Here is a 56,637-nt window from a genome sequence, read left to right as displayed (position 1 = left end):
CGAAGACCTCTACCAGGCCGACCTCATCTTCGTCGTCGGCCAGAACCCGGGGACCAACCACCCGCGGATGCTGTCGGCGCTGGAGCGGGCCAAGAAGGAGGGCGCCCGGATCGTCGCGGTGAACCCGCTGCCCGAGGCGGGGCTGATGCGGTTCAAGAACCCGCAGCGGCCGTCCGGGGTGACCGGGCAGGGCACGGTGCTCGCCGACCGGTTCCTGCAGATCCGGCTGAACGGCGACCTCGCGCTGTTCCAGGCCCTCAACCGGATGCTGCTGGAATCGGACGAGCCCGACGCCCTCGACCGCGGCTTCCTCGCCGCGCACGCGCACGGGTTCGCGGCGTTCGAGGAGCACGTCCGCGGCCTCGACTGGGCCGACGTACTGGAGGCGACCGGCCTCACCCGCGGCGAGATCGCCGCGACGCTCGGCGACGTGCTCGCCGCGAAGAAGATCATCGTCTGCTGGGCGATGGGCCTCACCCAGCACCGCAACTCGGTGCCGACGATCCGCGAGATCGTCAACTTCCTGCTGCTGCGCGGCAACATCGGCCGTCCGGGCGCGGGCGTCTGCCCGGTGCGCGGCCACTCCAACGTGCAGGGCGACCGGACCATGGGCATCTGGGAGAGGCCCAAGCCCGCGTTCCTGGACGCCCTCGCCGCCGAGTTCGGCTTCGAGCCGCCGCGCGAGCACGGCCTCGACACCGTGGACGCGATCCGCGCCATGCGGGACGGCAGGGCCCGGGTGTTCCTCGGCATGGGCGGCAACTTCGTCCGCGCCACCCCCGACTCGGCCGTCACCGAGGCGGCGCTGCGCGGGTGCCGGCTGACCGCGCAGGTGTCCACCAAGCTCAACCGGTCGCACGCGGTGACGGGCGAGCTGGCGCTGATCCTCCCCACGCTCGGCCGCACCGAGCGCGACGTGCAGGCGTCCGGGCCGCAGTTCGTGTCCGTCGAGGACTCGATGGGCATGGTCCACGCGTCCCGGGGGCGGCTGGCCCCGGCGTCCGGGCACCTGCTGTCGGAGGTCTCCATCGTGTGCCGCCTCGCGCGGGCGGCGCTGCCCGGCTCGGGCATCGGCTGGGAGGCGATGGAGCGCGACTACGACGTGATCCGCGACCACGTGTCCCGGGTCGTGCCCGGCTTCGACGGCTACAACGCGCGGCTCCGCGAACCGGGCGGCTTCACGCTCCCGCACGCGCCCCGCGACGAGCGCAGGTTCCCGACCGCGACCGGCAAGGCCAACCTGACGGTGAACGAGCTGGAGGTGCTGCGGGTCCCGGAGGGCCGGCTGCTGCTGCAGACCGTCCGCAGCCACGACCAGTACAACACCACCATCTACGGGCTCGACGACCGCTACCGGGGCGTCAAGGCGGGACGCCGGGTCGTGTTCGTCAACCCGGCCGACCTGGCCGCGCTCGGGATCGCCGACGGCGCGGCGGTCGACCTCGTCTCCGAGTGGCCGGGCGACGCCGAGCGGCGCGCCCCCGGCTTCCGCGCCGTCTCCTACCCGACCGCGCCCGGCTGCGCGGCGGCCTACTTCCCGGAGACCAACGTCCTCGTCCCCCTCGACAGCACCGCCGAGGTCAGCAACACCCCGACGTCCAAGTCCGTGGTCGTCCGGCTCGAACCGGCCTGATCTTCCGCTCCGGCCGGTCGCCGGGCGGGCGGCGGCGGATTAGGCTTCGCCCATGACGAACCTCCCCGAGCCGTCCGGCGGGCCCTCGGCCCCGGACATGCGAGCCGGTGACGCCGACCGGGAGCAGGCCGCACAGGTGCTGCGCGACGCGGCGGGCGACGGACGGCTCACCCTCGCCGAGCTGGACGAACGGCTGGACGCGGTCTACGCGGCGAAGACCTACGGGGAGCTCGCGCCGCTCACCCGCGACCTGCCGGCGCCGGGCACGTCCGCGCCGGCGGCGCCGCTCACCGGGGCGGACTGGCGGCCGGTCCGGGGCGCGCCGTCCTGGCGGATCGGCATCGGGATCATGAGCGGGTTCAACCGGACCGGCGTCTGGAACGTGCCCCGCAAGTTCAGCGCGTTCGCGTTCTGGGGCGGCGGGAAGATCGACCTGCGCGAGGCCCGGTTCGACGAGGGCACCGTGACGATCCGGGCCCTGGCGATCATGGGCGGGTTCGAGATCATCGTGCCGGACGACATCACCGTGCACGTCAAGGGCCTCGGCATCATGGGCGGCTTCGACCAGCGGGCGAGCGGTCCCGGCGTGCCCGGCTCGCCCACGGTCGTGGTGAAGGGGCTCGCGTTCTGGGGCGGCGTCGGGGTGAAGCGCCGCAAGCGCCGCGGCGCGAAGAAGCGGCGCGAGGAGCTGGGGCAGGGCGAGGCCGGCTAACCCCGGCAGGGCGAGGCCGGCTAACCCGGCAGGACGTCCGCGGCACACCACCGGGCCCACGGTCTCACCTCCGGGGCACGCGGCCATCTCATCGACGGACAGGTCCGCTTCACTTTCGGGCCATTGTCCCGCTCACCCCTCCCTACTATCGTCACTCTGAGTAAAGAGATGCTCACGTAGCGTCCTCAGGCGCCCGCCCTGCGGGCCGTCGCGCAGTCGGCCGGTCTGTCGATTCCGCCGACCGGGGACGAGCGGCCGAGCACGACCACCAGGAGGGCGAGCCGATGAGATCTGGCCCCAAACCACCCAGCGACCTGACGAAGCACAAGGGCATCGAGACCGTCCGCCAGATCCAGAGCCTGATGCTCCTGTGCTCGGTGCTGCCGCCGGACGGCAAGATGCGCGAAATGCTGAAACTCGCGCTCGAGATCCGCAATGAGGAATTCCCGGCCGACATCGCGCCGATCCGCGACCTGCACCCGCAGGCCACCAAGACCTGGCTCGAGTTCTTCTGGACCCGGGTCGGCATATCCGCCGAGGAAAGGGAGCTGATCGACTGGCAGAACACCAAGGAGAAAATGGATGTAGCCGTCCAGGAGCTACAGAACGCCGAGCGGAGGCTCGGCATGAAACTGGCCCCCCGGATGGTCGAGTAAAAGGCACCAGACCAGGAGGAAAAATGTCATCGAGCACCATTCTCCGGCACGCCGCCGCCGACGCGGACTTCCGCGCCGAACTGCTCACCGCAGCGGACTACTTCGGCGTGCCCGCCACCGCCGTCCCGGCGGCGGTCGAGCAGCAGGACACCGCGTCGCTGGGCTACTGGACCGAGGGCGTCGCCGCCTTCGACGCCTACGCCTGCGCGTCGACCTGCAGCTCGGGCCCGTTCACCTTCGCGTGCGACGGAAGCACCAAGTAGGGCACGGCTCCACCGAACGGCCCCGGTCCTCGCGCCGGGGGTGAGCGGAAGCTCGGATGGGCCGAAGCCATCGGCCCATCACCCGCCCTTTCCACACAGCCGAGGAGTGCGCCCGCGTGAAGCCGACCTACCCACTGGACCTCGCGGCCCGCGCCGCCAACCTGTCCGAGCGGATCCGGATCGTGTCCGCCCTGGGCCCGCCCGACGCCCCGGAACCGCCGGCGCCCTTCGACGTCTGGAAGATCGACCGGCTGGCCGCCAAGCTGGCCGCCAAGTTCGGCGCGGAGACGAGCCCGCGGCGGGGGCGGCCGCCGCACACCGAGCAGTCGCTGCGCGAGGTCCTGCGCGCCTACCGCGGGCACGAGCTCGGCCTCACCGATCCCACCGGCCCGCTGGGCCGGATGCTGGCGGACGTCCACGCCGGCTGGCTGCCCGCCTACCGCGCCGCGCTGGACGGGTTCGATCCCGCCGGCGACGCGTCCGCGGGGGCGGACTGGCGCGCGGACGACGTCTACTACGGCCGGCTCGCCACCGCCTGCGAGCCCTTCCTGGTCGAGCTCGGCCGCCGGCTGACCCGGGCGATCGACGGCGCCCCCGCGTCCGCGGTCCGCGTGGCGCCCCGGCTGGCGGCCGACTTCCAGACCTACCTGCTCGACCGGTTCGAGCTGGCGCTGGCCTGGGCGGTGGAGGCCGACGCGAAGGTGCACTGCCAGGTGCACGGCATCGACCCGGCGAGCGCGACCCGCGAGGACTACCGCGCCTACCTCGACAAGACGTTCGCCGACGCCGGCGCCTACCACCGCTTCTACCTGGAGTTCCCCCTCCTGGGCCGCTGGCTCGCCCAGGCCACCGGGCTGCTCGCCGAGCACGGCGCCCAGCTGATCGCCCGCTTCCGGGACGACGCCGCCGAGCTGTCCCGCGCGTTCTTCGGGCAGCCGGTCACCGCCGTGCGCACCGCGCGGCTCGGCCGCTCCGACCACCACGCCGGGAACCGCAGCGTCGCGATCGTCGAGGTCGAACTCGCGGACGGCGCCCACGAGTGCGTGGTCTACAAGCCCCGCGGCCTCGAGGGCGAGGCCGGGTTGCAGGGGCTGCTGGCGCGGCTGCGCACCGACGGGGTCCTCGGCTACGCCGAGCGGCCCGTCCTCCCGAGGGACGGCTACGGCTTCGAGGCGCTGATCCCGCAGGGGCGCAACCGGGTCGCCACCCGGGAGCAGGCGGAGCACGTCTACGCCGAGCTCGGCGGCTACCTGGCGATCTTCTACGTGCTGGGGGGCGGCGACCTGCACTTCGAGAACGTCCTCATCGCGGACGGCCACGCCTTCATCTGCGACTGCGAGACGGTGCTCGGGGCGCTGCCCAAGGGGCACCCGCGCCCGTCGGGCACCCTGATGGACTCGGTCTTCAAGACCGGCCTGATCGAGTGGCCGAGGGGCGGCGCGGCGCCCGAGGGCGAGATGCGGATCAGCGGGTACACCGGCGGCGGCGGATACGAGATGCCGATGCCGGTGCCCGAGGTCGACCGGCGGCAGTCCTTCGCGTCGTCGGTCACGCACCGCGACGGAGTGCGCGTCGACCCGGGGGCCGCCAACCGGGTGTTCATCGGCGACGAGCTGACGCACGCGGAGGACTTCGCCGACGCCATCGGGTCCGGCTTCGACCGGGTCTACCGGTGGTTCCAGCAGCGGCCCGACGAGGCGATCGCGTGCGTACGCGGGCTGTTCGCCGGTTCCAGCGTCCGGTTCATCAACTGGAGCACGCAGGTCTACTCGCAGCTGCTGGCGGCGGCCCGGCATCCCCGGTGCCTGCTGGAGCCGCTGGAGGTCGACCTGCTGATCAACACCGTGCGCACCTTCCCGCGCAAGTGGGACCAGGACGCGGCCCTCCCGGACTGGGAGCTGGAGTCGCTGTGGCGCCAGGACGTCCCGCTGTTCACCGTCGGGGCGGACCGCACCGGGCTCGTCCACGACCACGCGTCCGCCGTCGGGGCGGAACTGGAGGTCAGCCCGCTCGACCACGCCGCCTCCCGGATCAGGGGGCTGTCCGGGCAGAACCGCGCCCAGCAGCGCCAGTACATCGCCGCCGGGCTGTCCGGCGGCGACGTCACCAGCGCCGACTTCGCCGCCACGTGCGTCGAGCGGGCGGCCGGCCTCGGGGAGCAGCTGTGCGCGATGCTCCGCGCGCCGGACGCGCCCGCCCCGTGGACGTCCTTCGTGATCACCGGCGAGGGGCGGGACGAGGTCGACATCGAGGGCGACCTCTACAACGGCTCGGGCGGCATCGCCCTGTTCCTGGCCTACCTCGACGCCCTCGATCCGCGTCCGGAGTTCCACGCGGCCGCGCGGCGGGCGCTGGAGCACGCCACCGCCACGGTCGACCGGCGGCGCATCGGCGCCTTCACCGGGCTCGGCGGCATGATCTACGTCCTCACGCACCTGCACCGCCTGTGGGGCGAGCGCGCCCTGCTCGACCGCGCACTCGAACTCTGCGACGAGCTGACCGGGCGCATCGACCGGGACGACCACCTGGACGTCTTCCACGGCGCGGCCGGGCTCATCCCGGTGCTGATCGGGCTGGCCGGCGCGGCGGACGGGCGCGGCCTGGAGCAGGCGCACCGGTGCGCCGGGCACCTGCTGCGCCGCGCGGAGGCCGACGGCGGCTCCCTCTCCTGGCCCGGCGCCGACCTCGGCGCCGCCGGGGCCAACCTGACCGGGCTGTCGCACGGCGCCGGCGGCGTCGGCTGGGCGCTGATCGCGCTGGGCCGGCTCACCGACCGGCCCGAGTACGTCTCGGCGGGGCGGCGAGCCTTCGCCTACGAGTCCCGCCACTTCGACGACAGCGCACAGGACTGGTACGACCTGCGCGAGTTCCCCGGCGGGACGCTCTGGCGGGGACGCCACTACGCCAACGCCTGGTGCAACGGCGCGTCGGGCATCGGGCTGACCCGCATCCAGAGCTGGGCCCTGCTCGGCAAGGACGACGACGCGCTGCTGACCGAGTCGCGGCGGGCGCTGACGGCGACGATGCGCAATTTCCCGCGGCTGATGAACGACTCGCTGTGCCACGGCCGGTCGGGCAACGCCGAGCTCTTCCTGCGGTTCGCGCTGCTGGCGGACGAGCCGGCGTTCCGCCTGGAGGCCAACGTCCAGGTGCAGGCGCAGTGGCGCAACCTCGAGGACGCCCCGCCGGCGTCCGCCAGCGGCTTCTTCCCCGGGCTGATGCTCGGCCTGTCCGGTTTCGGAATGCACTTCCTGCGGCTGGCCCATCCTGAGCGGGTCCCCTCGGCGCTGCTCCTGGACGCCCCGCCGCCACCCGCGTCGACCAGAGGAGTGATGTGACACATGTCCGTTGAGTCCTGCGCCGCCTTCCTGCGGGTCGCCCTCGGCGACGCGCAGGTCCGGCAGCAGATGAAGGCCATGACCGCGGTCGCGGAGATGGTCCGCCTCGGCCGGTCGCACGGCTACGTCTTCGACGGCCGGGATCTGGCGGCGGCGTCCTCCTCCCCGGACCTCGCCGCGGCCGTGGCCGCACCCGCGGCGCGGCCGGCGCCGCCCGCGGCCGAACCGACCGCGTTCTACCACCACGAGTACGACATGGACCAGATCCCCGGTTTCGCCGCCGTCATCGACGAGCTGCCGGCGTTGAAGATCAAGCCGTCCACGGTCGACCTCGCGCGTTTCGACGAGCGCTTCCGCGCGGAGGACCTGCGCTCCACCTCGCTGCTCCCGGGCAGCGCCGAGTACCGGCGGTGGCGTGCCGGGCTGGACCCGCGGGACAGGCGCGACTTCCACCTCGTCAACCTGGACGACCACGTCGACCACGCGGGCTACGCGGCCTATTACGCGGCCAAGACCCGCCTGGTCGCCGCGCTGGAAGAGGTCTTCGACGGCGAGGTCCGGATGTCCGGCAGCATGTGGTACCCGCCGTCGAGCTACCGGTTGTGGCATACCAACGAGGACCAGCCCGGCTGGCGGATGTACCTGATCGACGTCGACGAGGAGTTCCCCGACCCCGAGCGCACCTCCTTCTTCCGGTACCAGCACCCCGAGACCCGCGAACCGGTCACGCTCCTGGAACGGCCCCGGCTCGCCCGGTTCTTCAAGGTCGAGCAGGACCCGGACCGGCTGTTCTGGCACTGCATCGTCAACCCGACGCCGCGGCACCGGTGGAGCTTCGGCTTCAACGTCCCCGACACCTGGTTCGCCGGCATCGCGGGCCGGTCGTGAGCGTGCGGCCGGACGCCGCCGCCACCGCGCCCGCCGGGCCCGCTCCGGTGACCCCCGCGATCAAGGCGACCGGCCTGCGCAAGCGGTACCCCGGCGTCGACGCGGTGGCCGGGGTCGACCTGACGGTCGCCCCCGGCGAGAGCTTCGGGTTCCTCGGGCCCAACGGGGCGGGCAAGACCACCACGATCGCGATGCTGTGCACGCTGGCGGCGCCCACGTCCGGCCGGGTCGAGATCGCCGGCCACGACACGCGGACGGACGCCGCGGCGGCGCGCCGCCGGATCGGGCTGATCTTCCAGGAGTCCACCCTGGACGGCGAGCTGACCGCGGCCGAGAACCTGCGGTTCCACGCCGATCTGTACAACGTCCCGGCGGCGCGGGTACCGGCGCGCATCGCGGAGACGCTCGCGCTGGTCGGGCTGACCGGCTGCCGCGACCGGGTGGTGCACACCTTCTCCGGCGGCATGCGCCGCCGCCTGGAGATCGCGCGGGCGCTGCTGCACCGCCCGCAGATCCTGTTCCTGGACGAGCCGACCATCGGGCTGGACCCGAACGCCCGCGCCCAGGTCTGGCGCTACCTGCGGCACGTCTGCGAGAACGAGGCGGTCACCCTCTTCCTGACCACCCACCACCTCGAAGAGGCCGAGCAGTGCGACCGCATCGCGATCATCGACGCGGGCCGGATCGTCGCGCAGGGCAGCCCGGCCGAGCTGAAGTCGGTGCTCGGCGCCGACCGGGTGGACCTGCGCACCGGCGACGACGCGGCGGCGGCGGCGCTGATCGGCGAGCGCCTCGGCCTGGACGTGCTCCGGGGCCGGGAGGGGCTGCGCCTCCAGGTGCCCGACGGGGCGCGGGTATTGCCGCGGCTGCTCACCGAACTCGACGTCCCCGTGTACGAGGCGCGGGTCACCTCGCCGAGCCTGGACGACGTCTTCCTGCACCACACGGGCCACCGGATCCGCGACGAGACCCCGCCGGAACCGCCCGGCGCGGCGGGCGCGGCGCCCCGCGCGGTGCGGGAACCCGCGGCGTCCGAGCCCGCCGGGGGCGGGCCGCGGGCGGAACTGCGCGCCATGGGGATGGTGTGGCGGCGCGAGATGCTGCACTTCAGGCGCGACCGCCTCGGAGCCGCCATCTCGCTGGTCCAGCCGCTGATGTTCCTGTTCATCCTCGGCGTCGGGCTGGCGAGGCTGATGCCCGGCCCCAGCGGCGACGCCTACCAGCTCTTCCTCTTCTCGGGGGCGCTGGTGACGGCCGCGCAGGGGCCCGCCCTCGCCACCGGAACCTCCATCATGTGGGACCGGCAGGGCGGATTCCTGCGCGAAATGCTCGCGGGCCCGGTCAGCCGCGGCTCGCTGCTGGTCGGCAAGTGCCTGGGCGGCACGACGGTGGCCGCCTGCCAGGGCGGCATCCTGCTCGGCACCGCCGGCCTGGTCGGCGTCCCCCTCGACGGCGTCCTGATCACGCTGCTGCTGGGCGAGCTGGTGCTGGTGTCGCTGGCCATGACCGTCCTGAGCGTGCTGCTGTCCACCCTCATCCGCCGCCCGCAGACCTTCGGCACGGTGCTGACCGTGATCATGGCGCCGCTGGTGTTCCTGTCCGGCACGTTCTTCCCGATCGGCGCGATGCCGCCGTGGATGGCGGCGCTCGCGCTGGCCAACCCGCTCACCTACGCGGTGGACGTGATGCGCCGCACCATCACGGCCTACCTGCCGGACGCCCCGTCCGGGCTGTTCCAGCCGCTGAGCCTGGGGTCGTGGCATCCGCCGGTGGCGCTCGAATGCGGCCTGATGGCCGCGCTCACGGCCGGCGGCCTGGCCTGGGCCGCCCACCGCTTCTCCCGCACCGCCTGAACCGCCGCTCCGGCGGCACGGAACGGGCGGCTCACGAGGAGGCCGACGAGCGAGCAGCGGAAGGGGCGGGAACGCCGCGGAGAGCCGGCGCGGGGCGGGTAGCGCTCAGCCGGCGGCGATGCGGTCGAGCCATTCGCCGAGCATCGCCGCCTCGGTGGCGGTCAGCGCGGTGGGCGGGGCGGCGTCCAGGGCCGCGCGCAGCGCCACCGCGCGGGCGTTCGCCGCGGTATCACCGCCGGGCCGCTCCCCGTCCTGGACGGTGATCGCGGCCAGCACCGCCTCGCGGGTCCGGACGGACAGGTCGTCGTCGACCGCGCCGGAGATGACCGAGAGGGTGACGCCGACCCCCGCGGCGTGGATCATCCGGGCGGCGGTCCCGACGGCGACGCGCAGCCGCCCGGCGCGGGCGACGGCCTCGACCAGCCCGGTCAGGAGGCGGTCGGCCTCCGCCGCGACGGGCGGCGTCCGGGCCGTGCCGTACATCAGCGTGTAGAACGCGGGGTTGGTGCGGCCGAACTCGACGTGCAGGTCCCAGCCCTGGCGCAGGTCGTCGACGGGGTCTCCGGTGCGGGCCTGGGCGCGCTTGCTCGCCAGGTACCGCTCGAACCCGTGCGCGGCGACGGCGTCGAACAGGCCGCGCTTGTCGCCGAAGTGGTGGTAGAGGGTCGGCGCCCCGACCCCGGCGGCGGTGCACACGGCGCGCGTCGAGACCGGCTCGCCGGCCGCCTCGGCGAGCAGCCCGGCGGCCGCGCGGACGATCCGGTCCCGCGTGTCGGGGTCCTTCTGAGCAGTCACAACATCGATGTTACAGAAATTCATCGAGCAACGCTATGCTCACGGGTGTAGCGTTACTACAGTCATCGCTATATCAACGCTATGGCGGTCGTCCCGGCCGCCACCGCCACACGAGAGGGGATGCGCCCATGCGCAGCGCCGTTCTTTCCGCCGCCGGCGGGCCACTGGAGATCGTCGAGCGCGCGGCGCCGGAGCCCGGCCCCGGCGAGATCCTGGTCCGGGTGACCGCGTGCGGGATGTGCTTCAGCGAGGTCAACCACCTGCGCGGGCACTACCCGTTCGGGACGTTCCCGACCGTCCCCGGGCACGAGATCTCCGGCGTCGTCGCCGCGCTCGGCGAGGGCGTCCACTGGCCCGCCCCCGGCACCCCGGTCGGCGCCGGATGGATCCACGGGTCGTGCGGCCACTGCGACCAGTGCGTCCGCGGCGACCAGATCCTGTGCACCGGCGCGCCCAAGCGGGTCACCGGCGTCAACACCGACGGCGGCTACGCCGAGTACTTCACGGCCCGCGCCGGCTTCGTCACCCCGCTGCCGGACGGCCTGGACCCGGTGGCCGGCGCGCCGCTGATGTGCGCCGGGCTCACCGCGTTCAACGGGCTCCGGCACGCCGGCGCCGCCGCCGGGTCGAAGGTCGCGGTGCTCGGCACCGGCGGCGTCGGCACGATGGCCCTCCGGTTCGCCGCCGCGATGGGCGCCCGCGTGGCCGTGGTGTCGCGGTCGCGCCGCGCCGAGGAGGAGGCCCGCCGCTTCGGCGCGGAGGAGTTCGTCGCGACCGCCGAGCGGGACCCGGCCGAGGCGCTGCGCGCCTGGGGCGGCGCGGACGTGGTGGTGAACACCGCGCCCGACACCGCGACCGGGCTCGCCGCGTTCGGCGGCCTGCGCCCCGACGGCACCCTGCTCTACCTCGGCATGGGCGCCGAGAACGTGAGCGTGCCGCCGGCCGCCCTCGTGATGAACCGGATCCGGGTGATGGGCGTGCCGTCCGGCTCCCCGCACGACCTGCGCGACACCCTCGCGTTCGCGGTCGCGCACGGGATCCTCCCGGAGGTCGCGCCGGTCGCGCTGGACGAGGCGCCGCGCGTCCTCGCCGCGATGGACGAGGGCGTCCACCGCGGCCGCGCGGTCATCGCCTTCCCGTGAGCCGCCTCCACGGGCGCGCCCGCTCGTAGGCCGCGCAGGCGGTCATGACCAGGGCGTCGGCGTGCCGGGCGCCGACCACCTGCAGGCCGACGGGCAGGCCGTCCGCGGTGAAGCCGCACGGCAGGTTCGCGGCCGGCTGCTGGGTCATGTTGAACGGGTAGGTGAACGGGGTCCAGCTCGTCCAGCGCGGGGACGGGGAGCCCTGCGGGGCCTCCCGCCCGGCCTCGAACGCGGCGATCGGCATCGTCGGGGTGAGCAGCAGGTCGTACCGCTCGTGGAACACCCCCATGCGGCGGCCGAGCTCCATGCGGCGCGCGGTGGCGGTGAGGTACTCGACGGCCGAGTACCGCGCGCCCTGCTCGCAGATCTCCTGGAGGCCCGGGTCGAGCCGTGCCCGGTCGGCCGGGGACAGGTGCTCGATCACCTTCGCGGCGCCCGCGAACCAGAGGACCTCGAACTCCTCGACGGGGTCGCCGCCGAGGCCGGGGTCGGCCTGCTCGACCTTCGCGCCCAGCTCGGTGAAGAACTCGGCGGCGGCGGCCACGGACGCCGCGACCTCCGGGTCGACCCGCGCGAACCCGAGGTCGGGGCTGAACGCGACGCGCAGCCCGGTCAGGTCGTCGGGGCCGCCGTCGGCGAACGGGACGTCCGGCGGCGGCAGCGCCGACCAGTCGCGGCCGTCGGCGCCGCACACCGCGTCCAGCAGCAGCGCCGCGTCGGCGACCGTGTTCGTCATCGGGCCGGTGTGCGCGAGCGTCCCGAACGGGCTCGCCGGGTAGTGCGGGATGCGGCCGTACGTCGGCTTGATCGTGAACGTGCCGGTGAACGCGGCGGGGATGCGCACCGAGCCGCCGCCGTCGGTGCCGAGGGCGAGCGGCGCCATGCCCGCCGCGACGGCCGCCGCCGCGCCGCCGGACGACCCGCCCGGCGTGCGGGAGGCGTCCCACGGGTTGCGGGTGACGCCGGTGAGCGGGTTGTCGGTCACGCCCTTCCACGCGAACTCCGGCGTGGTGGTCTTGCCGGCGAACACCGCGCCCTGCTCGCGGAGCCGCGCCACGGACGGCGAGTCCTCGTCCCAGGGGCCCGCCGGGTCGATCGTCGTGGAGCCGCGCAGGGTGGGCCAGCCGCGGGTGAGCAGGACGTCCTTGATGGAGACGGGCACGCCGTCCAGCGGGCCGAGCGTCGCGCCGCGCCGCCACCGGTCGGCCGCGCCGCGCGCCATGTCGAGCGTGGTCTCCTCGTCGACGAGGCAGAACGCGTTGAGCTTCGGGTCGTCCCGCGCGATCCGGGCGAGGACCGCCTCGGCGGCCTCGACCGGGGAGAGCGTCCCGGCCTCGTACGCCGCCAGGAGTTCGGTCGCCGTCAGGTCGGCCGCGTCGGTCATGGCTGCCCCCCTTGCTCGTAGCTGGAACGCTCGTTGCTGGAACGCTTGCTGCTGGAACGCTCGTTGCTGGAACCCTTGTTGCCGGAACCCTCGCCGCCGGAACCCGCGCGGCCGGAGCCCACGTAGCCGAGCCGCTTGTCCACGACGTTGCGCAGCGGGCGGCCCGCCACGTACCGGCCGAGGTTGTCGGCGAACAACCGGACGAGCTCGTCGCGCCAGCCGACCACGTCGCCGGACATGTGCGGGGAGACGACGACGTTCGGCATCTCCCACAGGGGGGAGGACGGCGGGAGCGGCTCGTCCTCGAAGACGTCGAGCGCGGCGCCGGCGATCCGGCCGTCGCGCAGCGCCTTGACGAGGTCGGGCTCGGCGACCAGCGCGCCCCGCCCCACGTTGACCAGCCGCGCGGACGGGCGCATCCGGTCCAGCGCGGCAGCGTCGATCATGCCGCGGGTCCGCGGCGTGAGCGGGGCCGCGAGCACCACGTAGTCGGCCTCGGCGAGCGCCTCGTCCAGCCGCTCCATCGGGAGGACGGAGCCGAGGTCGGGATCGGCGTCGCGGGCGGTGCGGCCGGCGCCGGTGACCGCCAGCCCGGCGGCGGCGAGGCGGCGGCCGATGGCCCGGCCGATCGGCCCGGTGCCGACGACGAGCGCGCGGGCCCCGGTGATCCGCTCGGTCTCGCGGTGCCGCCAGCGCCGCTCGGCCTGCATCCGGAACGTGGTGTGCAGGTCCTTGGCGAAGGCGAGCACGAGCCCGAGGACGTACTCGGCGATCGGCTCGTCGAAGATCCCTCGCGAATTGGTGACAACCGTGTCGCCGTCGGCCAGCGCGGGGAAGAGCAGGCGGTCGACGCCGGCGCTCGCGATGTGCACCCAGCCGGGCCCGCCCTCGGCCGGCCACGCGTCCGCGAGCGCGTCCGACAGGAAGTCCCACATGAAGAGCGCGGCGGCGCCCGGCAGGGCCTCTGCCAGCTCCGATTCCCGTACGTACCGGACGCGGGCGAGGCGTTCGGCGTCCGCCATGCCGCGCGGATGGACGTCCCCCACGAGCACCACCACGTCGGGCGGCACACCGCGCGCGTGCTGAACAGGGTCCATCGGCGTCACTTCCGGGTGTGCGGAGTTTACGAGAAGGCAACTCTGGGAGGCATTGACACGCTAGAAAGGGTTCGTAGGATTGTCAACAATCAGCGCGGTGCACTGCGGCCCCGGTTCACCGCGTTGGGACATGTGCTGCAAGACCGTCGCAACCGCTGCCCAAGCACAGGCCAGGACGGATCCCAGAGCGCTCTAACGAAACCCCCTCTCGGGGGTGTGGAGGGTTCTTCACCTCCACGAACATGGAGAGTCCTTCGGGTGGCGACGCTCTCGCCCACCCCTGTTCACGGGGAGGTCCAGCATGTCCAAGCTCATGACCATCACACTGGAGCGTCGCGGCGTCTCGTGCGTCGCGGAGCTGCTGGAGAAGGACGCGCCGCGGACCTGCGAGGCGGTATGGCGCGCCCTGCCGCTCGGAGGCGACGCGTACCACGCCAAGTACGCCCGCAACGAGGTGTACACGATGGTCGAACGGTTCTCCGAGGACGAGGTCGGCCTGGAGAACCCCACGATCACCCCCATCCCCGGCGACGTCGTCTACTTCTCCTTCGCGGGCGGCATGCTCGACCGCAAGTTCAAGGAGGAGAAGAACATCCACGCGCTGCCCGGCGTCATCGACCTCGCCATCTTCTACGGCCGCAACAACCTGCTGCTCAACGGTGACGTCGGGTGGGTGCCCGGCAACGTGTACGCGACGATCGTGGACGGCCTCGACCGGATGGCCGAGGCGTGCAACGACGTCTGGCGATCCGGCGGCGTCGGCGAGCGCCTGGTGTACGACCGTGCTGAGTCGTAGAGCGGTGGCCTCGCAGATGACATTCGACCCCACGCTGGTCGTCGGCCCCGAGCTGCTGGCCCAGCACGGCATCGGCGTGGTCGCGCCGTTCGACTTCGCCCTCGACCGCGAGTTGTGGCGGTGGACGCCCGACGACGTGTCGCTGTTCATGACCCGGCTGCCGTACGTCCCGGTCCCGGTCACCGTGGAGATGGCGTCCGCGCTGTCGGACCAGTCCATCGTCCGGCAGGCGACCCGGGACGTGCTCGCCCCCGAGCCGCTCGCGGTCGCCTACGCCTGCGCGTCGGGCAGCTTCATCCGCGGCAAGGCGGGCGAGCTGGAGCTGCACCAGTCGATGACGATGGCGGGCGCGCCCGTGTCGACGACGACCTCGGGCGCGCTGGTGGAGTCGCTGCGGCTGCTCGACGTCTCGCGCATCGCGGTCGTCACCCCCTACATCGACGCCGTCACCGACCGGCTCGTGTCGTTCCTCGACGAGTACGGGATCGAGGTGGTGTCGTCGGTCGGGATGGGGCTGCTCAGCCACATCTGGAAGGTCGGCTACGGCGAGATCGTGGCGGCGGTCTCGACGGTGGACGGCCCCGAGGCCGAGGCCGTCTTCATCAGCTGCACGAACGTGCCGACCTACGACATCATCGCGCCGCTGGAGCAGATGATCGGCAAGCCGGTGCTGACGGCCAACCAGGTGACGATGTGCTCGGCGCTGCGCGCGATGGGCCGCACCGCGGCCGGTCCCGGGCAGTCGCTGGCGCAGCTCGCCCCGTCCACGGCGGCCTGACCGAAATGTGCTCCATGATCCGCGAAGGTAGGATTGTCGACAACATGCGGCAGAACGTGGTGAGCGCCGGGTTCCTGTACCCGGGGTACAGCGCCGAGGACGACTACCCCGCCATCGAGCGCGCCCTGCGGAGCGCGGGACCGGGCGGCGTCAGCCTGCCGGTCGTGCACACGCTGATGCGCGAGGACGCGCACCGCGTCGACGCGCTCCTCGACATCGGGGGCGCCGACGTCCTCGGCGAGGGCGCGCGCGCACTGCGCGGCATGGGCGTCCGGTCCGCCGTCTGGGCCTGCACGAGCGGCAGCTTCGTGTTCGGCTGGGACGGCGCCGCGGCGCAGGTCGCGGGCGTCCGGGAGGCGGCGGGCGTGCCCGCGTCCAGTACGTCGTTCGCGTTCGTGCACGCGGCGCGGGCGCTCGGCCTGACCCGGGTCGCGGTCGCCGCGACCTACCCGGCCGACGTCGCCGAGCGGTTCGTCGCGTTTCTCGCCCACGCCGGGATCGAGGTGGTGGCGCTGTCCTGCCGGGGCATCGTCACCGCCGCCGAGGTCGGCACCCTCGGCCGCGACGAGGTGCTCGCCTTCGTCGCGGCCAACGACCATCCGGACGCCGAGGCGGTGCTGGTTCCCGACACCGCGCTGCACACCGTGTCCTGGCTCGACGAGCTGGAGGCACGGGTCGGCAAGCCGGTCCTGACCGCCAACCAGGTGAGCGTGTGGGAGGGGCTGCGGCTCGCGTCCGGTCCCGGGGGGCTTCCGCCGCGCACCGGGCTGGGCCGGCTGTTCGCCGTGCCCGCCGCCGTCTCCGCCGTCCCCGCCGGCCTCCCCGAGCAGGACGCCGGGCAGGGACGACATACCTGGCAGCTATGACGAAAGGGGCCCGCGGCATGGGCCGTTTGGGTGAGCTGGAACCTGTCCCCCGCAAGTCGACCGTCGAGCTCGTCTCGGACGAGCTGCGCTCGGCGATCATGTACGGGTCGCTGGAGCCCGGCGCGCAGCTCGGCGAGGCCGAGCTGGCCGGCCGCCTCGGCATCAGCCGCGGCCCGCTCCGCGAGGCGATGCAGCGGCTCGTCCAGGAGGGGCTGCTGGTCAGCGAGCCGCACCGCGGGCTGTTCGTGATCACGCTGGACGAGGGGGACGTCGAGGACGTCTACCTCGCCCGGCTCGCGATCGAGCGGGAGGCGTGCCGGCTGATCATGGAGCGGAACCGGGGCGAGGCGGTGGCCCGGCTCACCGAGGGCCTCGAGGCGCTCGTGGACGCGGCGGAGCAGCGCGACCGGGTCGCGATGAGCGACGCCGACCAGGCGTTCCACGAGGTGCTGGTCAGCTCGTCCGGCAGCCCGCGGCTGGAGCGGATGGCGCACACCCTGCTGGTGGAGACCCGGATGTGCCTGAACGCGCTGCAGGACACCTATCCCGAGCCGTCCGACCTCGTCGAGGAGCACCGCCGGCTGGTCGACGCGATCGGCGACGGCGAGGAGGAGCGGCTGCTCGTGCTCATCGAGGAGCACATGACCGACTCCATCCACCGCCTCCGCGCCAGCCGGCCGTAACCGCCGGGCGAGCGGAGGGGCCCCTGGACATCCGTGCCCGGGGGCACCTAGATTGCAGATTGTCGACAATCTACAGGAGGGCTGCATGGCCACGCTGTCACCCCTGCTCAAGCAGGCCACCCCGGTCCTGGCCGAACGCGGCGAGGGCGTGTACCTCTACGACACCGCCGGACGCCGGCACCTGGACTTCACCGCCGGCATCGGCGTGACGAACACCGGCCACTGCCACCCGCGGGTGGTCGAGGCGGCGCAGAAGCAGGTCGGCACGCTGATCCACGGGCAGTACACGACGGTCATGCACGAGCCCCTCCTGCGCCTCGTCGACGCGCTCGGCGAGGTGCTGCCGGACGGCCTGGACTCGCTGTTCTTCCTCAACAGCGGCAGCGAGGCCGTCGAGGCGGCCATCCGGCTGGCCCGGCACGCCACCGGGCGGCAGAACCTCGTCGTCTTCCACGGCTCGTTCCACGGCCGGACGATGGGCGCCGCCGCGCTCACCACGGCCGGCACGAAGTTCCGCGCGGGCATCGGCCCGCTCATGCCGGGCGCCGCCATCGCGCCGTTCCCGCAGTCCTACCGGTACGGATGGACCGAGGAGGAGGCCACCCGGTTCGCGCTGCGCGAGCTGGACTACCTGCTCGTCACCGCGAGCCCGGCGTCCGACACCGCCGCGTTCGTCGTCGAGCCGGTGCTCGGCGAGGGCGGCTACATCCCGGCGCCGCCCGCGTTCCTGGAGGGGCTGCGCGAGCGCGCCGACCGGCACGGCATCCTGCTGGTCATGGACGAGGTGCAGACCGGGTTCGGGCGGACCGGCCGGTTCTGGGGGCACGAGCACGCGGCCGCGCGGCCGGACGTCCTGATCACGGCGAAGGGCCTGGCCAGCGGGTTCCCGCTGTCGGCGATCGCGGCGCCCACCGCGCTGATGGAGCGTGCCCGGCCGGGCTCGCAGGGCGGCACGTACGGCGGCAACGCGGTCGCGTGCGCCGCCGCGCTCGCCACGCTGCGCGTCGTCCAGGACGAGGACCTCGTCGGCAACGCCGCCCGGCAGGGCGCGCGGCTGAACGACGGGCTCCGCAAGGTCGCCGCCGACCACCCGGAGATCGGCGACGTGCGCGGCCTCGGCCTGATGCAGGCGAGCGAGTTCACCACGGCCGGCGGCGAGCCCGACCCGGCCGCCGCGGCGCGGGCGCACCAGGCCGCCGCCGAGCACGGTCTCCTCCTGCTGACGTGCGGCGCGTACGGCAACGTCGTCCGGATGATCCCGCCGCTGATCGTCACCGCGGAGCAGGTCGACGACGCGCTCGGCCTCTGGGCGCGGGCCGTGGCGGACGCGGTCGGCTGACGTCCGGCGGGGGGGGCCGCCCGGCGCGGCCCCCCGCCCGGCCCGCCGCCCGCTCCTGTTAGATTCCGAATCTGGTTCTAACATTGCGGAGGCGGCGTTGAGTCCCTGGCACACCCCCGAACGCACGGAGCTGCGCCGGCTCGTCCGGGACTTCACCGAACGGGAGATCGTCCCGCACCTCGCCGAGTGGGAGGACGCGGGCGAACTCCCCCGGGCGCTGCACGCCGCGGCCGCCGAGGCGGGACTGCTCGGCGCCGGGTTCCCGGAGAAGGCCGGCGGGTCCGGCGGCGAGCTGTTCGACGCGCTGATCGTCGCCGAGGAGATCATCCAGTCGGGCGGGTCCGGCGGCGTCGTCGCGTCGCTGTTCACGCACGGGATCGCGCTGCCGCACATCATCGCGTCCGGCGACGACGCGCTGATCGACCGGTTCGCCCGGCCGGCGCTCGCCGGCGAGGCGATCGGCGCGCTCGGCGTCACCGAGCCCGGCACCGGGTCGGACGTGGCGGGCATCCGCACCACCGCCGTCCGCGACGGGGACCACTACGTCGTCAACGGCGCCAAGCTGTTCATCACCTCGGGCGTGCGCGCCGACTTCGTCACCACGGCGGTGCGGACGGGCGGGCCCGGCTTCGACGGCATCTCCCTCCTCGTGATCGAGAAGGGCGCCCCCGGCTTCACCGTGTCGCGGCCGCTGCGCAAGATGGGCTGGCTCTGCTCCGACACGGCGGAGCTGTCGTTCGGCGACGTCCGCGTGCCGGCCGCGAACCTGGTCGGCGCGGAGAACACCGGGTTCCTGCAGATCGTGCAGAACTTCGTGACCGAGCGGCTCTCCCTCGCCGTCCAGGCGTACGCGACGGCGCAGCGCTGCCTCGACCTCACCCTCGGCTGGGTCCGGGACCGGGACACCTTCGGCCGCCCGCTCGCGTCCCGCCAGCTCGTCCGGCACAAGATCGCCGAGATGGCCCGGCAGACGGACGTGGCCCGCACCTATGTCCGCGCGGTCGCCGAGCGGCACGCCGCCGGCGAGGACGTGCTCACCGAGACCGCCTACGCCAAGAACACCGCCGTCCTCGCGTGCGAGCACGTCGTGCACGAGGCCGTCCAGCTGCACGGCGGCATGGGCTACATGCGCGAGTCGGAGGTCGAGCGCCACTACCGGGACGCCCGCATCCTCGGCATCGGCGGCGGGACCACCGAGATCATGAACGAGATCGCGGCCAAACGGCTCGGCCTCTAGCAGCGGAACGGCGCCCGGCGGAGGACCGCCGGGCGCCGCCCGCGCGCGCTCAGCCGAGCGGCTTGGCGCAGTCGATGGGCCAGTACGGGCCCCAGACGTCGAGCGAGTTCAGCACGAACTTGATCGCCACCGGGTCGAAGGCGATGCCGACGTGCGCGTTGGTGTCGTTCGCGCACTTGTCCTGCAGCAGGACGTTCTGCGCGTTAGAGCCGTTGAGGAACGCCGACGTGTAGGGCGTGACGACCTCGTCGTACTTGGTGGCGAGCACGATGTAGGCCGGGCCGGACACGGTGTCGCCGCCCCCGTTGAGCTCCTTCAGGAAGTCGGAGTCGGTGATCTGCTGGCCCGCCGCCGGCGCGGCCTTGACGACCGCCTGCGTGATGCCGAGCAGGCTGCCGAGCTGGACCAGCCCCGACAGGCTCGTGCCGTGGTTGGACGGGACGAGCCCGACGAGCTTGTTGACCTTCGCGGCCCCGCCGAGGAACTTCATGTAGTAGCGGGGCATCATGCCGCCCTGCGAGTGCCCCACCATGTCGACCTTGGACGCGCCGGTCGAGGCGAGCACCTTGTCGACGAACGCCGACAGTTCCCCGGCCGACGCCGGAATGTCGTTGATCCCCTGAATGGGGCCGTCCTTCGGGCCGCCGTAGTTGAGCGCGTAGACGCAGTACCCGGCCTTCTTCAGCTCCGGAGAGAGTTTCTGCCAGTTGAACGCCATGTTCTCGAACGTGCCGTGCACGAGCACGACCGGCCGGGGATGCCAGAACGACGGCTTGCACTTCCAGTCGTTCGCGCCGGCCGGGCTGGTCTCGGCGTGCGCGGCGGGCGCGACCAGGCCGGTCGTCCCGAGCACGGCGACCGCCGCCGCGGCGGTGACGGCCCATGACCGGAATCGTCTGAAACGCATGTGCAGCTCCTCATGCGGGCACGCCGAGAAAGCGCCGGGGCCCCGCGCGAATTCCGCCGGGCGCGGCCGCTCATCGCCGTGGTGATCGGGGGTGGAGTTCCCACAAGGTACGACCGCTTTCCGGCGCGGTCTTGTGGGCCGGCCACCGGTTGCCCGGAGGGAATTGTCAGCCGGCTCACAATCCGATCAGCCCGCGTACCGCTTGACCTGCGGCGAGGTCATGCCTGCGCTACGGCGCCTTCCTTCAGGAGGGTGTCGGCGTCCTCGAAGCCCAGGTCGTCCAAGACGGCGCGGGTCTGGCCGCCGGGGAGGGCGGGCACGCCGGCGGTCTCGGTGACGCTGCGGGAGAAGCGGGGCGCCGGGGCGGGCTGGCGGTGGCCGGCCAGCTCGGGGAAGACGTCGCGGGCCGTGTTGTAGGGGTGCTCGGCGGCCTCGGTCATGGACAGGACGGGCGCCACGCAGGCGTCGCTCGGCACGAAGACCTCCGTCCATTCGTCGCGGGTCCTCGTGCGGAAGACGGCGGCGAAGCGCTCGCGGAGGACGGGCCAGCCGGCGCGGTCCTGCTGGTGCGGGAGGTCCTCGCCGTCGAGGCCGGCGAGGCGGAGGAACTCGGCGTAGAACTGGGGCTCGATGGCGCCGACCGCCATGTGCAGCCCGTCGGAGGTCTCGTAGACGTCGTACCAGGGCGCGCCGGTGTCGAGCATGTTGACGCCGCGGCGGTCCTCCCAGAGGCCGCCCGCGAGGAACGCGTGGATGAAGGTCGACAGGTGCGCGGTGCCGTCCACGATCGCGGCGTCGACGACCTGGCCGCGCCCGCTCGTCTTCGCTTCGAGGAGGGCGGACAGCACGCCGACGATCAGGTACATGCTGCCGCCGGCGAAGTCGCCGAGCAGGTTCATCGGGACCTGCGGCGGGCCGCCGGCGCGGCCGATGGCGTGCAGGGCGCCGGTGACCGCGATGTAGCCGACGTCGTGGCCGGCGGTGTGCGAGAGCGGGCCCTCCTGGCCCCAGCCGGTCATCCGGCCGTAGACCAGCCGCGGGTTGCGGGCGAGGCAGTCGTCCGGGCCGACGCCGAGGCGCTCGGTGACGCCGGGCCGGAACCCTTCGAGGAGGACGTCGGACTTCTCCACCAGCCGGAGGACGACCTCGCGGCCCCGCTCGCTCTTCAGGTCGATGGCGATCGACCGCTTGCCGCGGTTGGTGAAGTCGGTGCCGCCGGAGGTCTGGCCGTCCCGGACGGTGGAGGCGCGGTCGACGCGGATCACGTCGGCGCCGAGGTCGGCCAGCAGCATCGCCGCGAACGGGCCCGGCCCGATCCCGGCCAGCTCGATCACCCGTAGTCCGGACAGCGGCCCCTTGCCCATCTGCGACTCCCTGAATCTGGTTCGGTCCCTCCTAGTGTGCACCATCCAGGTAAGCGCCCGCTGACGCGGGCTCCGGTCAGCGGGCGGTCAGGGCGACCGGCGTGCGCGGGGTCCCGGTGGCGACGAGCAGGCGCCCGCGCGTCGCCGCGCCGCGCACGCCGTCTGCGTGCGGGACGAGCCCGCGCCCGGCCGCGGCGATGTAGTACCAGCGGTCCGAGGGGGCCCGCCACCACGTGCCGCTGACCGGCCGCCCGGCGTCGCAGGCGCCCGTCGGCCGGGCGTCCGCGCCGAGCAGCGCCGCCTGGGCGGCGCTCCCGCCGGACGCGTACGTCAGCCGGGTGCACACCCAGTCGGCGGACTTCCCGCCGTGCGGCAGCCGCCCGGACCAGAACCCGAATGCCAGCGCGTCCGTCACCGGCCTCGCCGGGCGGGGCGCCGCGCAGGCCAGCCGGTTCCAGACCGTCCGTCCCCGGGGGCCGAGGCGTTCCGGACGGCTCTCCGCGCCCGGGCGCCACGCGGCCGAGTGGTAGCTGAGGACGGCCGCGCGCGGGCCGCCGAGGTCGCCGACCGTCCGGGAGCCGAGGTGGAACAGCGGGCCGCGCCCGCAGGACGTGCCGGCGCGGACGGCGTCCGTCACGCCGCCGGGCGCGGCGAGCCGGTCCCCACCGAGGGTCTCGGGCCGGGCGTCCCACGGGGCGAGGAGGTAGCGCCCGCCGCCGAGGGCGATCGGGGCGGACGGGCCGGCGCCGGCGGGGACGACGTCCAGCCTGCCGGGCGTGTAGCGGGCCAGCCGGTCGCCGCGCCGCAGCACGGCGAGGGGCGTGCCGCCGGCGCGGCCCGCGTAGAGGAGCTGCACGGCGCCGCTCCGGCCGCCGGGCCGGGTGCTCCCGTCGCCGGAGGCGGCCGCCCAGGCGGCGGCCGCGCGCCGGACGAACGCCCGGTCGCCCGCGAGGTCGCCGCGCGCTGGCCAGGCGTCGAGGGTGCGGGCGCCGCGCGTCCAGGCGTCCGGGGCGGCGGAGAAGAGCCGCGGGACGCGCGCGGACGCCGCGTGCGGATCGCCGTGCTCGGTCACGACGAGCGCGCCGACGAGCCCGGCGGTGAGGATGGCGGCGGCCGCGAGCGGCAGCACGGACCGGGTGCGGACGGGACGCAGCGTCTCCGGCTCGAACCGGGCGGCGCCGCGCGGCGCGGGCGCCCGGACGGCCTCGGCGGCGCGGATGGCCGACCACGGGTCGCGCACCCGCAGCTCGATCAGCTGGTCGCGGATCTCGTACCGGGGCAGCCCCTCGATGTGCCGGAGCACGTAGGCGGCGCGGACGTGCGGCGCGAGCCCGGACAGCGCCGCGGTGAGCGCCGGGTCGGGCAGCCGGGCGGGCAGCGCGCGCAGCCAGGGGCCGAGGCCGATCTGGAGGCGGCGGGAGGGGCGCAGCGCCCGGCGGAGCACGCGGGTGCGGCGCCGCGCGCGCCCGGCGGCGGAGCGGTCGCGCGCGCCGCGCGCGGTGCCGTCCACGATCCGGCGGGCGATCGCCAGCCGGTAGGCGCGCCTGCCCCTGCCCGGCAGAACGAAATACGCCATCCGGACAAGGTCCCCGTAAGCCGATCCGGCCGGCGGCGGTTCCGTCCGCGGATTCGGCATGACATCTTCCGTCACGGCGGACCACTCCCTCTGGGCCGTTCCTTCGTCGCGGAACCCGAGGTTAGAGCGGTGCCGGCGGCCGGCGGCGCGGAATTGGGACAACGATTAACCGGTCGGCCGGACATGTCGTCCCATTTCCGTACGCCGCGTGTGGGGGGCAAGGCGCGGCCGGGCGTTCGGGCGAGCAGCCGCGCCGGATTCGTCCCCGTACTACGCTGTTGACCTCCCGGGGCGCGGTCCCGGGCCCCAAGACGCCGGACGTTCGCGCCCCCGCCGCGGTCTGGACGAGACGAGCGACGGAGAGGGATCCCCCGACCCATGACCCCCCAGCCATGAGCGAGGACGTCCCGGGCTACCGGGTGCTGGAGCAGGTCGGCGAGGGCGGCTTCAGCGTCGTCTACCGCGCGCACCAGGAGCGCCTCGACCGGATGGTCGCGCTGAAGGTCCTGTCGGTCGGCGCGGTGGACGCCGCGGCGATGCGGCGCTTCCAGCGCGAATGCAAGATCACCGGGCGGCTGTCCGGGCATCCGAACATCGTGACCGTGCTGGACACCGGCACCACGAGCGCCGGACGCCCCTACATCGCGATGGAGTACTTCGAGCACGGCGCGCTCACCGACCGGCTCGCGAAGGAGGGCCCGCTGCCGGTCGCGGACGTCCTGCGGATCGGGGTGAAGACGGCGGGCGCGCTCGCCGCCACCCACGAGACCGACGTCCTGCACCGGGACGTCAAGCCGCAGAACGTGCTGCTGTCGCGGTACGGGGAGCCCGCGCTCGCCGACTTCGGCATCGCCCGCCTGGTCGACTCCTTCGACGCGACGCACACCCAGGCGTTCACCCCGCACCACGCGGCGCCCGAGGTGCTGGAGGGCAGGCCGCCCGGCGTCGGCGCCGACATCTACTCGCTCGGCTCGACGCTGTACCAGCTCCTCGCGGGGCAGCCGGCGTTCAAGGGCCCGCCGAGCGAGGGCATCGCGCCGCTGATGCTGCGGATCCTGCACGACGCTCCGCCGCCGATCGCCCGGCCGGACGTCCCGCCGCAGGTCGCGGACGTCATCGGGCGCGCGATGGCGAAGACGCCCGAGCAGCGGTTCGCGACCGCGGTGGAGTTCGCGCGGGCGCTCCAGCGGGCGCAGGCCGAGTTGGGGCTCCCGGTCACGGACGTGGCGCACAGCGGCGGCGGCACGGGCGTCCAGCCCGGCCCGGCCGCCGGTCCGCCCCTGGTCCCGGAGTGGGCCCCCACGGCGAGCGACCCGCACGCGCGCGGCCCGCAGGCGGCCGGTCCGCAGGTGTCCGGCCCGCACCCGGCAGGCTCACCGGCGGCGGGCGCGCACACGGCGGGCGCGCACACGGCCGTCGCGTACGGCAGGACGGGCCCCACGGCGCCGCACCCCGGCCCGCCCGTCCCCTTCCCCGACCGGCCGCAGGACGGGCCGCGCCGCGGGCTCGTCGTCGCGGCGGGCATCGCGCTCGCGGGCGGGCTGGCGCTCGGCGTGGGGGCGCTCGCGCTGGCGGGCGACGGCGAGGCGGACGGCGGCGGGCCGACCGCGCCCCCTGGGCCGTCGCAGACCGTCCCGCAGGCGGGCGCGCCGCAGCAGCCCGTGACGGCCGCGCAGCTCGCGGCGGCGCGGCCGCGCAGGCTCACCGCCCGGCAGGTGGGGCACGCGGCCGTGCTCGCCTGGGCGCTGCCGTCCGCCGCGCAGGGGCTTCCGCTGCTCGTCCAGCGGCAGCCCGCCGGGGCGCAGCCGGTCACCACGGTCGCGGCCGGGTCGCGCTCGGCGACCGTGCCGGGCCTGCGGGCGAAGACCGCCTACTGCTTCAAGGTCGGCGCGGTGCTGCGCCTCAACAACGGCGGGGCGCCGGAGGTGTCGTGGTCGGCGCCCGCGTGCGTCCGTCCGGCGAAGGCCAAGGCGAAGCCGAAGGAGCGCGGCTGAACGCCGCGGTCACTTGCACTTCCAGACGGGCGGCCCGGCGAAGCTCCGCCAGTCGCCGGGCGTGTTGACGAGGTAGCCGAGGACGTAGCCGGTCTTGCCCTGCCAGGTGATCTTGACGTACTTGTCGCCGGCGAGGTTGGAGTCGTTCGGGTGCGTGTAGTACGTGCCCTGGACCTGGCAGCCGACGGAGACCGGCTCGCCGTTGTTGTCGTGCATGGTGGCGACGAGACCGCCGTTCTTGCCGTCGGGCGTCGCCCGGATGTAGGCGTCCGAGTTGCCGTTGCGCTCCACCGCGTACTTGGCGGCGGGGCCGGTCAGCGTCGCGCCGAGCCGCGCGGCCGCGCCGGTGCCGGCGTCGTTGGCGGCCGTGACGGTGAAGCTGTAGCTCCCGTTCGTGTACACGTCGCTCAGCGTCGCGGACGTGTTCGGCCCGGTGGCGGAGCCGCTGACCGGGCCGTCGTAGGCCAGCCGGTACGTGACGCCGCCCGCGCCCTGCGGGGGCGTCCAGGACACCTTGGCGCCCGACGACGTCGCCTGCGCCGCGAGGCCCGTCGGCGCGCCGGGCGTCACGCACGGGCGGACGGGGTCGCTGGCCGCCGAGACCTGCTCGCGGGTCCGGCCGCGGTCGTCCTTGTAGCGGGCGGCGACCCGGAACCGGTACTCGCGCCCGCAGTCGCCGCCCGCGACGGTGAACGTGAACGGGCCGGCGCCCGCCCCGATCGCGGACGGGCTCGCGGTCATGCCTGCCGGCACGTCCTTCAGGACGTAGCCGAGCACGCCGTCGCCCTGCGCGGGCTGGAAGTCGACCCGCATCGTGCCCGAGCCGGGCGTGACGGAGATGTTGGACGGCGCGCCCGGCGGCTCCCCCGGGCCCGGCCGCCCCGGCCGCTGGGACGGCGGCGCCTGCGGCGAGCGGGGCGGGGGCGGCGCCTCGCCGCCGCCGGGCAGCGGGATCGTGCGGCGCTTCGGGCCGCCCGGCACCCGGTCCCGGTACTTGTCGATGCCCCTCCCGGCGCCCCGCCGGTCGATCACGACGGCGTGCGGGCCGGACGGGTCGTTCGCCCAGAGCATCCCGTCGCGGACGAAGACGTCCAGCCGGGACGGCCGCCCGGTCACCGTGACCGGTCTCTCGAACCGGTTGCCCGCCGAGTCGTACACGAGCAGCGCCCCGGCCGTCTCGTCCGGGATGTAGACCTTCGCGCCGAGCATCTGCGGCGGCCGGTAGCGGTGCTTCGGCATCGCGAGCCGCGTGCTGGAGTACCGGCCGGTGTCGGTGTCGACGGTGACCAGCGACCCGGCGCCCTGCGCCAGCAGCGGGACGGTCTTGCCGTCGGTGGCGGCGGGGGCGAGCACGCCGCCGCGCCCCGCCCGCTTGACGGTCGTCGGCAGGCTCACCGTGAGCTTCGCCCCCGACGACTTGACGACGGTCGCGGTGGCGGCGGTGGAGTTGGTGACGACCGGGTCCCCGGCGGCCATGGTGAGCGCGAGGCTGTCGCCCGCCGCGCCGACGCGGACCGGCGGGCCGAGGCGGCCGCCGGAGAACGCCGCGACCTCCCCGTTGCGCGACACCGGCACCCAGAGCGCGCCCCGCGCGTCGATGCCGGCCTGCCCGAGGATCGGCGGGAGCGCGGCGGACGCGCCGACCGGCGTCAGGCCGACCGGGTCGATCTCCTGGACGACGCCCTTGACCGAGTCGACCGTGTACGCCCTGCCCGCCCCGGCGAGGACCTGGATGCCCCTGCCGAGGGGGCGGCTCGTCCCGACGTCCAGCTGGGACGGGTCGAGCCGGCTGACGACGCCGGTGTCCATGTCGATGATCAGCACCGTGGCGCCGTCCTGGACGACCTTGATGTTGTGGCCGCGCATCTGCGGGATCACGCCGGTCTTGCCGTCGACCTTGCCGGCCGGCCCGTTCACGTGCACGACGAGGCCCTTGCCCGCCGCGGTCAGCCAGGCGCCGACGTCGGCGAGCCGGTACTTGGCGCTCGCGACGCCCACCCCGTAGACGGCGGCGGCGATGACGAGCACGCCGACGAGTCCGATCGCGACCTGCCCCGTCAACCGGTCGCGCCGGAACAAAGACCCCAAAAACGCCAACTGCACGCGCGTTCACCTGCCCCGTTTGAACGGAAACCGTAGTGGCTCCCGTCGCACGGCCGCCCGCGTTTTCCCGGAAGATCAGTTTTCGCGAATCGCGTCGATGAATGTCGGAACGGTTATATTGCGTCCCGATATGACCACCACGGGACGGCCCGTTATCTCGACCTGACCGGCGAGGACGGCGGCGACGCCCGCGGCGCCCGCGCCCTCGGCGACGAGGCCGTGCTCGCCGAACAGCCAGCGCAGCGCCGTCCGGATCTGGCCATCGGTCACCGAGGTCAGCTCCGCGGTCCCGCCGATCACCTCGGGTGTCACGCAGCCCGGTTCGAGGTTGCCGGGCAGGCCGTCGGCGAACGTCTCGCCGACCTCGACCGCGACGACCCGTCCGGCCGCCACCGAGGCGGACACGCCGCGCGACACCGCCGACTCGACGCCCACGACCCGCACGTCCCCGCGCTCGCGCGCCCAGAGGCAGAGCCCGGCGAGCAGCCCGCCGCCGCCGACCGGCGCGATCACCGTGAGCGGGCCGTCCGCCCGGCCGTCGAGTTCGCGCCCGATGGTGCCCTGCCCGGCGATGACCGCCGGGTCGTTGTAGGGCGAGACGTAGTGGCCGGGCAGCGTCATCGCGTGCGCCTCGGCCTCGTCGTAGGTCAGCCCGTGCCGGACGAGCCGCACCGGATACCCGCCGATCCCGCCGACCTTCGCCTCGGACGCCCGCGTCGAGACGACCACGGTCACGTCCGCGCCGGACCTCGCCGCCGCGTAGCCCATGCCGAGCCCGTGGTTGCCCGCGCTCGCCGTGACGGCCGGCACGCCGCCGGGCAGCGCCGCGACGGCGGCGAGCGCGCCGCGCACCTTGAACGCGCCGGTCGGCTGGCACGTCTCCAGCTTCAGCAGCGCGCCGGGCGCCAGCCCGGACGGGACGAGCGGCGTGGGCTCCAGCACGGCGGACACGGCCCGCCAGGCCCGGTCCAGGTCGGCGGGGCCGGGGACGCGGACGGCCCGCGCCGTCACCGCCGCCCCCGCACCGTCACGGCCGCTCCCCGGGCGACTCGCCGAGCCGCTCGTGGAGCCGGCCGCGGATCTCGTCGGGCGTGTAGGCGCGGCGGCGCCGCTCGGCCCGCACGATCACCGCGCCGGTCGCGGCGACGCCGAGGAAGCCCGCGATCCCCAGCGCCTTCCAGCCGCCCAGCCCTCTCCACCTTCGCATGCGGCTACCGTAGCGATCATGCCGGCTACGAGCATCTCCCTCGACGAGGCCGCCGAGCTCACCCGCACCGGCGACGTGTGGCTGTTCCGCGGCCGGACCGTCGCCGACCGGGCGATCCAGATGACGACGAACAGCCCCGTGAACCACGTCGGCATGGCGCTGGTCGTCGACGACCTGCCGCCGCTGATGTGGCACGCCGAGCTGGGCCGCTCGCTGCGCGACATGTGGACGGGCGGGCACCACCGCGGCGCGCAGCTGCACGACCTGCGCGAGGCCGTCTGCGCGTGGGGGAACCGCTACGGGCAGCGGGCGTGGCTGCGGCAGCTCGACCCGGCGGCGTCCCGCGCGATGGAGGACGCGGCGCTGCGCGCGGTGGCGCGGCTGGACGGCACCCCGTTCCCCTCGACGTCGAAGCTGGCGACGCGGTGGCTGCGGGGCCGCGTGCCCGTCCGGCGCCCGGCCGAGCGGGACGCGAATCTGGAGACGGCGTTCTGCGCGGAGATCGTCGCGGTGACGTACCAGTCGATGGGGCTGCTGCCGAAAGGCCGGCGTCCGAACTGGTTCGACCCGGGCCGGTTCTGGAGCGGCGACGACCTGGAGCTGGAGGCGGGCGCGGTGCTGGGCGGCGAGATCTCGGTCAGCGTGCCCGCGGCCTGACCGCCCGCCGGTCCCGGAGGGATCGCGGGTGGAGGCGGCGCCGCAGCCTGCGCAGCCGCCCGGCCTTGGCGGTGACGAGTCGTCCGAGCTCGTCGGTGTGGTGCCAGGCCCGGTCGGCGGCGCGCGGGCCGGGGCGGGACGCGGCGAAGCGGCTGTGGTCGACCAGGTCGGCGAGCGGACCCAGATGACCGCGGGCGTCCTCGCCGACGCTGGACGCCCCGAAGCGCGCGACCTCGTGCGCGGTCAGCGTCCGGGCCGTGGACAGGCCGACGTCCGCGAGGTGGTCGAGGGCCTGGTGCCAGGCGCCGATGACGCGGGCGGCGGGCGGGCCCGCCCGCCGCCGCCGCCTGCGCAGGACGGGGGCGAGGAGGACGGCGCAGAGGTAGCCGACGACGAGCGCGCCCACGGCGATCGAGGCGAACACCCACCAGGGCGTGGGCGAGCTCTCGGCGGGGGCCGCCTTCTGGGATTGCTGCCGCGCCGTCTTGTCCGGGCCGGGGTCGCGCTGCTGGGAGGCCGCGTTCTTCTGCGCCTGCTCCAGCTTCTGCTCCGTCTCCCCTGCCGCGACGCCCTCGTTCCCCTTGCCGGGACGTCCGCTGTCCGGGAGCGGGTTGAAGCGGATCCAGCCGAGCCGGTCGAACTTGACCTCGGGCCAGACCGTCACGTCCCCGGACCGGACCTGGACGGCGCCGCCCTCGCGTCTCCCGCCCTCGAATCCCACGACGACGCGGGACGGGAGCCCGAGCGTCCGGGCCAGCAGGGCGTAGGCGGTCGCGAAGTGCTCGGGCGTGCCGCGCCTGCCCTCGCCGAGGAAGTAGTCGATCTGCCGGTAGCCGTGCCCGGGGGCGGCCGTCACGTCGTACTTGGCGTAGACCTTGAGGTAGTCGGCGAGCATCGTCGCCTTCTGGAGGGGCGTCGCCGCGCCCCGCGTCGCGGCCTGCGCGAACCCCCGGAACTCGGCCAGCTGGACGGGCGGCTCCTTCGCGCCGGGCCCCCACGGCAGTTCCCGCGCGGCCTTCGCCTCGGCGTCGGCGGCGACGCCTGCGCCGGCCAGGTCGCCGGCCGTCCACTCGGGCACGACGGACTCGACCCGGTACGCCTGGCCGGGGCGGAGCGGCTCGCCGGCGGCGAGGGCGCCGCTGCCGGGGTCCACGACGACGGGCAGCCCGTCCACCCGCCGGGGGCGGTCGGGCGCCGGGACCCACACGCCGTCCAGGTCGCGGATCGTGATGCGCTGGGCGGTCTCGCGGCTCCCGTCCGGCTTCGGCCCCTCCGGCACGCGGCTCCCGGTGGGGACGAACCGGGCCGTGGACGACCAGGTCACGCCGTCGAACCTGTCCAGGACGGCGAGCCGCTCGGCCCCGGCGCGCGGCGCGGCCACGGTGAACATGACCTGGCCGGGGGCGAGCAGCCAGCCTCCGACGCGGTCGAGCGGGCTGACCCCGTCGCGCTGCTGCGGCGGCGGCGCCTGCACCCGCTCGCGCGGGTCGTAGGGCGCGGCGCCGACCGGGACGAGCGGGCCGGCCGCGAACGCGAGCGCGCCGAGGACGGCGGCGACGGGCACCCCCGCCGCGAGCGGCCGCCAGGCGAGGCCCGTGTCCGGGCCGTCCGCGCGGAGGAGGACGAGCACGGCGACGAGCACGACGGTCGCGGCGGCGAGCGGCAGGTTCGATCCGGGGCCGTCCACGCCGAGCAGCAGCGCGACCGCCCACGCGCCGAGGGCCGGGACGGCCGGGGCCGCGCGCAGCCGCGTCCGGAGCGCCAGTTCTGCGGACGCGAACGCCGCGAGCCACACGACCACGCTGACCAGGACGAGGAGCTCGGGCTCGGCGGGCGCGGGCAGCAGCGTGGTCAGGATCGCCTTCCACGAGCCGAGCACGCCCTCGCGGAGGGTGCGCGGCAGCGTCCCGTCGCCGAGGGCCGGGCGCAGGACGGTCAGCGACACCGTCGCGGCCCAGGCGATGACGGTCAGCACGAGCGAGATCCACAGCGGCCACGGGCCCTTCTCGCGCGGCCCCGACAGCAGCCCGCACAGCAGCGTCGGGACGGCCGCCGCGACGGCGGCGACCGGGACGACCGGCGCGAGCCCGAACACGCGCTGGAACGCCAGGCCCGCGACGGCGGCCAGGCAGGCCGTCGCGGCGAGCGGGACGTAGCCGCCCGGCGAGCGGGTCACCGGGCGCTCCCCAGCCGCCGCCACGCCTCCGCCAGCCCGTCCAGGTCCGGCACGTCGATCAGCTGGACGCCGGGCGGCGCCGACGCGGGCGCGGCCGGCCGGACGCGCAGCACCACGACCCGGTCGAACCGGGCCCGCACGGACGCGATCCGGCCCAGCTCGGCGTCGCCCGCCGCGACGACGACGAGGGAGCCGCCCGCGCGCACGCCGCGCACCGCGTCCACCGCCGACCCCGCGCCCTCCTGGGTCGCCGCCGAGGTGAGGGCGTCGAGCAGGACCTCCAGGTCGTCGGGGCCGCCGCGCGTCGCGGCCAGCGGGCCGCCGCCGGTCAGCACGCGCACGGGGAAGCCGGCCGACGCCGCCCCCGCGGCCGCGGACGCCGCCGCGTCCACGGCCAGCTCGAAGTCGTCGGGGTCCGGCCACGCCGCCGCCCGCGCCTCCAGCACGACGGTCGTCGTCGGCAGGCTCGCGTCCACGAGCCGGCGGACCATCAGCGTCCCGGTGCGGGCCGACGACTTCCAGTGGATGTGGCGCAGCTCGTCCCCGACGACGTACTCGCGGAGCGCGTGGAACGTCGCCGTCCCCGCCGGGGACCGGTCGCTCGTCGGCCCCTCCAGGTGGTGGGCGCGGCCGGACGGCAGCACCGGCAGCGGCACCGTCCGCGGCCGGACGAGCAGGACCCGCGGCTCGCCGTACTCGCGGACCCGGCGGGCCAGCCGCAGCGGGTCGGCCCGCACCAGCCGCAGCGGCCCCACCGGGATCTCGCCGCGCCGGGCGGTCGGCAGCCGGTAGGTGACGGTGCGCCTGCCGCCCGAGCGCAGCCGCGGGACGTCGACGGCGACGTCCGCGGCGCCCGCCGCGTCCCGCGCGCTGAGGCCGCGGACCGGGCGCCCCCTGTTGACCACGTGCAGGACGCCGACGGCCGGCTCCCCGCGCTGGACCTTCGCGGGCGCGATCTCCCGGCGGACGTCCAGCCTCGGCTTCGGCAGCGTCCACAGCAGCGCGCCCGCGACCGCCGCGAGCCCGGCGGCCGCGAGCGTCGCGGGCTCGGGGTAGCCGAGCCACCAGCCCGCCGCGTACAGCGGGACGCAGCCGGCCGCCGTCCCCCATCCGAGCGGCGTCAGCACCCTAGACCCGATCCTCAGGCATGGGCGGCCTGCGGGGTCGGCACGTTCGCCAGCACCTCGCCGACCACGTCGGCGCCGGTCCGCCCGCGCAGCTCGGCCTCCGGCGTCACGATGAGCCGGTGCGCGACGACCGGCTCCGCGAGGGCCTTCACGTCCTCGGGGACGAGGTAGGACCGGCCGGCCGCCGCCGCCCGCACCCGCGCCGCGCGCAGCAGCGCGATCCCGGCCCGCGGGCTCGCGCCGAGCCGCAGGTCGGGATGGTCGCGGGTGGCGGCGACGACGCGCACCAGGTAGTCGTGCAGCGGCGCCGCGACGTGCAGCCGCTGCGCGAAGTCGATCGCGCGGGCGAGGTCCTCGCCGCCCAGCACCGGCGGCAGCCGGTCGAGCGTCGCGCCGGACGGCGCGCCCGCGAGCAGCGCCACCTCGGCCCGGTGGTCGGGGTAGCCCATCGAGATCCGCATCAGGAACCGGTCGAGCTGCGCCTCCGGCAGCGGATACGTGCCGTCCATGTCGACCGGGTTCTGGGTGGCGATGACCATGAACGGGCGCGGCACCGGGTGCGGGACGCCCTCCACGGTCACCCGGCGCTCCTCCATGACCTCCAGCAGCGCCGACTGCGTCTTCGGCGAGCCGCGGTTGATCTCGTCGGCGACGGCGAGGTTCGCGAAGATCGGGCCGGGGTGGAACTCGAACGCGTTCGTCCCCTGGTTGAAGATCGAGACGCCCGTGATGTCGCTGGGCAGCAGGTCGGGGGTGAACTGGATCCGGGTCCACTTCGCCTCGACGGACGCCGCCAGCGCCCTGGCCAGGGTCGTCTTGCCGACGCCGGGGACGTCCTCGACGAGGAGGTGCCCCTCGGCGAGCATGCAGATCAGCGCCAGCTCGACCTTGTCCCGCTTGCCGTGCACGACCCGCTCGACGCTCCCCGCCAGCGCCCCGAACAGCCGCGCGAACCGCGCGGCCAGCGCGTCCCCGTCCATTCCCGCGTTCTCGCTCATCCGCCCCGGACCCCCGTCCCCTGCCGACGCGAAGGCACACTAACGGCAATACGGGCCGAAGGCGGCAAGATCGCCGAACATCACCCGGATCCGCGACGAACCGAACGCGATCGTCGTCCGCGGCGTCCTAAGGTTGGGCATCGCGACGAGGAACTCCGAGGTGGACGTGGAAAACGTGAGCATCGCCGACATGTGGAACCGGCTGACGGGATCGCAGCCGGACCCGCCGCTGTGGCTGGTCGGCCTCGTCGGCCTGGTCGCCCTCGGCGCGGTGCTCCACGGCCCCACCTGGCGGATCGCCCGCAACACCGTCACGATCGCGCACGAGGGCGGGCACGCGCTGCTCGCGCTGCTCACCGGCCGCAAGCTGGACGGCATCAAGCTGCACTCCGACACCTCCGGGGTGACCGTCTCGCGCGGCAAGCCGCACGGCCCCGGCATGATCTTCACGGCGCTGGCGGGGTACGTGACGCCGCCGCTGCTCGGCCTGTTCTTCGCGCTGCTGCTCGCGGCGGGCCGCATCACGCTGATGCTGTGGTTCTCGCTCGCGCTGCTGGCCGCGATGCTCGTGATCATCCGCAACGCCTACGGGGCGCTCTCGGTGATCGCCACGGGCGCGGTCATCTTCGCGGTGTCCTGGCTGGGCAGCGCGACCGTCCAGGCCGGGTTCGCCTACCTGGCCGCCTGGTTCCTGCTGCTGGCCGCCACCCGCCCGGTGATCGAGCTCCAGCGGATGCGCGCCCGGCACATGGCGCCGAGCTCGGACGCCGACCAGCTCGCCCACCTCACCGGCGTCCCCGGCCTCGCCTGGGTGGGCCTGTTCGGGGCCACCGCCCTGCTCGCCCTCCTCGCCGGCGGCGCCCTCCTCGTCCCCGACGTCTCCGTCCCCGACCTGCCCGTGCCGCCCGGCTTCTGACCCGGTTCCGCCCCGCCGCCGGACGGGGGCCCGGCGGCGGATCATCACGCGGAGAATGTCCGAGGGGACGGATAGTTTCGGGGGTGTGAGGGATCGATGGGCTCGGGAGCAGGTGCTCGGCCTCGCGCCGGACGCGTCGTCCGCGAAGGCCGCCGGCGGGGTCGCCAAGCCCGCCAAGTGGGGCGGCACGGGGTGTGACGACGAGGCCGTCTGGGGCGAGTGCCAGGGCAGCGGCAAGTCCGTGTACCGGGCGTGCGCCGACCTGGCCGGGCCCGCGTTCCGGTGCTCGTGCCCGAGCCGCAAGTTCCCCTGCAAGCACGCCCTCGCGCTGCTGCTCCTGTGGTCGGACGCGGCCGTGGACGCGGGCCCGCGCCCGGCCTGGGCCGCCGAGTGGGTCGAGGAGCGGCGCGAGCGCGCCGACCGGGCCGATCGGCGGCGCGCCTCGGCGGCGGCCAAGACCAGGGACCCGAAGACCGCGGAGCGGCGCGAGCGGCGCGTCGACGACGGCCTCGCCGAGCTCGACCAGTGGCTCCGCGACCAGGTCGCGCACGGGCTCGCGGCGGCGGAGAAGGCGCCCTACCGGCTGTGGGACGACGCGGCGCGGCGGCTCGTCGACGCGCAGGCGGGCGCGCTCGCCGGGCAGGTCAGGGGCCTCGCCGCGATCCCGCGCCGGCCCGGGTGGCCGGGCCGGCTGCTGGCCGAGTACGCGCTGCTGCGGCTGCTCGTCCGGGCGCACCAGCGGCGGGACGAGCTGCCCGCGGGGCTGCGCGACACCGTCCGTTCGCGGGTCGGGTTCACCGTGCCGCAGGAGGAGGTGCTGTCGGGCGGGGAACGCGTCCGCGACCTGTGGGCGGTGATCGGGTCGCGCGACACCGCGCAAGAGCTGCTGAGCACGCGGCGGGTCTGGCTGCGCGGGCGCAGGACGCGGCGCCCGGCGCTGGTGCTGTCCTTCGCGGCGCCGGGCACGTCCCTGGACGCGTCGCTCGTGGTGGGTACCGAGGTCGACGCGGAGCTGGCGTTCTATCCGGGGTCGCAGCCGCTGCGGGCGCTGGTCGCCGATCGGTACGGGCCGGCCGAACCGGGTATGCCGGAGGGGTCGTCGGTGCGCGGGTTCCTCGACGAGCACGCGGCGGCGCTCGCACGGGACCCCTGGCTCGACCGCTGGCCCGCGGCGCTGGGGAGCGTCCGCCTGGCCCGCGACGAGGGAGGCGGCCTGTACGCGGTCGACGAGGCCGGAGACGCCCTCCCGCTCCGGATGGGCGATCCGTGGCGGCTGCTCGCGCTGTCGGGCGGCGGGCCGGTCACGCTGTCCGGGGAGTGGAGCCCGCGCGGGCTGCGCCCGCTGGCGGCCTGGCACGAGGACGAGGGGACGGTGGTCCTGTGAGCGCGTGGAAGGAGCACGTCACCGCGGCGCTGCTCGGCACCGAGCGGCGCGACCCGCCCGTCCTGCCCGAGGCGCCGGCCTCGGCCGGCGACCGGGCCGGGCGGCTGCTCGACCAGGCGGCGCTGCTGGCCGTCCGGCGGCGGGCGGGGCCCGCGCCGTCGGACGCGGCGCCCGAGCCGGTCGCGCTCGCCCCGGTCGAGGACGTCCCGGTGGCGCCGCGCGCGGCGGCGGCGCGGCTGCGCCGGATCCTCGGCGGCGAGCAGATCCGGGTGCTGCCCGAATGGCTGGACGCGGCGGCGGCGCACGGCTTCCGGGTCCCCGCGCAGGTGCTTCCCGACCTGCTCGAACGCGGCCGGAGCGACCGGATGCTGCGGCCGTCGATCGCGCGGGCGGCCGGGCGGCGCGGCGTGTGGCTGGCCCTGCAGAACACCGACTGGGCCTACCTGGTCGGCTCCGGCGGCGACCCGGGCGGCGGGCCCGAGGTGTGGGAGACGGGGACGCGCAACCGCCGGGCGGCCTATCTGACCGGCCTGCGCGGCGCCGAGCCGGAGCGCGCGCGGGAGCTGCTGCGGGAGACGTGGGCCCGGGAACCCGCGCCCGATCGCGCGGCCTTCCTCGCGACGTTCGAGCACGGGCTCTCGCTGGACGACGAGGAGTTCCTCGAAGCCGCCCTGGAAGACCGCGGCAAGGACGTCCGGCAGCTCGCGTCCGACCTGCTCGCGCGCATGCCCGGGTCCGCCTACGGGGCGCGGATGGCGGCGCGGGCCCGCGGCTGCCTGGCACCGGCGGTCCGCACCGTGCGGGGGCGGCGGCAGACCTGGATCCAGGTGGAGCCGCCGCACGCCCACGACGAGGACATGGCCCGCGACGGCATCCCCTTCCATCCGAGCGGGTCGTTCGCGCCGCGCGGCGGGGGCGCACCGGTGGGGACGCGCGCCGCGTGGCTGCGCGAGATCCTCGCCCGCACCCCGCTGTCCACCTGGACGGAGCTGTTCGCGCTGCCGCCCATGGAGATCGTCTGCCTCCCCGTCTCCGACTCCGACGGGCGGGACGTCCACATCGGGTGGGCGAAGGCCGCGCTCGGCCAGCGCGACGCCGCCTGGGCGCGGGCGCTGCTCAAGGGCGGCGTCATGGTCGACGAGCCCGAGGCGCTGGCCGACCTGCTGTCCGTCCTGCCGGAGGGCGAGCGGGAGGAGGCGGCGGCCGACCTGATCCGCTGGGTGGAGGGGCGGCCCGACCTGCTGCGCGTCCTCGAACGGGTCCCCGGGCCGTGGACGGGGCCGCTCGCGGCGGCGGTCGTCGCGACGCTGGCCGCGAGCGCCGGGCCGTCCTCGCGGCGCGACGAGCACCTGGTCGCCCAGCTGTGCCGGCTCGCCGACCAGCGGCTCGACCCCGCCGCCGCGTCCCGGCTCGGCTCCGTCGCCGGGCCGGGCGACCCCATGGCCGGGCCCGGCGACCCGATGGCCGGGCAGGGCGGCCCCGTGGGCGGGCCGGGCGGCGCCGCACCGCGCGCCGTCGCCGAACTGATCGCCACCCTGCGTTTCCGCGAAGAGATGCTGAAGGAGCTGACCCCTTGACCGAGACGACGGTGCTGCGTCCGCACGCCGAGCAGGACTACGCGGACGAGCTGGCGCGGCTGGCCGAGCACGACGACCGGGCCCGGCCGCCCGGCTGGCGGCTGTCGCCGTGGGCGGTCACCACGTACCTCCTCGGCGGCGGGCTCCCCGACGGGACGTCCGTCACCCCGAAGTACGTCGGCCCGCGGCGGCTGATGGAGGTCGCGGTGGCGACCCTCGCCACCGACCGTGCGCTGCTGCTGCTCGGCGTCCCGGGGACGGCGAAGACCTGGGTGTCGGAGCATCTCGCCGCCGCCGTCAGCGGCGACTCGACGCTGCTCGTGCAGGGGACGGCGGGCACGGCGGAGGAGGCCGTCCGCTACGGCTGGAACTACGCGCGGCTGCTCGCCGAGGGGCCGTCCGAGAAGGCGCTGGTGGAGAGCCCGCTCATGCGGGCGATGCGGCGCGGCCAGGTCGCCCGCATCGAGGAGCTGACCCGGATGCCGTCCGACGTCCAGGACAGCCTCATCACGGTGCTGTCGGAGAAGACGCTGCCCGTCCCCGAGCTGAACACCGAGGTGCAGGCCCGCAGGGGCTTCACGGTCATCGCGACGGCGAACGACCGCGACCGGGGCGTGAACGAGCTGTCCAGCGCGCTGCGCCGCCGGTTCAACACGGTGGTGCTGCCGCTGCCGGAGAGCGCCGAGGACGAGGTCGGCATCGTGGCCCGCCGCGTCGACCAGATCGGCGCCGGCCTGGAACTGCCCGAGTCCCCCGCCGGGCTGGAGGAGATCCGCCGTGTCGTCACGGTGTTCCGCGAGCTGCGCTCCGGGATCACCGCCGACGGGCGCACCAAGCTGAAGTCCCCCAGCGGGACGCTCAGCACCGCCGAGGCGATCTCGGTGGTCACCAGCGGGCTGGCGCTCGCCGCGCACTTCGGCGACGGGGTGCTGCGCGCCGCCGACGTCGCGGGCGGCATCGTCGGCGCCGTCGTGCAGGACCCGGTGTCCGACCGCGTCGTGTGGCAGGAGTACCTGGAGGCCGTCGTCCGCGACCGCCCGGAATGGCGGGACTTCTACCGCGCCTGCCGGGAGGTGTCTTGAGCGACGTCGAGGTCTACGGGATCCGCCACCACGGGCCCGGCTCGGCGCGGGCGCTGCGCGGCGCCCTGGAGGAGTACAAGCCGGACGCGGTGCTGATCGAGGGCCCGCCCGAGGCCGACCCGATCGTGGAGCTGGCCGGCGACGCCGGGATGGTGCCGCCGGTCGCGCTGCTCGCCTACTCCCCCGCCCCGGAGGACGGCGACCGCAAGGCCGCGTTCTGGCCGTTCGCCGAGTTCAGCCCCGAATGGCAGGCGATCCGGTACGGGCTGGCGGCCGGGGTGCCCGTCCGGTTCTGCGACCTGCCGGCGGCGAACCAGCTCGTCCCCTCGGAGGACGAGACCGAGGGCGAGGGCGGGGACGAGGCTGGGGGCGGGGGCGAAGACGCGGAACCGGCCGCCGAGGGGGTGCGGCTCGACCCGCTCGGCTGGCTGGCGAAGGCCGCCGGGTACAACGACGCCGAACGCTGGTGGGACGACGTGGTCGAGCACCGGGGCGGCGGCCCGTCCCCGTTCCCGGCGATCGCGGAGGCGATGGCGGAGCTGCGCGCCCAGCTCGCCGGGCGGCCCGAGGGCGCCGGGCCCGCCGCGTACCGGCGCCGCGAGGAGCAGCGCGAGGCCCACATGCGGCGGACGCTGCGCCGCACCCTCAAGGAGGGGCACGACCGCGTCGCCGTGGTGTGCGGCGCTTGGCACGTGCCCGCCCTCCGGGCCAAGGTCCCCGCCGCCCACGACGACCGGACGCTGCGCGGGCTCCCGAAGGCCAAGATCGCCATGACCTGGGTGCCCTGGACGCACGGGCGCCTCGCCGGGCACTCCGGCTACGGCGCGGGGGTGCGCTCCCCCGGCTGGTACCACCACCTGTTCGCCGCCCCCGACCGCCCGGTCGAGCGCTGGCTGACCGCCGCCGCCCGCGTCCTGCGCGAGGAGGACCTGCACGTCTCGTCCGCGCACGTGATCGAGGCCGTCCGGCTCGCCGAGGCCCTCGCCGCGCTGCGCGGCCGCCCCCTCGCCGGGCTGGACGAGGTGACCGAGGCGACGCGGGCCGTGCTGTGCGAGGGCGCCGACCTGCCCGTCGAGCTGATCCAGCGGCGCATGGTCGTCGGCGAGCGGCTCGGCGCCGTCCCGGACCGCACCCCGATGGTGCCGCTCCAGCGCGACCTCCAGGCGGAGCAGCGGCGGCTGCGGCTCAAGCCGTCCGCGCTCGGCAAGGAGCAGGACCTCGACCTGCGCAAGCCCACCGACCTGGAACGCAGCCGCCTCCTGCACCGCCTCCGCCTCCTGGACGTCGACTGGGGCGTACCCGCCAACACCGGCCGCTCGAAGGGCACCTTCCGGGAGACCTGGACGCTGACCTGGCGGCCCGAGTTCGACGTCGAGCTGATCGAGGCCGGCGCGTGGGGCACCACCGTCCGCGGCGCGGCCACGGCCCGCGCCGAGGCGCTGGCCGCGCACGCCACCGCGCTCGCCGACCTGACCTCCGCCGCCGAGCGCTGCCTCCTCGCCGACCTCGGCGACGCGCTCCCGACCGTCATGCGGGCCCTCGCCGACCGCGCCGCCGTCGACACCGACGTCGCGCACCTGATGGCGGCGATGCCGGCGCTCGTCCGCGCGCTCCGCTACGGCGACGTCCGCGGCACCTCCACCGGCCCGCTCCGCACGGTCGTCGACGGCCTCGTCGTGCGGGTCTGCGTCGGCCTCCCGCCCGCGATCACCGGCCTGGACGACGACGCCGCCCGCGAGTTCCTCGCCCACGTCGACGCCGTCCACGGCGCCCTGTCCCTGCTCGCCGACGACGGCCACCTCGAACGCTGGCGCCGCACGCTGGAGAGCCTCCTCGCCCGCCCGGACGCCCTGCACGGCCTCATCGAGGGCCGCCTCACCCGCCTCCTGCTCGACGCGGGCCGGCTGGCCGACGTCCCCGACCGGATGGCGCGCGCGGTGTCGGCCGGCGCCGCCCCCGACCGGGCCGCCGCCTGGGTCGAGGGCTTCCTGTCCGGCGGCGCGCTGCTCCTCCTGCACGACGAGGCGCTGCTCCGGCTCGTCGACGGCTGGATCGCCGGCCTGCCCGCCGGCTCGTTCACCGACGTCCTCCCCCTGCTCCGCCGCACCTTCGGCGGCTACCCGGCCGCCGAGCGGCGCGCCATCGGCGAGCGGCTCCGCCGCCGCGCCCGGCCCCGCGAGGGCGCGCCGCACGACCCCGAAGACGACATCGACGAGGCCCGCGCCGCCCCGGCCGCCGCCACCGCGCTCCACATCCTCGGCTGGGGGCGCCCATGACCGCACGGCAGCGCGCCCGAACGGCACGCACGCACGGCACGCGCCGCCCCGGCCGATGGCGGCGGCGGCCTCACGCATGGAAGGAGTCGGCATGAGCGGTGAGAGCGCGGACGACCGGTTGCGCCGGTGGCGGCTCGTCCTCGGGGGCGAGCGGGCCGACGGGACCGGGGCGTCGCTGTCCGGGGACGACGCCCGGATGGACGCGGCGCTGGAGAAACTCTACGGCGGGGGCGACGAGGGGCGGCCGCGGCCGGGGCGGCGCAGCGCCGGCCTCGGGGACTCGGCGCCCTCGGTGGCGCGGTGGCTCGGCGACATCCGCGAGTACTTCCCGTCCAGCGTCGTGCAGGTCATGCAGAAGGACGCCATCGAGCGGCTCGACCTCACCCGGCTGCTGCTGGAGCCGGAGATGCTCGACGCCGTCGAACCCGACGTGCACCTGGTGGGGACGCTGCTGTCGCTGAACCGGGTCATGCCGGACCGGGCGCGCGAGTCGGCGCGGGCGCTGGTGCGCAAGGTCGTCCGCGATCTGGAGCGGCGGCTGGCGCAGCGGACGCGGTCGGCGGTCGGCGGGGCGCTGGACCGGTCGGCGCGGGTGCTGCGGCCGCGGCGGCTCGCCGACGTCGACTGGGAGCGGACGATCCGCGCGAACCTGCGGCACTACCTGCCCGAGCACGGGACCCTCGTCCCGGAGCGGCTGATCGGGTACGGGCGGCGGCAGCAGGCCGTCAAGCGGGACGTGGTCCTCGCGATCGACCAGAGCGGGTCGATGGCGGCGTCGGTGGTGTACGCGAGCGTGTTCGGCGCGGTGCTCGCCTCGATGCGGTCGCTGCGGACGTCGCTGGTCGTGTTCGACACCAGCGTGGTCGACCTCACCGACCAGCTGCACGACCCGGTGGAGGTGCTGTTCGGCACGCAGCTCGGCGGCGGCACCGACATCAACCGGGCCATCGCGTACTGCCAGACCCTCGTGACCAGGCCGAACGACACGATCATGGTGCTGGTCAGCGATCTGTACGAGGGCGGCGTCCGCGACGAGATGCTCCGCCGCGTCGGGGCGCTGACGGCGGCGGGCGTGCAGGTGGTGGTGCTGCTCGCCCTGTCGGACGAGGGCGCGCCCGCCTACGACCACGAGAACGCGGCGGCGCTCGCGGCGCTGGGCGTCCCGGCGTTCGCGTGCACGCCGGACGCGTTCCCCGAGCTGATGGCGGCCGCGATCGAGCGCCGCGACCTCGCGGAGTGGTCCGAGCGGCACGCGTCAGCGGGATGACCGCGTCAGGCCCCGGGCCAGCAGGATCACGACGGCGGCGGTCAGCACGGCGTGCCCGGCGAGCGCGGACGCCTGGACCTGCACCAGCGCGCCCCACACCCCCCACATCGCGACGCGGGCGACCCGCGCGGCCAGCACCGTCCACGCGGCGGCGCGGGAGCCCCGCCACGCGAGGATCGCCGCCACCAGCGTGACCACGGCGACGACGGCGAACGAGGACGCCACCACGGGCAGCAGCCCGCCCCGATGCCCCTCGGTGAGGGACGGCCGGGCGATGAGGATCGCGAGCGCGGCGACGTCCAGGGCGGCGAGCAGCCCCGCGAGGAGCAGCCCGGTGACCAGGGCGGGCCCGCGCCGCAGCCGCCCCGACGTCGCCCCCCGCCCCGGGGCATGGGGCGCGCCGTCCGCCCCCGGCGCCGCCCCCATGTGCGGCCCGCCCGCCCCCATGCTCGGAGCAGGGTCGGCCGACGTCCTCGAATCGAACGCCGCGCCGGAGTGCGGCACAGCGCCTTGATCACGCCCCACCCCGGCCCCAACCCCCGTGTAGGGCGCTGTGCAGGGCCGCAAGGCCGCACCGGGGTAGGGCGCCGGGCCCGTGTAGGGCGCCGTGTCGGGGTCGGGTGCCGCGCCGTAGTCAGGTGCCGCGGCCGTGTACGGTGCCGTGCCGGAGTCGGGGGACGGGCCGGGGCCGGATGGCGGGGCGGGGAGGCGCCTGGTCGGGGTCTGCGTGGTGCCGAGGAGCCAGAAGAGGACGTTCTCCGAGGTGGGGCGGTCGTCCGGGTCCTTGGCGAGGCAGGCGGCGGCGACCTCGGCCAGCTGGTCGGGGAGGGCGCGCAGGTCCGGGGTCTCGTGCATGATCTTGTACATGACGGCGGGCAGCGGGCCGCCGGCGAACGGGTCGCGGCCGGTGGCGGCGAACAGCAGGGTGCCCGCCCAGGCGAACAGGTCGGCGGCGGGACCGGCCCGGCCGGCGAACTGCTCGGGCGCCATGTAGGCGGGGGTCCCGACGACCTGGCTGGTCAGGGTCGCGCCGGCGTCGAACGCGCGGGCGATGCCGAAGTCGATCACGCGCGGGCCGTCCGGGCCCATCAGGACGTTCTGCGGCTTGAAGTCGCGGTGCGCGACGTTCGCGCGGTGGATCGCCGACAGCGCCGTCACCGAGCTGATCGCGAGCCGGTCGAGGTCGGCCCCGGCGCGCGGCCCCTCCTCCTGGACGAGGGCGCGCAGCGACGGCCCCGGCACGTACTCGCTGACGATGTAGGGGCGGTCGCCCGCCGTGTCGGCGGCGAGCATCTGCGCGGTGCAGAACCCGGCGACCCGCTGGAGCAGGGCCAGTTCGCGGACGAACCGCTCCCGCGCGTCGGCGTCGCCGAGCAGCTGCGTGTGCAGCAGCTTGACGGCGACGCGCGGCGGCCCGGACCCGGGGTCGACGGGACGGCCGAGGTACACCATGCCCTGTCCGCCGGCGCCGAGCCGGCCGAGCAGCTCCCAGCCGCCGAGCCGGGTCGGATCGGCGGCGTCGAGCGGAACCGGCCCGGCCATTTCGTACCCCCGCGAAAACTCGAGCATTCCACCGCGCACAAATCCGCTCCGCCCGGCATCAAAGAGTATAGGTTCGGGCGGTCCGGAGCGGGAGTTGACGCATGCTTGAGATCCATTCGCCATTTGCCCGGCAGCGGGCCGTCGCGGGGGCTGCCCTTGCCCTGGCGCTGGCGGCCGGCGCGCTGGCCGGCTGCGGCGACGCCGGTGCCACCATCACCCGGCTGACCGTGGGGTCGCCGGGCCCCGACCCGTACACGCTGGTGGCCAACACCGACAAGACGGACAAGACGGACGTCAAGGAGCGGCCGCAGGCGGGCGGGACGAAGACCGGCGACTCCCCCGGCCTGTACGGCGGGACGCGCCTCGCGTCGAGCTGCGACCAGCGCAAGCTGATCGCGTTCCTCCAGGCCAACCCGGACAAGGCGGGTGCGTGGGCGGAGGTCCAGGGCATCCCGGCGAGCGACATCCCGCGCTATGTGTCGCGGCTGACGCCGGTGCTGCTGCGCACCGACACGCTGGTGACCAACCACGGCTACCACGACGGGAGGGCGACGAGCGCGCCCGCGGTGCTCCAGGCCGGAATGGGCGTTCTCGTCAATGGTTACGGTGTGCCCGCGGTTAAGTGCAATTGCGGTAATCCGCTGACCCGGCCGGAGAAAAAGATCTCCACCGGGAACGCGTCCTACAGTGGCCGGTCCTGGCCGGGATTCGAGAAGCGGAATGTGACCAGGATCCAGCCGCGGGATTCCCGGAAGGGGACGATCGAGTCCTTCGTCCTCGTCGATCCGGGCGCGACGATGGGGTTCGAGCGGCCCCGCGCGACCGAGGGCGGGTCGGACGGGCCGCCGGCCGCGCTGCCGCCCACGGAGACCGAGGTCCCCACGAGCGACTCGCCGGCGCCGTCCGACTCCGGCCTGGAGTCGCCCGGGACGGAATCGCCCGGCTCGGAGTCGCCGGGGACGGAGTCGCCGGGCCTGGAGTCGCCCGATCCCGGCCTCGGGTCCCCCGGCGCGGAGTCGCCCGATCCCGGGACTTCCCCCGCGTCGCCGGGAGTGACGTCCGAGGACCCGGGTACGGGCACCGGCGGGATGGCGCCGCCCGATCGGCAGAACCCGGTCTCGCTGCCGCCGTCCGAGGAGCCGGGCCCGCGGATCTCCTGACCCGGCGGTGCGCTACATTTGCACATATGAGCAGCCAGTCAGACGTTGTGCCGGCGACCGCGCCCGCCGAGGCGTGCGCGGTCCGGGTGGTCGATCCCGAGAAGGTCGCCATCGTCGCCGCCGCCCTGCCGGGCGCGGAGACCATCGCCGAGCTGGCGCAGGTGTTCGGGCTGCTGTCCGACCCCGGACGGCTGCGGGTGATCATCGCGCTGCTCGAAGGGGGCGAGATGTGCGTGTGCGACATCGCGGCGTCCTGCGGGCACTCGGAGTCGGCGGTGTCACACGCGCTGCGCCTGCTGCGCGCCAACCGCGTCGTCCGGGTCCGCCGGGCCGGCCGGATGGCCTACTACCGGCTGGACGACTCGCACGTCCGGATGCTGCTCGATCTCGCCCTCACGCACGTCGGCCACGGGGAGGAGGGCCCATGACCGGGGAGAAGAACGGCCAGGGCCACGGGCACGGCCACGGGCACGGGCACGCGATCGCGGCGGGCGCCGACCGGCGGCTGCTGGGCGGGGCGCTGGCGCTGATCCTCGCCTTCATGGCGGGCGAGGTGGTCATCGGCCTGGTCTCCGGGTCGCTGGCGCTGATCTCCGACGCCGCGCACATGATGACCGACGCGTTCGCGATCGCGCTGGCGCTGGTCGCGATGCGCATCGCGGCGCGCCCGCCGAAGGGCGGGTACACGTTCGGCTTGCGCCGCGCCGAGATCCTGTCCGCGCAGCTGAACGGGCTGACGCTGATCCTGCTCGCCGCCTTCTTCGTCTACGAGGGCGTCCGGCGGCTGATCGAGCCGCCGCCCGTCGAGGGCCAGTTCGTGTTCTGGACGGCCCTCGCCGGCATCGCCGTCAACGTCGCGGCGACCTTCCTGATCAGCCGGGCCGACCGGCGCAGCCTGAACGTCGAGGGCGCGTTCCAGCACATCCTCAACGACCTGTTCGCGTTCGTCGCGACGGCGATCGCGGGCCTCGTCGTCTGGACGACCGGCCTGTCCCGCGCCGACGCGGTCGCCTCGCTGGTGGTGGCCGCGCTGATGCTCAAGGCCGGGTACGGGCTGCTGCGGGACGCGGGACGGGTGCTCATGGAGGCGGCCCCGGCGGGCATCGACCCGTCCGAGCTCGGCGGCCGGCTGGCCCGCCGCCCGTGCGTGGAGGAGGTCCACGACCTGCACGTGTGGGAGGTCAGCTCCGGGTATCCGGCGCTGTCGGCGCACGTGCTCGTCGACACGCAGGGCGACTGCCACGCCGTCCGCCGCGATCTCCAGGAGCTGCTGCGCGACGCGTACGGGATCACCCACACGACGCTGGAGGTCGACCACGTCGCCGGGCCGTCCGGCGGCGTGCACGTCCACTGCGAGGACGCGCACGGCCCCCGCCATGTGGCGGAGGCCGGCGAGCCCCATGATCACGCGGGCAGCGCCCCCTGCGATCACTGACGGCCCGTCACCGACCGCGCCCGGGGTCGGCGGCCTTCGCGGCGGACGCGATCGCGTACGTCTGGGCGCGCATCTCCAGCGCCCCGCGGGCCGTGGTCAGGCCGCGCAGAGCTGGTCGTCGAGGTCGAACGCGGCGGGGGCGCCGGACGACGCGCCGGTCGCCTGGAACCCGATCGTGAGCGACGCTCCGGGCGCGATGGCGGCGTTCCAGTCCAGGTTCTTCGCGGTCACGTCGTCGCCGGACTGGGACCAGGCCGCGCTCCACCCCTGGCTGATCTTCTGGTCGCCGGGGAAGGCGAAGTCCAGCGTCCAGCCGTTCAGCGCCTCGGAGCCGCTGTTGGTGATGGTGACCTGCGCGGTGAAGCCGCCCTGCCAGCTGTTCTGCACCGCGTACGCCACCTGGCAGGAGACGTCCGGCGGAGTGCCGGGGTCGCCCGGATCGCCGGGGTCGCCGCCCGGGTCGCCCGCGCCGAGCAGGTACGGGTCGAGGTAGGACTGCTTGGCGGTGTCGACGGTCGTCCAGTCGCCGTTGAGGATGCCGCCCGTGTCGCCCGAGTTGGGGTTCCACGACCAGAACGTGAAGGAGATCCCGCTCGTGCCGGTGCCCAGGTAGGCCATCAGCGTGCGCAGCCACGTCCGGTCGCGCGGGTCGGCCAGGGTCGTCCCGAACTCGCCGAGCAGGACGGGCGCCACGTTGTTCTTGTAGAGGTAGCCCCAGTTCTCGTCCCAGATCGCCGCCATGTTGGACGGGAAGCCCGGGTCGTCGAACCACGGCTGCGGGTAGACGGACGTGGCGTAGTCGTGCGCCGAGTAGACGAGCCGGTTCGGGACGTCCAGCCGCACCGGGTACTGCGCCGCGCCCTGCAGGTTTCCGCCCCACCAGTAGTTGTCGCCGGCGTGGTCGTTGACGCCCTCCACGATGATCAGCCAGTTGGAGTTGACGGCGAGGATCGCGTTGCCGGCCCGTTCGGCGGCGAGCCGCCAGTCCGTCGACTGGTCGCCGCAGCCCCAGCACGCCGGGGAGTGCGGCTCGTTGTGCAGGTCGGCGCCGATGACGGTGGTGTCGCCCGCGTAGTGCCGGGCGAGCATCTCCCAGTCGGAGATCCAGCGCGACTCGGGGTAGGCGCCGGTGTACCAGAGCGCCGACTGGCCGCCCGCGTCCGGGCGGTGCCTGTCGAGGACGACCTTGAGCCCGGTCTGCCCCGCGTACGCGATGACCTTGTCGAGGATCTGCAGCCCGTTCAGGCCCTGGAGGTCGGGGTTCTTCGAGTAGTCGATGCTGTTCGGCGCGCTGCCGGAGTCGAACAGCTGGTTCGTGTAGGGCAGCCGGAGCGTGTTGTACCCCAGGCCCTTCATCTGGTCGAGCATGTCCTTGTAGCCGCGCGTCCAGAGCCCGTGCGGGGAGTAGTTGGACGTCTCGGCGCCGAACCAGTTGATGCCCGTCATCCGCACCGGCTGCCCGTTCGCGTCGAGCAACTGCCGGCCGCTCGTGTGCCAGTAGCCGGTGCCGGCCGCCGCATGCGCGGCGCCCGGCACGGCCGGGACCGACACGAGCGCCAGCAGCGCGGCGGCGAGGATCAGGAGGATGCGCTTGGTCGTTCCGTAGGAGCCGGTCATGGGTCGTTCTCCTCTCCCGAGTCCGTCAGCGGGCCGCGCAGGCGATGTCCCGCGCGCCGGAGGCGATGTCCGGCGCGCCAGGGGCGGACCCGGTGCCCTGGAAGCCGAAGCTCGTCGAGCCGTGCGCGGCGACGGCGCCGTTGTAGCCCGCGTCCACGGCGTGGACGGACGGTCCGGTCTGCGTGACGGCGGCGTTCCAGCCGTTCGAGACGCGCTGGCCGCCGGAGAACGTCCAGTCCGCCGACCAGCCGGACAGCGGCGCGTCGCCGTAGTTCGTGACGGTCACCGTGGCGGTGAACCCGCCGTTCCAGGCGTTGTCGGTGCGCAGCGCGGCCGTGCATCCGCCCTCGGACGGCGGCGGGTCGGTCGGCGGGGTCGTGGTGCCGCCGACCTGGACGCCGAACGCGTCCGTCGCGAGGCCCGCCCCGCCCTGCGGCGCGATGTGCTCGCCGCCGGCGACAGGGACCGTGTCGGTCGCGCCGCACAGCTGCGTCGCGGCGGAGGCGGGGGCCGCGCGGTACAGGGGGATCGCCGGCAGGGCCGCGGCCAGCACGGCACAGCTCTTCAGACGCGCTCTCATGGCGGAACCTCATTCGACGATGTGGGAGCGCTCCCAAAGTCGCCGCCGCCGCACCGGCTGTCAAGAAGCGGGAGCGGCTCCCGGATTGACCAGCCGTCGGGCGTGAAAATTCATGAAACGGGCGGCGCGCCCGTTACGGCAGTCCGAAGAGCTCGGCGGCGCCGTGCCAGCAGACGGCGCGCAGCCAGTCGTCGCCCACGCCGAGGGCGGCCAGCGACTCCAGCTGGTGCGCGTACTCGTAGGGGATGTTGGGGAAGTCGGTGCCGAGCAGGATCCGCCCGTCCAGGCCGAGGCCGCGGAGCCGGGGCAGGAGCGCGTCCGGGAACTCCGCCAGCCGGGCGAAGGTGGTGAACACCATCGTCGTGTCGAGGTGGACGCGCTCGTGGGCGTCGGCCAGGGCGAAGAAGCCGTCGAACTCCGGGGCGCCCAGGTGGGCCACGATCGTCGTCAGGCGCGGATGGCGGGCGAGGACCTCCCCGTACGGGCCGGGGCCGGTGAAGCCGTTCGCGACCGGGCCCGACCCGGCGTGGACGAGCGCGGGCACCCCGGCCTCGGCGAGCATCCCCCACACCGCGTCCAGCTCCTTGGCGCGCGGGTCGAACCCGCCGACCTGGAGGTGGACCTTGAAGACGCGGGCGCCGGCGTCCAGGGCGCGGGCCACGTAGTCCTCGACGCCGGGCTCGGGAAAGAACGTGGCGGTCTGCACGCATTCGGGGACGCGGGCGGCGAACTGCGCCGTCCACTCGTTCAGCGACTCGGCCATGCCGGGACGGTGCGGGTAGGACAGCGACGTGAACGCGCGCACGCCGAGGCCGCGCAGGAACGCCAGCCGCTCCTCCTCCGACTCCCGGTACCGGATGGGCCACTCGGTCCCGATCAGCGGACCGGCCTCGTCGAAGTACCCCCAGACCGCGCTCATCAGCCGGGGCGGCATGAAATGGACGTGCACATCGATGATGCCGGGAAGCCCGAGCGCCTGCCAGAAGGCGGGGACGGCGGAATCAGAACGAGGTTCGGCCACCCCTCGACCCTAGCCCCGGATCAGGTGATCTCCGCCAGCAGGGCGGGCAGCGTCGCGCGCATCTCGCGCCGCCAGTAGGGCCAGGTGTGCGTGCCCGGATAGAAGTGCGTCGTGACCGGGATGCCGAGCTTCCCGAGCTTCGCGGCGAACTCCCGCGACACCGTGCCCGCGAGCGATTCCAGCACGTCCGCCCCTCCGGGAGCCGCATCGAACGGCCCGGCGGTGCCGTCGCCGGCGCTGACGTGGACGCGGACCCCGGCGAGCCGGCCGGCCAGATCGTACGGGTTGTGCTGCCGCCACACGACGCGCTGCTCGCGGGGGTCGCCCCACACGTCCGTCCAGTCGAGGGACGGCGCGCCGATCGCGACGCCCAGCTCGACGAGGTCGGCGACGTCCAGCCCGGACGGGTTCCGGTAGAGGGTGTGGACGGGCCCGCTGAACGAGGCCGCCGCCCGGAAGTGACCGCGGTGCCGGGCCGCGTACGCCAGCGCGCCGAGGCCGCCCATCGCGTTCCCGGCGATGGCGCGTTCCGGGCCGGCGCGGTAGCCGCGTTCCAGGATCCGCCCGAGTTCGGCGAGATGGAACGTCTCCCACTTCGGCGCGCCTCCGCCGCCGCGATTCCACCAGTCGGTGTAATTGCCGCACGGGCCGCCGTCCGGCATGACGACGATCACGTCGGCGTCCTCGGTCAGCTCCTCGATGTCGGTGTGGTCGCTCCAGGCGGTGTGGCCGTCCCGGCCGGCGCCGGCCCCGTGCAGGAGCCACAGCACCGGCCAGGTGCGGGACGCGTCCCGTGACCAGGCACGGGGCAGCAGGAGGCGGACGCGGGCGGCGTCCTCCAGGACGGGCGACCGGACGGTGAGGTCGAGCACCCGGCGGCGGGGCCGGCGCTCGCCGACGACGCTCGCTCCCGCCATGTCGCGCAGCCGCATGTTTTCCGCCCCGGGTCAATCAAAACAGCCTCACTTGTCAGGATCCCCACTCGGCGCCATGTTTCAACGCTCCGCAATGGGTTTATAAAATGTCGGGCCGGAAGTTCCGGTTCACGTGCCTTGTAAGGTGACGCGGACGAAGGAGGGCACCGGTCGAGATGCGGAGCGTCGAGATGCGGAGCAAGGCGGAACTGGAGTCGGTCATCGCCGGCGGCGGGCGCGCGGTGCTGGTGATCAACTCCCGGTCCCGGCGGGGCCGCCGGCTCTACGGCACGGCCCGCCGGCTGCTGCGCGAGTCCGGGCTGGAGTTCCTGCACGTCTTCCCGGTCACCGACCCGTCCCGGCTGCGCGACCTGTTCGCCGACGTCCTCGCCCTGGAACCCGACCTCGTCGTCGTCGGCGGCGGGGACGGCACGGTCGCCGAGGCGGTCGGGCACCTGGCGCACCGCGACATCGCGCTCGGCGTGCTGCCGCTCGGCACCACCAACAACTTCGCCCGCAGCCTGGAGCTGCCGCTCGACCTGCCCGGCGCGATCCGCACCCTGGCCCTCGGCGGGCCCGGCTCGGGCAAGGTCGCGGACGTGGACGTCGGCTGGTTCGAGTCGACCGGCGACCCGCAGGGCGAAGGGCCGGGCGCCGACCGCGAGCACATCTTCGCGAACATGGTGAGCCTCGGGCTGTCGGTCGAGGTCGCCGGGAGCGTCCCGCACGCGCTCAAGCGGTTCGTGGGACGTCCCGCGTACGCGCTGACGGCGGCGCGGCTGCTGCCCCGGCACGAGGCGTTCACCGCCCGGATCACGATCGACGGCGAGACGCACGAGGTCGTGACGCACCAGCTGAACGTGGCCAACGGCGCGCACCACAGCGGGCAGCGGATCGCCCGCGACGCCAGCCCGGACGACCGGCTGCTCGCCGTCTACCGGCTCGGCGACGAGCGGCGGCTGCGGCTGGCGTCGGCGACGGCCCGGCACGTCCTCACCGGCCAGTGGCGCTCCCTGGACGAGGACGCGTTCCTCACCACCGCGCAGGTCGAGATCGAGACCGACCCGCCGATGCGGGTGGACGTGGACGGCGAGATCCGCGGCCGCACCCCCGTCTCGATCAGGCTGCGCGGCAACGCGCTGCGGGTGATCGTCCCGCGCGCGTTCGCCGACACGTGACCCGTCACGCCGGGGACGCCGGGGTCTCGCCCGCCATCGTGTAGGCGCCGGCCTCCAGCCGCCCGATCAGCCCGCGCGTCCACATCGTGGCCGACTCCGCGGAGTGCACCCAGTAGCCGAGCAGCTCGCGCAGGTGGTCGGACGGGTCCTGCTCGTCCAGGTGGGGGGCGACGGAGGCGCGCCAGCCGGCCAGCCCGTCCAGCCGCTCGCGCAGCAGCGCGACCGCCTCGGCGCGCGGCAGCTCGGTGAGGAAGCCGAGGCCCGCCGTGAGCATCTCCGGGTGCCTGACGTCGACGGTGGCGAGGGCGCCGCGCAGCAGCCGCAGGAACTCCGCCCGGCCCGCGCCGGTGATCTCGTAGTCGGTGTGCGGCGGCCCGGCCTCGCTCTCCTCGACCTCGTGGGCGCGCAGCAGCCCCTCCTTGGCGAGCTGCTTCAGCGCGTGGTAGATCGAGCCCGGGTTCACGTGGGCCCATTCGTCCGAGCCCCACGACATCAGCTCGCGGCGGACCTCGTAACCGTGCGCCCGCCCGAACCGCCGCACCCCGCCGAGCACCAGCAGCCGCGTCGTCGACATCGTCTCCCCCTGATCGCGAAACCTGTCCAGGGTAGACGGTGCGGGCGGCGGCGGTGACTAGCTTCGCAGCGCGGCGAGATCTTCGCCGGTGAGCGCGAGGCCGGCGGCGGCCGTGTTCTCCTCCAGGTGGTCCGGGGAGCCTGTGCCGGGGATCGCCAGCATCACCGGCGACAGGGCGAGCAGGCCCGCGAGGAGCACCTGCGGGACGGTGGCGCCGTGCCGGGCGGCGACGGCGCCGACGCGCGCGTCGTCGGGGATGCCGAAGCCGCCGAGCGGGAAGTAGGGCGCGTAGGCGATGTGCTCGCGCTCGCAGGTCTCCAGGAGTCCGGCGTCCTGGGGCCGCGTGATGTCGAACCGGTTCTGGACGGCGGCGACGGGCGCGATCCCCCGCGCCTCGGCGAGCTGCGCCGGGGTGACGTGGCTCAGCCCGAGATGCCGGATGAGGCCCTCCTCGCGGAGGCCGGCCAGGATCTCGAACCGCTCGCCGATCGGCTCGTCCGCCGGGGCCTCCAGCCCGCCGTGCCGCAGGTAGACGAGGTCGAGGCGGTCGAGCCCCAGCTCGCGCAGGTTCCGCTCCACCTCGTCGCGCAGCCCGGAGGCGGGGACCTGCCCGGACGGGAACGGGTCGCCCGGCCCCCGGTACGGCCCGACCTTCGTGGCGATGACCAGGCCGGGCGGGTAGGGGCTCAGCGCCGCGCGGATCATCTCGTTCGCCGCCGGCCCGTCCTGGTGGTAGTAGAACGCGGCGGTGTCGATGTGGTCCACGCCCAGCTCGACGGCCCTGCGCAGGATCTTCAGCCCGGTGCCGCGGTCGTTCGGCGAGGCGTCGAGCGCGCGCACGGGCAGCCGCATCGCGCCGAAGCCCATCCGGCGCACGCGGAGGTCGCCGCCGAGATCGAAGGTGTCGTGTGTCGTCATGCGTCCACAGTGCTGCGCCGCCCGGCCCGGCACGAACCGCTGGCAGCTTGCTGCCACTCGCACGTGGCAGACTCGATACCGATGACCGTTGATCTGGATCGGAACGTCGTGCTGCGCGGCGAGGCGGAGCTGGTCGAGCGCGCCGGGCGGCTGTTCTTCGCGTGCGAGGAGTTCGCCTGCGCCGCGACCGACATGCACACGTGGGCGCTGCCCGGGATCCGGGAGCGGATCGTCGCTGAGCGGCACCGCGTCCGGCCGGCGCCGTCCGTCCGCAAGCTGTACACCCCGGCGGCGCTCGCCGACGAGGAGTCCGAGCGGCGCCTGGTGGAGCTCGCCGGGGCCGGGGCGCGGGTGCGGATCTGCCCGGCGCCGCTCCCGCACGAGACGATCATCGTGGACCGGCGGGTCGCGATCCTGGCCGGCCCGGCGCGGGGCGGTGTGCGCGAGTACACGGTCGTCCGGTCGCCGGGCGTCGTGCAGGGCGTCGTCTCGCTGTACAGCGCGACCTGGGAGGCGGCGGTCGAGCTGGCCGACTACCGCCGCGACCGGCCGCCCGCGCTCACCGAGGAGAGCCGGCGCATCCTGGCGCTGCTCGGCGGCGGGCTGAAGGACGAGGCGGCGGCGCGGCGGCTGGGCATGTCGCTGCGCACCTACCGGCGCCGCGTCGCGGAGATCCTCACGCTGCTGGACGCCGGCACCCGGTTCCAGGCGGGCATCCGCGCCCACGAGTTCGGCCTGATCGGTTAGCCGCCGGCGAGGGCGACGAGCTTGATGAACACCAGGTCGGGGGCGGCGGCGAGGTCGATCTCCTCGTCGAGGTCCTCGACCTGGCGGTCACCGGCGAGGACGAAGAACCCGTTGGCGAGGAACGCCCGCTCGGCGATCTCGGCCTGCCGCTCCCAGTCGATGCGGCGCGGCTCGCGCAGCCGGTAGCCGTTCAGCTCGGCCTCGGCGCCGTCCGGGCGGACCAGGCCGTTGAACCGGTCGGACGGCCGCGCGTTGTGCCGGGCGACCTCCTCGCGCACCCGGAGCCTGATCAGCTCCCGGACGGTCATCCGCTCCGGCAGCGCCTCGATCCGGACCTCGGCGACCGGCGTGCCGGTCGCGGTCTCGTCCCGGAAGGTCACGGCGGGCATCAGGCACCTCGCTTGATCTGCGTGAGGATCGACTCGTCGGTGATCGTGTCGTCGGCGGCGAGCAGGAACGCCTTGCTGAGGACGAGGGAGAGCCGCTCGTCCTCGAAGGGCAGGAACACCGCGGCGCCGGGGGCGCGGCGTTCGGGGACGATGCACAGGAAGACGCCGTCCGGCTCCATCACGATGTTGGCCGAGCCCAGATGGATCTTGTAGGTGCGCAGCTCGCCGCGCACGACCAGGTGGCGATCGTCGAGCGCGCAGCGGTCGGCGATCCTCGTGCGGGGCAGGATGCGCTCCAGGGCGTCCCGGCGGGTCCGGGCGGACTCGCCGGGGTCGGCGTGCCACTCGCGGACCCAGTAGTCGTGGGCCTCGCCGTCCTCCCACAGGGGGTCGGCGGCGATCGAGGCGACGCCGACGAACAGGTCGACGTCGCGCATCGCCTCGCTGAACACCAGGGGCGGGACGTCGGCGAGCGGCGCGTCCCGCCAGGCGCCGCCGGTGCGGCGGTCGAAGCGGACCCGGTTCGTGCCGGCGATCTCGCGGTCGCCCGCCCAGTCGGCCAGGACGTGCGAGAACCGGACCCGCCACTCCCCCGCCGCGAGGGTCCGCGCCGCGTCGTCCGAGCCGCCGCCGTCCCACGGGCCGAGCAGGGCGCTCGTCCAGCCGCGGGCCCGGAACAGCGCGAACATCCGCCGGTAGTGGACGAGGTGCGCGGCGAACCGGTTGGAGTACGTCCGGGTCTCCTCCTCGGCGGGGGTGAGCAGGTAGATCTCGCGGAACGCCTGCTTGAACGGCTGCCGGATCCGCCGCTCCATGAGCAGGTCGCGCCAGGCGCGCACCTCGTCCGGCGCCGACCTGATCGGGTGCCACAGCCGGACCGGGGCGTCGTCGGGCGCGTCCGGGAGCCCGCCGGCCGCGGGCAGGACGGCCCGCCACTCACCGGGTGCGGCCTCGATCTCCCAGATCAGGTCGCGGACGGCCGGGCCCGCGATCGAGTGCCGGAGGAGCGTGTCCCGCCACCGGCCGAAAGGATGGGACGCGTCGGCGGTGAACCCGCCCTCCAGCGCCCGTGCGAGCGTGGCGAGCTGGGCCCCCACCCGCTTGGCGAGGTCGCGCAGCTCCTTCAGCTCGTCCTTGTGGTCGCGGCGGACGGGCGCGGGGACGCCCTTCAGCGCCGTGCCGTCCTTCTCGAAGGTCAGCTCGGCCTTGCCGGCGACGGCGACGGTGACGGCGGCCGTGTAGCCGCCGACGTCGCGGCGCAGGTCGCCGGGGTCGGGGACGCGGAGGGCGACCGCGGTGCGCTCGGCGAGGCCCGCGTCGGCCTTCTTGAGCATCCTGTCGAGCTGCTTGGGCACGCCCGCGTGCCGGACGGTCCGGCGGACCTCCCGGATCGCGGTGACGAGCTCCGGGGTCGGGAAGTCCTGCGCGGCGCGGACGATCTCGTACAGCAGCGCCTGCGACGGCAGCGACTTCGCCTGCGTCGGCGCGACGGAGATGTCGGGCAGGAGGCCGTCGAAGAGGGCGGGGAGCCAGGGTTCGTCCCGCGAGAGCGCGACCCGCGCCGCGCGGCCGAGTGCGGCGGCCTCGTCGGGCGTGAACGCCTTGTCCGCGCGGAACGGGAGCTCGCCGGACTGGATCGCGCGGGCCCGGCCGGCGGCGGTCTCCAGCGTCCGGCGCGCGTACCCGGCCCAGCCGGGGATCTCGGCGACGCGCTCCCAGACGTCCGGGAGCGGCGGCGGGGACGTGAAGGAGTGATCGTGGTCGGTGTCGCTCAGCAGCACCGCGTGCTCCGGGGCGAGCCCGGCGACGGCGTCGATCTCGTCCAGCGCGATCGGGCCGGTCCTGGTGGCGCGCAGGCGCCCGGCGGCGGCGCGCAGCGCGCGGTCGCCGCCGGCCCCGGCGATCGCGAGCAGCGCGAGCGGCTGGTCGGTGCGCCCGGCGTCCAGCAGGAACGCGACCAGGGCGCGGGCGGGGCCGGCGACGTCGGGCCACGGGCCCGTGCAGCGCAGCAGCGCCCCCGCGCCGAGCGTCAGGTCGGCCCACTTGCGCGCGGGGAGCCCGTCGACGAGGGCGCGGAACATCCGCTCGCACGCCTCGGGCGTGTAGCGCGGCTGCCGCTCGCGGCCCTCGTCCTCCACCGCGAACCGGACGGACGTCGACACGAACGCGGGGGCGTTCCGGCCGACCCCGTACGCGGCGGGCAGGAGGGCGCCGACGTCCTCGTCGGACAGGCGCGCGAGATCGGACGGGGACGGGCGGAAGCCCTCGTCCTCCGGGGCGGGGTCGGTCATGGCGCGCAGCAGCCGGGCGGTGAGGTCCATCAGGCGCCCCTCCTGATCTGCCGCAGCACGGTCTCGTCACTGATCCTGTGGTCGGCGGCGAGCAGGAACGCCGTGCCGAGGATCCGGGTGAGCCGCTCGTCCTCGAACGGGACGAACAGCCCCTTGCGGCTCGGGCGGCGGGACGGCTCGACGCGCAGCCGGACGTTGCC

At 74.9% G+C, this 56,637-nt stretch carries 49 protein-coding genes (2 of these 49 running past the window's edge); 27 read left to right on the top strand and 22 right to left on the bottom strand.

The genetic code is table 11. From position 1 onward, the window contains the following. The 7 genes from ACA511_RS23710 to ACA511_RS23680 form a co-directional block, all read left to right on the top strand. Positions 1 to 1,633 carry the 3' portion of an FdhF/YdeP family oxidoreductase gene (locus tag ACA511_RS23710; protein ID WP_375026764.1) on the top strand. 644 nt of this gene lie to the left of the window's left edge, so only the last 1,633 of its 2,277 coding nucleotides appear in the window; the start codon falls outside the window, past its left edge; its stop codon occupies positions 1,631 to 1,633. 52 nt (positions 1,634 to 1,685) lie between these two features. Further along, on the top strand, positions 1,686 to 2,345 hold the full coding sequence (locus ACA511_RS23705) for a DUF1707 domain-containing protein (RefSeq protein ID WP_375026763.1): 660 nt from the start codon (positions 1,686 to 1,688) through the stop codon (positions 2,343 to 2,345). A gap of 284 nt (positions 2,346 to 2,629) precedes the next feature. Continuing rightward, positions 2,630 to 3,001, top strand: a complete 372-nt coding sequence (locus ACA511_RS23700) for a DurN family substrate-assisted peptide maturase (protein ID WP_375026762.1) — start codon at positions 2,630 to 2,632, stop codon at positions 2,999 to 3,001. Between the two features lie 23 nt (positions 3,002 to 3,024). Further along, entirely contained in the window at positions 3,025 to 3,264 is a 240-nt protein-coding gene (locus tag ACA511_RS23695) for a cinnamycin family lantibiotic (protein WP_375026761.1), read from the top strand. A 116-nt stretch (positions 3,265 to 3,380) separates the two neighbouring features. Next, the gene (locus ACA511_RS23690) at positions 3,381 to 6,602 is read left to right on the top strand and encodes a type 2 lanthipeptide synthetase LanM family protein (RefSeq protein WP_375026760.1); all 3,222 of its coding nucleotides are present in this window, start codon (positions 3,381 to 3,383) and stop codon (positions 6,600 to 6,602) included. 3 nt (positions 6,603 to 6,605) lie between these two features. After that, on the top strand, positions 6,606 to 7,490 hold the full coding sequence (locus ACA511_RS23685; protein WP_375026759.1) for a Nif11-like leader peptide family natural product precursor: 885 nt from the start codon (positions 6,606 to 6,608) through the stop codon (positions 7,488 to 7,490). Continuing rightward, positions 7,487 to 9,343 (top strand): ATP-binding cassette domain-containing protein, encoded by a 1,857-nt coding sequence (locus tag ACA511_RS23680; RefSeq protein ID WP_375026758.1) that lies wholly within the window; start codon positions 7,487 to 7,489, stop codon positions 9,341 to 9,343. The genes ACA511_RS23685 and ACA511_RS23680 overlap by 4 nt, the downstream gene beginning before the upstream one ends. Positions 9,344 to 9,448: 105 nt before the next feature. Here the strand turns inward: ACA511_RS23680 and ACA511_RS23675 are convergent, their stop codons facing one another. After that, complete coding sequence (locus tag ACA511_RS23675) at positions 9,449 to 10,138, bottom strand: TetR/AcrR family transcriptional regulator (RefSeq protein WP_375026757.1); 690 nt, start codon at positions 10,136 to 10,138, stop codon at positions 9,449 to 9,451. A gap of 128 nt (positions 10,139 to 10,266) precedes the next feature. On the opposite strand from ACA511_RS23675, the gene ACA511_RS23670 reads away from it, so the two are divergent. Further along, entirely contained in the window at positions 10,267 to 11,280 is a 1,014-nt protein-coding gene (locus tag ACA511_RS23670; protein WP_375026756.1) for an alcohol dehydrogenase catalytic domain-containing protein, read from the top strand. Here the strand turns inward: ACA511_RS23670 and ACA511_RS23665 are convergent. Both ACA511_RS23665 and ACA511_RS23660 read right to left on the bottom strand, forming a co-directional pair. After that, positions 11,264 to 12,664, bottom strand: coding sequence for an amidase (locus ACA511_RS23665; RefSeq protein WP_375026755.1), 1,401 nt, complete (start codon positions 12,662 to 12,664; stop codon positions 11,264 to 11,266). The genes ACA511_RS23670 and ACA511_RS23665 overlap by 17 nt on opposite strands. After that, on the bottom strand, positions 12,661 to 13,761 hold the full coding sequence (locus ACA511_RS23660; protein WP_375026754.1) for a D-2-hydroxyacid dehydrogenase: 1,101 nt from the start codon (positions 13,759 to 13,761) through the stop codon (positions 12,661 to 12,663). The genes ACA511_RS23665 and ACA511_RS23660 overlap by 4 nt, the downstream gene beginning before the upstream one ends. A 313-nt stretch (positions 13,762 to 14,074) precedes the next feature. Between ACA511_RS23660 and ACA511_RS23655 the strand changes: the two genes are divergently transcribed. From ACA511_RS23655 to ACA511_RS23630, 6 genes are all read left to right on the top strand, one after another. After that, a complete protein-coding gene (locus tag ACA511_RS23655) occupies positions 14,075 to 14,557 on the top strand; it encodes a DUF3830 family protein (RefSeq protein ID WP_375026950.1) in 483 nt (160 codons plus the stop codon). Positions 14,558 to 14,573: 16 nt separating this feature from the next. Continuing rightward, a complete protein-coding gene (locus tag ACA511_RS23650) occupies positions 14,574 to 15,335 on the top strand; it encodes an Asp/Glu racemase (RefSeq protein ID WP_375026753.1) in 762 nt (253 codons plus the stop codon). Between the two features lie 56 nt (positions 15,336 to 15,391). Further along, on the top strand, positions 15,392 to 16,201 hold the full coding sequence (locus ACA511_RS23645) for a maleate cis-trans isomerase (protein ID WP_375026949.1): 810 nt from the start codon (positions 15,392 to 15,394) through the stop codon (positions 16,199 to 16,201). Between the two features lie 17 nt (positions 16,202 to 16,218). Continuing rightward, entirely contained in the window at positions 16,219 to 16,884 is a 666-nt protein-coding gene (locus ACA511_RS23640) for a GntR family transcriptional regulator (RefSeq protein WP_375026752.1), read from the top strand. A gap of 85 nt (positions 16,885 to 16,969) precedes the next feature. Next, positions 16,970 to 18,223: an aspartate aminotransferase family protein gene (locus tag ACA511_RS23635; RefSeq protein ID WP_375026751.1), complete on the top strand. Its 1,254-nt coding sequence runs from the start codon at positions 16,970 to 16,972 to the stop codon at positions 18,221 to 18,223. Positions 18,224 to 18,320: 97 nt separating this feature from the next. Beyond that, positions 18,321 to 19,460 carry an acyl-CoA dehydrogenase family protein gene (locus ACA511_RS23630; RefSeq protein ID WP_375026750.1) on the top strand — a complete coding sequence of 380 codons (1,140 nt, stop codon included), beginning with the start codon at positions 18,321 to 18,323 and terminating at the stop codon, positions 19,458 to 19,460. A gap of 49 nt (positions 19,461 to 19,509) precedes the next feature. On the opposite strand, the gene ACA511_RS23625 is transcribed toward ACA511_RS23630, so the two are convergent. From ACA511_RS23625 to ACA511_RS23615, 3 genes are all read right to left on the bottom strand, one after another. Next, positions 19,510 to 20,367, bottom strand: a complete 858-nt coding sequence (locus tag ACA511_RS23625) for an esterase/lipase family protein (protein WP_375026749.1) — start codon at positions 20,365 to 20,367, stop codon at positions 19,510 to 19,512. 218 nt (positions 20,368 to 20,585) lie between these two features. Then, positions 20,586 to 21,731, bottom strand: a complete 1,146-nt coding sequence (locus tag ACA511_RS23620) for a CaiB/BaiF CoA transferase family protein (protein WP_375026748.1) — start codon at positions 21,729 to 21,731, stop codon at positions 20,586 to 20,588. A 76-nt stretch (positions 21,732 to 21,807) separates the two neighbouring features. Further along, a complete protein-coding gene (locus ACA511_RS23615) occupies positions 21,808 to 23,307 on the bottom strand; it encodes a hypothetical protein (RefSeq protein ID WP_375026747.1) in 1,500 nt (499 codons plus the stop codon). Positions 23,308 to 23,699: 392 nt separating this feature from the next. On the opposite strand from ACA511_RS23615, the gene ACA511_RS23610 reads away from it, so the two are divergent. Beyond that, complete coding sequence (locus ACA511_RS23610) at positions 23,700 to 25,301, top strand: protein kinase (RefSeq protein ID WP_375026746.1); 1,602 nt, start codon at positions 23,700 to 23,702, stop codon at positions 25,299 to 25,301. Between the two features lie 9 nt (positions 25,302 to 25,310). Here the strand turns inward: ACA511_RS23610 and ACA511_RS23605 are convergent, their stop codons facing one another. From ACA511_RS23605 to ACA511_RS23595, 3 genes are all read right to left on the bottom strand, one after another. Continuing rightward, on the bottom strand, positions 25,311 to 27,389 hold the full coding sequence (locus ACA511_RS23605) for a fibronectin type III domain-containing protein (RefSeq protein ID WP_375026745.1): 2,079 nt from the start codon (positions 27,387 to 27,389) through the stop codon (positions 25,311 to 25,313). Between the two features lie 90 nt (positions 27,390 to 27,479). Continuing rightward, positions 27,480 to 28,415: a threonine/serine dehydratase gene (locus ACA511_RS23600; RefSeq protein WP_375026744.1), complete on the bottom strand. Its 936-nt coding sequence runs from the start codon at positions 28,413 to 28,415 to the stop codon at positions 27,480 to 27,482. A gap of 16 nt (positions 28,416 to 28,431) precedes the next feature. After that, a complete protein-coding gene (locus ACA511_RS23595; RefSeq protein WP_375026743.1) occupies positions 28,432 to 28,611 on the bottom strand; it encodes a hypothetical protein in 180 nt (59 codons plus the stop codon). A gap of 18 nt (positions 28,612 to 28,629) precedes the next feature. Between ACA511_RS23595 and ACA511_RS23590 the strand changes: the two genes are divergently transcribed. After that, positions 28,630 to 29,268, top strand: a complete 639-nt coding sequence (locus ACA511_RS23590) for a hypothetical protein (protein WP_375026742.1) — start codon at positions 28,630 to 28,632, stop codon at positions 29,266 to 29,268. On the opposite strand, the gene ACA511_RS23585 is transcribed toward ACA511_RS23590, so the two are convergent. Genes ACA511_RS23585 through ACA511_RS23575 form a run of 3 tightly spaced genes read right to left on the bottom strand, consistent with a single transcriptional unit; the run spans position 29,249 to position 33,569 of the window. Then, entirely contained in the window at positions 29,249 to 31,444 is a 2,196-nt protein-coding gene (locus ACA511_RS23585; protein ID WP_375026741.1) for a DUF3488 and transglutaminase-like domain-containing protein, read from the bottom strand. The genes ACA511_RS23590 and ACA511_RS23585 overlap by 20 nt on opposite strands. Then, positions 31,441 to 32,571, bottom strand: coding sequence for a DUF58 domain-containing protein (locus ACA511_RS23580; protein ID WP_375026740.1), 1,131 nt, complete (start codon positions 32,569 to 32,571; stop codon positions 31,441 to 31,443). Before ACA511_RS23580 ends, ACA511_RS23585 begins: the two co-directional genes overlap by 4 nt. A 14-nt stretch (positions 32,572 to 32,585) precedes the next feature. Further along, a complete protein-coding gene (locus ACA511_RS23575) occupies positions 32,586 to 33,569 on the bottom strand; it encodes an AAA family ATPase (RefSeq protein ID WP_375026739.1) in 984 nt (327 codons plus the stop codon). 190 nt (positions 33,570 to 33,759) lie between these two features. Between ACA511_RS23575 and ACA511_RS23570 the strand changes: the two genes are divergently transcribed. The 6 genes from ACA511_RS23570 (at position 33,760) to ACA511_RS23545 (ending at position 42,071) form a co-directional block, all read left to right on the top strand. Next, positions 33,760 to 34,485, top strand: coding sequence for a M50 family metallopeptidase (locus tag ACA511_RS23570; protein ID WP_375026948.1), 726 nt, complete (start codon positions 33,760 to 33,762; stop codon positions 34,483 to 34,485). Positions 34,486 to 34,570: 85 nt separating this feature from the next. Continuing rightward, the gene (locus ACA511_RS23565; protein WP_375026738.1) at positions 34,571 to 35,869 is read left to right on the top strand and encodes an SWIM zinc finger family protein; all 1,299 of its coding nucleotides are present in this window, start codon (positions 34,571 to 34,573) and stop codon (positions 35,867 to 35,869) included. After that, positions 35,866 to 37,446, top strand: a complete 1,581-nt coding sequence (locus ACA511_RS23560; protein WP_375026737.1) for a DUF5691 domain-containing protein — start codon at positions 35,866 to 35,868, stop codon at positions 37,444 to 37,446. The genes ACA511_RS23565 and ACA511_RS23560 overlap by 4 nt, the downstream gene beginning before the upstream one ends. Beyond that, complete coding sequence (locus ACA511_RS23555) at positions 37,443 to 38,528, top strand: AAA family ATPase (protein WP_375026736.1); 1,086 nt, start codon at positions 37,443 to 37,445, stop codon at positions 38,526 to 38,528. The genes ACA511_RS23560 and ACA511_RS23555 overlap by 4 nt, the downstream gene beginning before the upstream one ends. Then, on the top strand, positions 38,525 to 40,804 hold the full coding sequence (locus ACA511_RS23550) for a DUF5682 family protein (protein ID WP_375026735.1): 2,280 nt from the start codon (positions 38,525 to 38,527) through the stop codon (positions 40,802 to 40,804). Before ACA511_RS23555 ends, ACA511_RS23550 begins: the two co-directional genes overlap by 4 nt. Positions 40,805 to 40,895: 91 nt before the next feature. Continuing rightward, positions 40,896 to 42,071, top strand: coding sequence for a VWA domain-containing protein (locus tag ACA511_RS23545; protein WP_375026734.1), 1,176 nt, complete (start codon positions 40,896 to 40,898; stop codon positions 42,069 to 42,071). On the opposite strand, the gene ACA511_RS23540 is transcribed toward ACA511_RS23545, so the two are convergent. After that, entirely contained in the window at positions 42,060 to 43,613 is a 1,554-nt protein-coding gene (locus ACA511_RS23540; RefSeq protein WP_375026733.1) for a protein kinase, read from the bottom strand. The genes ACA511_RS23545 and ACA511_RS23540 overlap by 12 nt on opposite strands. 101 nt (positions 43,614 to 43,714) lie before the next feature. On the opposite strand from ACA511_RS23540, the gene ACA511_RS23535 reads away from it, so the two are divergent. Genes ACA511_RS23535 through ACA511_RS23525 form a run of 3 tightly spaced genes read left to right on the top strand, consistent with a single transcriptional unit; the run spans position 43,715 to position 46,208 of the window. Then, on the top strand, positions 43,715 to 44,773 hold the full coding sequence (locus ACA511_RS23535; protein WP_375026732.1) for a DUF6777 domain-containing protein: 1,059 nt from the start codon (positions 43,715 to 43,717) through the stop codon (positions 44,771 to 44,773). A 26-nt stretch (positions 44,774 to 44,799) separates the two neighbouring features. Beyond that, positions 44,800 to 45,201, top strand: coding sequence for an ArsR/SmtB family transcription factor (locus ACA511_RS23530; protein ID WP_375026731.1), 402 nt, complete (start codon positions 44,800 to 44,802; stop codon positions 45,199 to 45,201). After that, entirely contained in the window at positions 45,198 to 46,208 is a 1,011-nt protein-coding gene (locus ACA511_RS23525; RefSeq protein ID WP_375026730.1) for a cation diffusion facilitator family transporter, read from the top strand. Before ACA511_RS23530 ends, ACA511_RS23525 begins: the two co-directional genes overlap by 4 nt. 96 nt (positions 46,209 to 46,304) lie before the next feature. Here ACA511_RS23525 and ACA511_RS23520 read toward each other — a convergent pair whose 3' ends face one another. From ACA511_RS23520 to ACA511_RS23505, 4 genes are all read right to left on the bottom strand, one after another. Next, the gene (locus ACA511_RS23520) at positions 46,305 to 47,825 is read right to left on the bottom strand and encodes a cellulase family glycosylhydrolase (protein WP_375026729.1); all 1,521 of its coding nucleotides are present in this window, start codon (positions 47,823 to 47,825) and stop codon (positions 46,305 to 46,307) included. A gap of 25 nt (positions 47,826 to 47,850) precedes the next feature. After that, entirely contained in the window at positions 47,851 to 48,405 is a 555-nt protein-coding gene (locus tag ACA511_RS23515) for a cellulose binding domain-containing protein (protein WP_375026728.1), read from the bottom strand. A gap of 133 nt (positions 48,406 to 48,538) precedes the next feature. Beyond that, positions 48,539 to 49,426, bottom strand: coding sequence for an amidohydrolase family protein (locus ACA511_RS23510; RefSeq protein WP_375026727.1), 888 nt, complete (start codon positions 49,424 to 49,426; stop codon positions 48,539 to 48,541). 20 nt (positions 49,427 to 49,446) lie between these two features. After that, positions 49,447 to 50,358, bottom strand: coding sequence for an alpha/beta hydrolase (locus tag ACA511_RS23505; RefSeq protein WP_375026726.1), 912 nt, complete (start codon positions 50,356 to 50,358; stop codon positions 49,447 to 49,449). Between the two features lie 158 nt (positions 50,359 to 50,516). On the opposite strand from ACA511_RS23505, the gene ACA511_RS23500 reads away from it, so the two are divergent. Continuing rightward, positions 50,517 to 51,518 carry a diacylglycerol/lipid kinase family protein gene (locus tag ACA511_RS23500; protein WP_375026725.1) on the top strand — a complete coding sequence of 334 codons (1,002 nt, stop codon included), beginning with the start codon at positions 50,517 to 50,519 and terminating at the stop codon, positions 51,516 to 51,518. 4 nt (positions 51,519 to 51,522) lie between these two features. On the opposite strand, the gene ACA511_RS23495 is transcribed toward ACA511_RS23500, so the two are convergent. Both ACA511_RS23495 and ACA511_RS23490 read right to left on the bottom strand, forming a co-directional pair. Further along, the gene (locus ACA511_RS23495) at positions 51,523 to 52,092 is read right to left on the bottom strand and encodes a PadR family transcriptional regulator (protein ID WP_375026724.1); all 570 of its coding nucleotides are present in this window, start codon (positions 52,090 to 52,092) and stop codon (positions 51,523 to 51,525) included. A 57-nt stretch (positions 52,093 to 52,149) separates the two neighbouring features. Then, entirely contained in the window at positions 52,150 to 53,010 is an 861-nt protein-coding gene (locus ACA511_RS23490) for an aldo/keto reductase (RefSeq protein WP_375026723.1), read from the bottom strand. Positions 53,011 to 53,091: 81 nt separating this feature from the next. On the opposite strand from ACA511_RS23490, the gene ACA511_RS23485 reads away from it, so the two are divergent. Beyond that, positions 53,092 to 53,757 carry a DNA-binding response regulator gene (locus ACA511_RS23485; RefSeq protein WP_375026722.1) on the top strand — a complete coding sequence of 222 codons (666 nt, stop codon included), beginning with the start codon at positions 53,092 to 53,094 and terminating at the stop codon, positions 53,755 to 53,757. On the opposite strand, the gene ACA511_RS23480 is transcribed toward ACA511_RS23485, so the two are convergent. The 3 genes in view from ACA511_RS23480 to ACA511_RS23470 are tightly spaced (each overlapping or abutting the next) and all read right to left on the bottom strand, a layout consistent with a single transcriptional unit that may run on beyond the window. Then, positions 53,754 to 54,146: a hypothetical protein gene (locus ACA511_RS23480; protein WP_375026721.1), complete on the bottom strand. Its 393-nt coding sequence runs from the start codon at positions 54,144 to 54,146 to the stop codon at positions 53,754 to 53,756. The genes ACA511_RS23485 and ACA511_RS23480 overlap by 4 nt on opposite strands. Continuing rightward, positions 54,146 to 56,467 (bottom strand): DUF4132 domain-containing protein, encoded by a 2,322-nt coding sequence (locus ACA511_RS23475; protein WP_375026720.1) that lies wholly within the window; start codon positions 56,465 to 56,467, stop codon positions 54,146 to 54,148. The genes ACA511_RS23480 and ACA511_RS23475 overlap by 1 nt, the downstream gene beginning before the upstream one ends. Further along, positions 56,467 to 56,637: the end of a DUF4132 domain-containing protein gene (locus ACA511_RS23470; RefSeq protein ID WP_375026719.1), read on the bottom strand. 1,461 nt of this gene lie beyond the right edge of the window; 171 of the gene's 1,632 nt are visible here — the last part of the coding sequence; its start codon lies beyond the right edge, outside the window — the gene reads right to left on this strand; it ends in the stop codon at positions 56,467 to 56,469. Before ACA511_RS23470 ends, ACA511_RS23475 begins: the two co-directional genes overlap by 1 nt.

Source organism: Actinomadura sp. GTD37 (assembly GCF_041951365.1).
In the GTDB taxonomy this organism is placed as follows: Bacteria; Actinomycetota; Actinomycetes; order Streptosporangiales; family Streptosporangiaceae; genus Spirillospora.
This window is presented reverse-complemented; position numbering and strand designations above follow the sequence as displayed.

Bases quoted from the DNA above. Each gene is read 5' to 3' on its own strand.
- ACA511_RS23625 (WP_375026749.1), bottom strand. From the start codon at position 20,367: ATGCGTTTCAGACGATTCCGGTCATGGGCCGTCACCGCCGCGGCGGCG.
- ACA511_RS23505 (WP_375026726.1), bottom strand. From the start codon at position 50,358: ATGCGGCTGCGCGACATGGCGGGAGCGAGCGTCGTCGGCGAGCGCCGG.
- ACA511_RS23575 (WP_375026739.1), bottom strand. From the start codon at position 33,569: ATGAGCGAGAACGCGGGAATGGACGGGGACGCGCTGGCCGCGCGGTTC.
- ACA511_RS23515 (WP_375026728.1), bottom strand. From the start codon at position 48,405: ATGAGAGCGCGTCTGAAGAGCTGTGCCGTGCTGGCCGCGGCCCTGCCG.
- ACA511_RS23480 (WP_375026721.1), bottom strand. From the start codon at position 54,146: ATGCCCGCCGTGACCTTCCGGGACGAGACCGCGACCGGCACGCCGGTC.
- ACA511_RS23500 (WP_375026725.1), top strand. From the start codon at position 50,517: ATGCGGAGCGTCGAGATGCGGAGCAAGGCGGAACTGGAGTCGGTCATC.
- ACA511_RS23525 (WP_375026730.1), top strand. From the start codon at position 45,198: ATGACCGGGGAGAAGAACGGCCAGGGCCACGGGCACGGCCACGGGCAC.
- ACA511_RS23685 (WP_375026759.1), top strand. From the start codon at position 6,606: ATGTCCGTTGAGTCCTGCGCCGCCTTCCTGCGGGTCGCCCTCGGCGAC.
- ACA511_RS23660 (WP_375026754.1), bottom strand. From the start codon at position 13,761: ATGGACCCTGTTCAGCACGCGCGCGGTGTGCCGCCCGACGTGGTGGTG.
- ACA511_RS23545 (WP_375026734.1), top strand. From the start codon at position 40,896: ATGAGCGGTGAGAGCGCGGACGACCGGTTGCGCCGGTGGCGGCTCGTC.
- ACA511_RS23705 (WP_375026763.1), top strand. From the start codon at position 1,686: ATGACGAACCTCCCCGAGCCGTCCGGCGGGCCCTCGGCCCCGGACATG.
- ACA511_RS23535 (WP_375026732.1), top strand. From the start codon at position 43,715: ATGCTTGAGATCCATTCGCCATTTGCCCGGCAGCGGGCCGTCGCGGGG.
- ACA511_RS23700 (WP_375026762.1), top strand. From the start codon at position 2,630: ATGAGATCTGGCCCCAAACCACCCAGCGACCTGACGAAGCACAAGGGC.
- ACA511_RS23495 (WP_375026724.1), bottom strand. From the start codon at position 52,092: ATGTCGACGACGCGGCTGCTGGTGCTCGGCGGGGTGCGGCGGTTCGGG.
- ACA511_RS23540 (WP_375026733.1), bottom strand. From the start codon at position 43,613: ATGGCCGGGCCGGTTCCGCTCGACGCCGCCGATCCGACCCGGCTCGGC.
- ACA511_RS23570 (WP_375026948.1), top strand. From the start codon at position 33,760: ATGTGGAACCGGCTGACGGGATCGCAGCCGGACCCGCCGCTGTGGCTG.
- ACA511_RS23655 (WP_375026950.1), top strand. From the start codon at position 14,075: ATGACCATCACACTGGAGCGTCGCGGCGTCTCGTGCGTCGCGGAGCTG.
- ACA511_RS23635 (WP_375026751.1), top strand. From the start codon at position 16,970: ATGGCCACGCTGTCACCCCTGCTCAAGCAGGCCACCCCGGTCCTGGCC.
- ACA511_RS23595 (WP_375026743.1), bottom strand. From the start codon at position 28,611: ATGCGAAGGTGGAGAGGGCTGGGCGGCTGGAAGGCGCTGGGGATCGCG.
- ACA511_RS23610 (WP_375026746.1), top strand. From the start codon at position 23,700: ATGAGCGAGGACGTCCCGGGCTACCGGGTGCTGGAGCAGGTCGGCGAG.
- ACA511_RS23670 (WP_375026756.1), top strand. From the start codon at position 10,267: ATGCGCAGCGCCGTTCTTTCCGCCGCCGGCGGGCCACTGGAGATCGTC.
- ACA511_RS23640 (WP_375026752.1), top strand. From the start codon at position 16,219: ATGGGCCGTTTGGGTGAGCTGGAACCTGTCCCCCGCAAGTCGACCGTC.
- ACA511_RS23665 (WP_375026755.1), bottom strand. From the start codon at position 12,664: ATGACCGACGCGGCCGACCTGACGGCGACCGAACTCCTGGCGGCGTAC.
- ACA511_RS23485 (WP_375026722.1), top strand. From the start codon at position 53,092: ATGACCGTTGATCTGGATCGGAACGTCGTGCTGCGCGGCGAGGCGGAG.
- ACA511_RS23695 (WP_375026761.1), top strand. From the start codon at position 3,025: ATGTCATCGAGCACCATTCTCCGGCACGCCGCCGCCGACGCGGACTTC.
- ACA511_RS23490 (WP_375026723.1), bottom strand. From the start codon at position 53,010: ATGACGACACACGACACCTTCGATCTCGGCGGCGACCTCCGCGTGCGC.
- ACA511_RS23620 (WP_375026748.1), bottom strand. From the start codon at position 21,731: ATGGGCAAGGGGCCGCTGTCCGGACTACGGGTGATCGAGCTGGCCGGG.
- ACA511_RS23615 (WP_375026747.1), bottom strand. From the start codon at position 23,307: ATGGCGTATTTCGTTCTGCCGGGCAGGGGCAGGCGCGCCTACCGGCTG.
- ACA511_RS23520 (WP_375026729.1), bottom strand. From the start codon at position 47,825: ATGACCGGCTCCTACGGAACGACCAAGCGCATCCTCCTGATCCTCGCC.
- ACA511_RS23590 (WP_375026742.1), top strand. From the start codon at position 28,630: ATGCCGGCTACGAGCATCTCCCTCGACGAGGCCGCCGAGCTCACCCGC.
- ACA511_RS23530 (WP_375026731.1), top strand. From the start codon at position 44,800: ATGAGCAGCCAGTCAGACGTTGTGCCGGCGACCGCGCCCGCCGAGGCG.
- ACA511_RS23475 (WP_375026720.1), bottom strand. From the start codon at position 56,467: ATGGACCTCACCGCCCGGCTGCTGCGCGCCATGACCGACCCCGCCCCG.
- ACA511_RS23650 (WP_375026753.1), top strand. From the start codon at position 14,574: ATGACATTCGACCCCACGCTGGTCGTCGGCCCCGAGCTGCTGGCCCAG.